Here is a 50,836-nt window from a genome sequence, read left to right as displayed (position 1 = left end):
GTCGTTCAGGTTATCCATCATGAGACTCAAAAAAGTTTTCTGCACCACTCAGGGGTTTGCACTTCAAGATGTTGTGAATCAACTAGGACGACGATTAGGTTTTCAGGTAGTTGATGGTAGGTATCGTGGTACAAAGGGTGATATTGGTAATGATGAGCTTTGGCAGTTTCCAAATGGACATCATGTTGTTGTTGAAATAAAAACAACAGATGCTTATCGAATTGATACTAAAAGTATTGCAGAGTATAGAAGAAATTTAATCTCAAACGGCAAAATCAGTGAAGAGTTCTCTTAAATTCTAATTGTTGTCGGTAGACAGGACACTGGAGATTTAGAAGCTCAGATTTGGGGTTCGAAGTATGCATGGGATATACATCTTATTAGTGTTGAAGCTTTGTTGAAATTACTTGTCTTACAAGAGTCTGTTGACGATAGAAAAATCTGTATCGATAGAATTTGTAAGATTTTAGTGCCAAAAGAATATACTCGCCTTGATGAAATTATTGAAATCGTATTCTTCACCACAAAAGAGGTTCAAAAGGAAGAATCCTCAGAAGATGAAATTTTTGAAGAGGAACTAGATAATCAACAAGGTGATCAAAAGCAAGACAAAAAGTTTGATCCTGCTGCTTTTCATCAAGCGTGTATTAATAGGTTCTCAAATCTTGAAAACCTCATATTTTTAAAGCGCTTCGCTCAACTTATAGCACTTCTGATAATAAAACTGCCCTGGTTTGTGCAATTTCCAAGATTCATAAGAGAGTAGGATATACTGCTTACTGGCTTGCATTTCATCCTTACTAGCAAGAGTTTTTAGAATCTGCTGAAAGAGGTTTACTGATTTTAGGATGTGGCTCAGCAGACTGTATGCTCGTTATTCCATATTCTGAAGTCAAGACATGGCTGAATGACTTATGGATTCCTGAGAGAAATGATGGAATGTACTGGCATTTACGAATTCATTCAAAGGACTCAAAACTTTATTTGGATCGAAAAAAAGAGAAAGGCTAAACTCGAAATTACGAAATTTGTAATGTAATTTGATTAGAATTTCAACCCTAATTGTTCGGAATTGATTTATAGAATGTTTGAGAAGTCGCGATCGCCCTGTGTAGGGGCGTGGCATTCGGCTAAGAATCCCTAAAAACTACCGCAAAACTATTACCCAAATGCTACGCCCTTACAGATCAAGGGTATAAACCGGGGCTTTTAAAACACCCTCTTATAGGAAGAGCGTCTTAAACGTTAAGTTACTTCTAATCGCTGTCCCAAGATAACTCCTCTTCATGCTGCAACGCCTGCAGTTCTTGCTGTTGGGTGCGACGAGAGGGGCGACGGTATTTCTTGGTTGCTAACTTTGGTTCGTAGGTTTGTTGGCCTCGACTGCGGGTTTTAAGTTTCAGGTTGGTTTCTTCATCGCCCATCCGCCCTAACACTTGTTGACGCACGATCGCCTCATCCAACATATCCAGGTAATAGTCGTACCGTTCCCAGTCACCCCGCACCACACAACCCGGTTCATGGCGATGCAAACAATTACTGAACTGGCAGCTTGATGTAGAGAGACGTTGTCGAGCCTCCGGAAAATAGTGAGCCAGGGCTTCAGGCGGGCAATCCAGTTCCGGCTGGTTAAATCCCGGTGTATCTGCCAGCAACCCGCCCTCTGGTAGTTCAAACAACTCCACATGACGGGTGGTATGTCGTCCTCGCGCTAGCTTACCAGAAACTTCTCCCACCCGCAGATTCGCCTGGGGGATCAGGGTATTAATTAAGCTGGACTTGCCCGCTCCAGATGGCCCAGACACGATCGTAATTCGATGATTCAGATGAACCTTAAGTGCTGCTAACCCGATCGCCTGATGCACACTGATGAAGATCGGTTCATGTCCCCAGATGGTTAATCTCTGGTGCCAGCTCTCTCGATCGGCGGCAGACACCAGATCGCTTTTGCTGAGACATAACTCCACCTGCAAACCAGTAGACTCTGCTTTTACCAAAAATCGGCTAAGTTGATAAGGATCCAAGGTCGGTTCCTCCAGCGCAAAGACCAGCAAGATCTGATCTGCATTGGCCACCGGAGGCCGATCCAGTTCAGAACGACGTGGTAATACAGCAGAGATGGCTCCTCGCTGTCCCTGCCAGTCCGGTTCTTCAATTTCCACCCGATCGCCCACCATTACCCGCTGACCCAGCTTTTTTAAGCGCGATCGACGAGTGCAGAGCAGGATTTTAGATTTTAGATTTTGGACTTTGGATTCGTCGCTGCCTGTCCCTGATCCCTGATCTCCATCTAATCGCACCTGATAATAGTTAGCCTGTACTGCCAGAACAGTACCTGACAGGGGCACAGATGGCGGGTGGGATGAATCCTGAGGATCAGAACTCATAACTTCTTAATGAGGGGAGGATTCCGAAACCGGACAACGAACTTTCACGGCAAAGAAATCAGACTGTTCCGCGACTTGCTCAATCAGGTAGCCTTCCATTTTCAAGCTATCGGGGACTTGCTCGATCGGTTCCCCTGGATCGAGCCAGACTTCCAGTAGTTGGCCAGGAGCCATTTGCTCTAGCCGTAGCTTGGTACGAACAAAATTAATTGGGCAGGGAGTTCCCCGCAGATCGAGGTGGCTATCGGCTGCAGCAAATGGACTCAAGGAAGGTGAATCGCTCATGTGCCAAACACCTTACCAAAGAAGCCTTCAATGCCCCCTTTTTCGGTGCGATCGCCCCGAATTTTGGCAAGTTTTTCCAAAAGTTCCCGTTCTTCCGCCGACACCTTAGTGGGAATGTCCACCTGCACCGTAATTAAGTGGTCGCCTCGACTCACCGGATTTCCCAAACGGGGCACCCCTTTTCCTTCCAGGATTAACACTGTTCCGGGTTGGGTTCCGGGTGGCACCAGCAATTCTTCAGAGCCATCGACTGTATTAACATTAACGCGGGATCCAAGAATCGCTTGCAGATAGCTGACCTTCAGTGTCGAGAGAATATTAATTCCTTCCCGGTGAAATTGGGGATCCTCGTTGACGAAGAGATAAACATAGAGATCGCCCGGTGGCCCATTGCGCTGTCCAGCATCCCCTTCTGCTGATACTCGTAACCGGGTGCCATTATCGACCCCAGCAGGAATCGTGATTTTCAGCTTCTTCGTTTCCTGACGCAGACCCCGACCACCACAGCTTTCGCACTTATCTTCAATTATCTGGCCAGCACCATTGCAGGTGGGACAGACAGAAACCTGAGTAAAGCTACCAAAGGGGGTACGGGCAGCTCGTCTTACCTGGCCTGATCCATTACAGGTAGGGCAAGTACGAGGCCGGGTTCCTGGCTTGGCCCCAGTACCAGAACAGGTTTTACAGGTTTCCAAGTGGCTGATACGAATTTCCTTTTCGCCCCCAAAGATAGCCTCCCGGAAGTCGAGTTTAAGATCCAGCCGCAGGTCATCTCCACGAGTGGGACCACGCTTGCGGGCAGCGGTTTGGGTGCCCATGCCGCCGCCAAAGCCACTAAAGAAACTTTCAAAAATGTCAGCAGCAAATCCGCCAAAGTCGCCAAAGTCCTGATAGCCAGGGCTAGCCGTAGAACTGACTCCTGCTTCCCCAAAGCGATCGTACCGAGCACGGGTTTCCGGCTCTGAGAGAATCTCGTAGGCCCGGTTGATTTCCTTAAAGCGTTCTTCGGCACCCGCTTCTTTATTTACATCAGGGTGATACTTTCGTGCTAAGCGACGATAAGCACGCTTGATTTCTTCCTTGTCAGCGTCGCGAGAAACACCAAGGATATCGTAATAATCACCAGCCATAGCACGTTTTCACCTATCTCCTCTATACCTTAGCGAATAAATCTCTCGCTTCAGGAGCGAATTTTTATTCCAGACTGTTTGAGCCAACAACGTGTGCCGTTACTAACCTCTAATCTACCGCTTCATAGTCGGCTGTGATCGTCTCATCTGCCTCTTCAAAGTCGTAGGCAGCGGTGATGTCTTGTTGTTCATCCAGATAGGGAGGGGGAAAATTGTCTTCGGCCTCAGCAGAACGTTTGTAAATTTCTGCCCCAATCTCCAGTAACGTCTGCTGCAACGCATCCAGTTTGTGCTTCATCTCCTCAGCCGTAGTTTTGGGATCTGCGATTGCCGCTTTCAGTTCAGCAACACGTTCTATCGCCTGGGCTTTCAGCTCCTCACTGATCAGCTCGCTATTATCCCTCATGGTGGTTTCATAGGTGTAGAACAAGGCATCGGCCTGATTTTTCATTTCCACCAGAGCCTTGCGTTCCCGATCGGCTTCTGCATACACTTCGGCTTCTTGACGCATCCGATCAATTTCCACCGCACTTAAGCCACCCGTATTGGTAATAGAGATACTCTGTTCCCGGCCGGTACCCTTATCACGAGCAGAGACTTTGAGAATCCCGTTAGCATCAATATCAAAAGACACCTCAATTTGAGGCACACCGCGAGGAGCCGGGGGAATACCAGTCAGTTGGAACTTGCCTAGGCTCTTATTATCCTTCGCCATCGCCCGTTCTCCTTGAAGGACGTGAACTTCGACCGAGGTCTGTCCATCAGTAGCGGTGGAGAAGACCTGGGTTTTGCTGGTGGGAATGGTGGTGTTGCGATCGATAATACGGGTAAACACTTCTCCCAAGGTTTCGATCCCCAGTGACAAAGGCGTGACATCCAACAGCAGCAGGTCTTTCACCTCACCCCCCAGGACTCCAGCCTGAATTGCGGCTCCTAAGGCTACTGCTTCGTCCGGGTTAATCGAGCGATCGGGAGCTTTGTTATTGAAGAATTGCCGAATCGCCTCTTGTACCGCTGGAATCCGGGTAGAACCACCCACCAGTAGAATCCGATCGATCTGGTCGATCGTCAGACCAGCATCCTTGAGTGCTTGCTCTGTTGGCTGGATGGTACTCTCGATCAGCTCGCTGGCTAGTTCTTCAAACTTAGCGCGGGTAACTTCCATTTCCAAATGCTTTGGCCCAGTTTCGTCCGCAGTAATGAAAGGCAGGTTGACCGACGTAGTAAGGGTACTGGACAGTTCAATTTTGGCTTTTTCTGCCGCTTCTCGGAGCCGTTGCAGGGCCATCTTGTCGATCGACAGGTCAATTCCTTCTTGACATTTGAAGGTTTCAATCATCCAGCGCACGAGTACATCATCAAAGTCATCCCCGCCTAGATGGTTATTCCCAGAAGTGGCTTTCACTTCAAACACGCCGTCTCCCAGTTGTAGAATTGAGACATCGAAGGTGCCGCCGCCCAAGTCGAAGACAAGGATACATTGATCCTGGTCTTGCTTATCCAGGCCATAAGCCAGTGCCGCTGCCGTGGGTTCATTAATGATCCGCAATACCTCCAGGCCAGCAATTGTCCCTGCATCTTTCGTCGCCTGCCGTTGGGCATCACTGAAGTAGGCCGGTACTGTAATTACGGCCTGAGTCACCGTTTCTCCCAGATAGCTCTCGGCATCTTGCTTCAGTTTTTGCAAAACCATAGCCGAGATTTCCTGGGGAGTGTAGCTTTTTCCCCGGATTTGCACATCTACCGTGTCATCTTTCCCACGCACACAGTTGTAAGGCACACGTGCTCGTTCCTGCTCCGTGTCATCCCAGCGTCGTCCAATAAACCGCTTGATACTGAAGACAGTGTTCTCAGCGTTGGTGACAGCTTGACGTTTAGCCAACTGTCCGACTAAGCGATCGCCCGCTTTGCCAAAGCCAACCATACTGGGGGTGGTGCGTCCTCCCTCAGAATTGGAGATGACAATTGGTTGCCCACCTTCTAAGACAGCAACACAACTATTGGTTGTACCCAGGTCGATTCCGATAACTTTTCCCATAGCAAGTGGCAGTAGAGGACATACGGTAATGTGTCAACGGGCTAAAAACGGGTACATCCCAGGGGTCAGGTTTACCGTTTAACTGCCCAAGCTGCACTGACCCTAACAGTCCGGCTAAAACCTGGAGCCAGCGCCGAAGCAATTTCTTAGCTGTCCGAACCTCCCTGATCAGAACTCCCCGATTCCATCCCAGGCTCAGGCGGAACAGCCACCTTAACCAGAGCATGGCGCAATACCCGATCGCCCAGCATATAGCCGCGCTGTAGTTCCTCGATCACGGTTCCCTCAGGATACTCGCTGGTCGATTCCCGCATAACGGCTTCATGCAGGTTGGGGTCAAACTCTTTACCTTCGGCCCGCATCGGGGACACACCAATCTGCTTCAAGCAGTCCACCAGCTGTTTGTACACACTCTGGTAGCTCTTATGAATCGTAGTTTCCTGGTCAGTCTGCGGTTTTAGCTGCGATCGTGCCCGCTCAAAATTATCGATTACGGGCAGCAACGTATTAATGGTTGCACAGGTCGCTTTTAACTCCCAATCTTCCTTATCCCGTGCCGTCCGTTTCCGGAAATTCTCAAAATCAGCCTGACTTCGCATCAGTTGATTAGTTCGGTCTTCCAAGCTCTTTTTCAGATCCTGAATCTGCCGCTCCAAGTCTGCTATCTTCATCTGATAGTCAGCCTCAGTAGTGGCTGTAGTATCTGCTTCTCCATCCATTCCTGGTAAGGTATCCCCCGCCATATCCGAAGTACCCTGCTCTACTCCAGGAATGCTACTTTCCATAGAACTACCTTCTTCTGAAGTGCTGTGCGAAGCCTGGTCAACAGCACCTACAGAACCAGCCGTAGCAACTTGCGTTCCCTCTTCTCGATGTTCTTCGTTAATCATTGTGTGCTTCCCAATTGCATTCTTGCAAGACTGTCACCTAGTCACTAAATTTCATCCTAGTCGCTTCAGGAACTGATCAGGCACCAAACAGACCCTAGACCAGTCTGCCCAACTATAGGTATCTTGAGTTCATTTAATCAAAAATTTCTTTAGAGTAGCTTCACATCTCGCAGATCTGCCCCACATTGAAACCTGATTTCACCTGATCTAAACGGGAGACGAGGTTGCTTTTCCTAAGTAAAACCACTCAACAGTTGCAACCTCTTGATTCAAAGTGCGAGATAAACTCATAAACTTTTCATCACACGCTATTATCTTGGAGAATCTCCAGGAAAGATAGGGTAACCTGAATCATCTACATGGTTCCCTTCATGAGCCTGTAAATTTTTGTAATCTATCTTTTGTGTTCTCTGACAGTATCTTCACAGTTTTGGGAATCCTTTACAAGGAGTTCATCTTCCACCGGCTATGACCAACTCCTCATCACAACGTCGTGCGCTTGTCGTACAAAATAATTTTTCTCCATTCGGAAATAAGCTAGTTCAGGCTGGCTATGTTGACAGTGGCCAGATGCAGCAGGCTCTAACTGAGAGCCGGAAAACGGGTAGACCGCTACTGGATGTTCTGGAATCCCTAACCGGGCAGCAACTGCCACCAGATTTAATCAGACAGTACAAAAAGCAACAGCTATTTGAACTCAAGATTCTGTATGGGGTGGAGTCACTCGACCCTGAGGTCAGCCAGATTCCCACAACTCAAGTTGGAGAACTGATTGATACCTTAATTTCTATTGACTTATGCCGTCGCTATCGATTAGTCCCGCTGCTCCGCAATGACGAAGAGCCACGATCGGTTCTGGTAGCGATGGTAGATCCAGACAACTTGGGTGCTCAGGATGACCTGAATCGCATTTTACGACCTCAGGGGCTCAGCTTACAGAGATTGGTGATCACATTAGAAGACTACCAGCGCTTGATTTCCAGCTATCTTGATCAGCAAGTTGAGAAGCAGAAGCAAATTGAAGCCCAGCAGAAGGTTGACATTAAGGCCGATCTGGAAGGGCTGGGCTATATGGATCTTCAGGAAGCCCCTGAAGAAGACGATGCCGATCTAGATGTAGCCGATGCCGAGGCTGCCCCAGTGATCGCCCTGGCTAACAAGATTATGATCAAGGCCCTGCAGGAAGGCGTATCTGACATTCACATTGAGCCGCAGGAAGAATATTTGCGAGTCCGGTTCCGGAAAGACGGGGTATTGCGAGAAGCCTTTGAGCCATTTCCCAAGAAGATTATTCCAGCGGTAACGGCTCGCTTCAAAGTCATGTCTCAGCTAGATATTGCTGAACGACGACTGCCGCAAGATGGTCGGATCCGACGGCGGTATGACAACCGTAATATTGACTTCCGGGTTAGCACGTTGCCCAGTAAGTACGGCGAGAAGGTCGTATTGCGGATTCTGGATAATTCAGCTACCCAATTAGGCCTGGACAAGCTGATTACGGATCCAGAAACCCTCCACATCGTGCAGGAGATGATTGCTCGTCCTTTTGGTCTAATTCTAGTTACCGGGCCAACGGGTTCCGGGAAAACGACCACTCTCTATTCGGCTCTAGCAGAACGGAATGATCCCGGTGTCAATATCAGTACAGCAGAAGACCCCATTGAATACACCCTGCCTGGCTTAACCCAGGTGCAGGTAATTCGGGAGAAGGGAATGGACTTCGCAATGATTCTGCGAGCCTTCCTGCGCCAAGACCCAGATGTCATTCTGGTGGGTGAGACGCGAGACCGGGAAACGGCCAAGACGGCGATCGAAGCCGCTCTCACCGGACACCTGGTATTAACAACCCTGCACACTAATGATGCGGCGGGGGCGATCGCGCGTCTGAATGAAATGGGGGTGGAACCCTTCATGGTTTCTGGGGCGCTGATTGGGGTAGTGGCCCAGCGTCTGGTACGCCGTGTCTGTGATGAATGCCGCATTCCCTACACCCCTAGTCGGGATGAACTGGCCCGATTTGGGTTAACAACCTCTGGGGATGGAGATATTACGTTATACAAAGCTAATACCTTACAACCCCACGAAATTCAGGAAGCCAAAGCTAAAAATCAGCTTTGTCCAAAGTGTGGTGGTGTAGGGTACAAGGGACGGTGCGGTGTCTATGAAGTGATGCGGGTGACGGAGCGCTTGCAAACATTGATCAATCAGGGAGCACCCACAGACACGATCAAAGAAGCGGCAGTCGAAGAAGGGATGAAAACCCTGCTGGCTTACAGCTTAAATCTGGTACGTGAGGGGTTGAGCACTCTGGAGGAAGTGGAACGGGTGACTTTTACAGACTCGGGCTTAGAAGCCGAACTGAAAGCTAAGCGCAAGAGTTCCTTGACATGCCGTTGCTGTTCCGCTCAACTCAAACAAGAATGGCTGGATTGTCCGTACTGTCTCACGCCCCGCTTCCATGATTGACCTGGCTGCTCATCCCCTCCTTTTGGGAACGCTGAAAACCTCGAGTGGGATGACAGCTTTCCCAATTCATCGGGGTAAGCTAGGACTTGACCAGCCTTGACCTGTAAGCTTTTCTGAACTAACCCTCTCAAAGCGCGATCGCCAAAGGAGCACACCTATGGAATTGATGATTGAAGACCTGATGGAGCAGTTAATTGAAATGGGCGGCTCTGACATGCACCTGACGGCTGGTTTACCTCCCTACTTTCGCATTAGCGGTAAGCTCCAACCGATTGGAGATGAGGCACTAACGGCCGAAGAGTGCCAGCGGCTCATTTTCAGTATGTTGAACAACACTCAACGCAAAAACCTGGAGCAAAACTGGGAATTGGACTGTTCCTATGGAGTAAGAGGGCTGGCTCGGTTTCGGGTCAACGTCTATAAAGACCGGGGCACCTATGCGGCTTGCTTGCGGGCACTCAGTTCTAAAATTCCGAACTTCGAGAAGTTGGGATTGCCAGATGTGGTACGGGAAATGGCAGAGAAACCTAGAGGCTTGATTCTCGTGACTGGCCCCACCGGATCGGGTAAAACCACCACCCTGGCGGCGATGATGGATCTGATTAACCGGACTCGTGCTGAACATATTCTGACGATCGAGGATCCGATCGAATTCGTTTACGAACCTATCAAGAGCCTGATCCACCAGCGTCAGCTAGGAGAAGATACGAAAAGCTTTGCAAATGCTCTCCGGGCAGCTCTTCGGGAAGACCCAGACATTATTCTGGTAGGCGAAATGCGGGACTTGGAAACAATTTCGCTGGCAATTTCAGCGGCTGAAACGGGCCACCTCGTCTTTGGTACCCTGCACACCAGTTCTGCCGCACAAACCGTAGACCGGATCATTGATGTGTTTCCAGCAGAAAAACAAACCCAGGTACGGGTACAGCTTTCTAACTCTCTGGTAGCCGTCTTTAGCCAGACTCTGGTTCCCAAGAAGAATCCTAAGCCAGGAGAATATGGACGGGTCATGGCTCAAGAAATCATGATTGTTACTCCCGCTATTTCCAACTTGATTCGGGAAGGAAAAACCACCCAAATTTATTCAGCCATTCAAACTGGGGGTAAATTGGGTATGCAAACCTTGGAGAAAGTGTTGGCCGATCAATACAAATCTGGCTTAATTACCTTTGAGTCAGCCATGTCCAAAACCTCCCGTCCAGATGAACTTCAGCGGCTGATTGGTAATGCTCCTGCAGGGGCAGCAGCTCAGGCAGGGGCGATACGCCACTAACTGACTCCAGTCTGTTGCGATGTAGACTACGAAAACGGTCTTGAATAGAACGGTCAACACCTGACGTAGTCTACAATACCCACCCCTTCTAGTCGTCACCCAGGTATCTTTCTATGCCTACCTTTGTTGCCCGCGTTCAAGATGCAAGAGGCGCAGCTCGGAAAGAACGAATCGTTGCAGATTCTCTCAGAGAAGCTCGAGCATCCTTACGAGAAAGAGGGCTATTTGTTCAGGAACTGAAACAAGACGATGGGCTGTCCCTGAACTTTGATTTAGCATCAATCAGAGATTCTTTCACCAAAGTGACCGTCAAGGATAAGGCGGTATTTTCCCGTCAGCTTGCGGCTCTGGTCAATGCTGGGGTCGCCATGGTGCGGGGACTGGGGGTTCTTTCGGAACAATGTCAGAATCCGAAGTTGAAGAAAGCCTTGCTTAACGTTAGTTCTGATGTGCAACAGGGGATTAACCTGTCCGATGCTATGCGGAAGCATCCGGAGTGTTTCGATAACCTCTATACCAGCATGATTCAAGCTGGGGAAGTTGGTGGTGTACTGGATGAGGTACTGAACCGGCTGGCGAAGTTATTGGAAGATGTGGCCCGATTACAGAACCAAATTAAATCAGCGATGTCCTATCCGGTGACTGTGGGTATTTTGGCCATTCTAATCTTTTTTGGCATGGTGCGGTTTCTGCTGCCGATCTTTGCCAACGTCTTCAAAGATATTGGAGTGGAATTACCTGCCTTCACCCAGTTCATGATGAATATTAGCTACTTTGTACAGGATATTAAAAATGTCATCTTTGCGCTGGTGGTCGTGGGCATAGCTGTTTTTGCGTTTAGACAGTATTACAAAACTCGGGTGGGACGGGAAACGGTCGATCGCATGATGCTGAAACTGCCCCTGTTCGGTGACTTGATTCAGAAAACTGCGACAGCCAGGTTTTGCCGTACCTTTGGAGCTTTAACTCGTTCCGGGGTACCAATTCTCACCTGTTTAGAAATTGTCAGAGATACGGCAGGTAATCAGATTATTGCGAACGCCGTAGATGAGGCTCGTCGAGAAATTCAAACGGGCGGCATGATCAGTATTGCCCTCCAGAAAGAGCAGGTTTTTCCCTTGATGGCCATTCAGATGATCAGTATTGGGGAAGAAACTGGGGAGTTGGATAAGATGCTGGCCAAGGTAGCTGACTTCTACGAGGATGAGGTGGAACAAGCCGTGAAAGCACTTACCAGTATCCTGGAACCAATCATGATTGTGGTGCTAGGGGGAATGGTGGGAGCCATTTTATTGTCGATGTATCTACCCATGTTCGCTGTGTTTGAGAAATTGGGCTAGTCCACTCCCCTTATGTCCATGCAGAAAGCTCATTACGAAGAAGCGTTAGCAGAGTATAGCAATGCTCAGTCTGCGATCGCCCTGTTGAAGCAGTATCGGCCCTACCTGGAGATGATCCCCAGTATGCGCCGCCCTAAAGAAAGCTTAATTGCCATCCCTCTGCCAGTGGTTCGCCTGCGAGGCACTACTTCTCGTAATAATGCCGGGGATTTAAATACGTCCAGTGGTGAGTCTCTATGCTTGCCTTGTGACATTGCGCTCTTAATGTGTGACCCGGAGTGGAAAATCAAAACAGGGGTAGAAATCTTTATTTTCATTCATCGCCCTGAAGAAGATTTTTCGGATTTATTGAGCCGCTGGCGGCATACTCAGGTTGCCTTAAGCCGGGGCTATGAATGGGATATGCCCTTGCGCTATCGCCATATTTTGAGTGAAGGAGCCGATAGTACCTATCCCTTATTTGTCATTTTCGAAGGCACTCCAGAGCGGATTAAACGCGGCCTCAAAGGAGCCTTCTTGCCTTTTGTGGTGCAGCGATCGCCAGAAAACAACTCTCCCGCAGAGGTTGCAGAACCTACTACTACTGAAATGCTCTGGACAGACGATCGCGAAGAGTTGTTGTAATCCTTTTAATCCTGTGCTGCCGAGGGGAGATCGGCAGGATCTGTAGGAGGCAAATCTAATGCTGCATAATCTTCTGAAGTCCAGGATTGGGTGGCATCTGTTAAAGCATCCTCTGTCCTTTGAGTGCAATCCACCAGTGCTGAATCCTCCGGCGACGGATCCGTTTCAGGCAGGGCAACGTCTAAATCAGATGTATCGTGCCATAACTTAGTCGGATCTGAGGCAGAGTCATCCCCTTCATCCACCTCTCGTGACTTAGCAGGAAAATCAGGCTCTGCAGGATGAAATCGATGCAATTCAATCAGGGGCTGCAGATCGGTCAGTACTTCCGCTGCCGATTGATATCGCTCCGTAAAATTAAAACGCACCATTCGATCCAAAATTTGGGCTAGAGTATGGCTGGCAAAAGGCTGTCTCTGCCAGATCAGTTCGCCCGTATGGGGGTCTCGCTGTAGATTCTCACCAGGAATTCCTGTTAAGGCCTGAATTGCCATCATTCCCAACGAGTAAATATCGCTATTAGGCCGAGGGCGCCCGTCACTCTGTTCTGGAGCAATATACCCTCTTGTACCAACGGCGATCGTCATGCTGGTTGCTTCTTCTCTGTCTCCCTGCTGAATATTCTTGACTACCCCAAAGTCAATCAGTACCAGATGGCCGTCCGATTTACGTTGAATGATGTTGGGTGGCTTAATGTCCCGGTGAATAATGCCGTGTTTGTGAATGAACTGGAGAATCTGCAGAACTTCCTCCAGGATACCAACCACTTTCCATTCAGGTAGGCGATCGACAAAGCTGCGAATTCTCAGCGGTTCTCCTTCAACATAATCCTGAATCAAATAAAATTCACCCTTTTCCTCAAAATAAGCCAGAAGCCGAGGAATCCTGTCATGAGGAGGGAGATGATACAGCGTTTCTGCTTCTTTCCTAAACTTTTTCTGTGCCCATTGCAAAGCCGCAGGTTTACTATTACTGGGCCTTAATTGCTTCACCACACAGCGAGGATGACCAGGCAGATCCAGATCTTCTGCGACATAGGTGACACTGAAACCGCCCGTTCCCAGGGTATGCAGGATTTTGTAACGTCCCCGCAGGGTTTGACCAATCATCTCCCGTGTATAGCTCTCGCTAATGGCTTCTAATTCCACCTGGCCACTATCTTCCAGGAATTTCCGCACATCCTCCGAAGCTCGATGAAGTCTTGCTACCCGAATTAACCGCAGTTTTTCATTGGTAATGCCGATCAAAAGGTAGGAGGTGCTCCCTAGGGCGATCGCCACTAATGGTACAGCCGTTGGCAAGACTAATTGCATTCGAGTAAATAGTCCATAACTGACGATCCCCAAGGCAACCATAATCACCATTCCCCAGCCAAATCGGTGAATGGGGAGAGAGGTACGGCTTTGTAAGTAAGCCACCGCCAATATCAGTCCGGCAACGAATAGTCCCTGGAATAGAGGGTTGGGAATCACAGTGACGAGGGAGCGGCCCTGCATCAGAGTGGCGATTGCACTAGCATGGATTTCGACTCCCGGCATTTTCCCCATTGGGGTTGGCAAAAAATCCTTTAAGTTATTGTTCTCTGCCGTCCCAATAACAACAATTTTGCCCTTGAAGAACTGACCGTTGTTTAAGTAACCAGTCCAGTTTGTCGCATCCAGGACGTGCCAAAAGGGAATTGTAGTGAATCCGATTGACCCATAGTCCTCACCTACTGATGGACCGTAGTAGAAGATCATGTCTCCCTTAGGAGGAGGATACTTAACTTTAGCCGCTTTGAGGGTTGCTTCTGCAAAGGAGGGATAGTCTTGACTCAGTTGATTCAGGTAGGTGGCCTGATCTGGTAGAACCTGAGCTTTCAGCCGGACAAATTCGCTACCTAAACGATGGATGCGTCCCTCAGAGCCTTCCGGCTCTTTCCAGAAGTTATCAGGTTCCGTCCAGAAATTAATCGTCCCAATTGGTTGAGATAAATTCCTCAAGGATGGAATCGGCAAAGTCAGTTGAGTGATATCCCCCTGACGGGTTTGACTATTGTCATAGGTCGCCGCCATAACGACTCGACCTGGATAAAGTTTTAGCACCTGTTGCAATTTGGCATCATCCTCTGCGCCATGAAAACTGGGATCAGCCCAAATCACGTCTACCGCTACTGCGCGCGCACCTGCCTGCATCAAGCGGTCAATCACTTTTGCATAAGTTGCCCGCTTAAAAGGCCAGACAAGCGACTGCAGATCCGGATTGTTCTGAGGCGTAATTCTGGCCTGCTCCAGTGTGCTGCGTTCAACCGCCAGGATGACTACGTTTTCAGGTGGCTTCACGGCAGGGCGAAGATTGAAAAATATAGTTTGAACCTGCCGCTCCATAAAGCGAACGGACACCAAGCTCTGAGATGTAGCAATACCTGCCGTTAATGCAATCATTCCGATCAGTACATGTCCCGCTTTTGCCAGGTTTGAACATATTGGCAGTTGATGGGCAATGTGTCGGGTGACGAGTCGCTGCCAAACAGTGTGGAAGGAGAGGCGTTCAGTGGGTGATGGAGGAGCCACAAAGGTCTCTGTTTGAGACTGAGAATTTTCCGTAGACATAGCCGAAACCCATGTAAGACATCAGCAGGCGATACACCCAATCTGTCACTTGCGCGATGAGCAGTCTTACCAACAGAATCTATACTATTAGAGCCTATCCACCCCTACCCTGACTAGGGACATCTTCATATCACAGAGCAACGGAGGAACTAAATTTGATCATTTGGGGCGATCGATTTCCAGGTTGAAGCGCCCAGATTTTGTTTTTTTGTAATAATAGTGGCAAATCAGAGTAGTCAGTTGATGATCAACAATCAAGCTCGCAGGCTTCTCTATTAAAATCATCAGGTTCAGTCAAAAATGTGTCATTACTTAGACAGGGCAGTTATTTTTTAGACTACGTTTTAGTCGTTTCCCTATCCAATAACAATCGTTTTTGCCCAATTAATCGGGTTTTATTAGGATATTCATTAGTAAATTGTTTCTATTATCTGAATTCTTTTGCAGTCCTTCTTTCATTTCTCTTGGGATTACTGGGTTGCCCTGGTAGTAAGCTTGCTAGTTTTCTGAAAGCGTCTTGTTAAAATTAGTTATCCAATTTTATTGATCTTTTAGCTCTTAATCTTCTATGCAATACTCCATGAACCGTCTTTCTATATTTGTAGACGGCAACAATATGTTCTATGCTCAACAGAAAAATGGTTGGTTTTTTGATCCAAAACGGGTGCTGGAATATTTTACACGGGAAGCTGATACCGTTTTAGTCAATGCCTTCTGGTATACCGGGCTGAAAGATCCCCAGGATCAACGGGGCTTTCGGGATGCGCTGATCAGTTTGGGGTATACCGTTCGCACCAAAATTTTGAAGGAATACTATGACGACAGTTCAGGTCGTTACTCGCAAAAGGCTAATCTGGATATTGAGATCGTTGTGGATATGTTTAATACTGTTGATCAGTATGATCGCGTCATTCTGTTCAGTGGGGATGGGGACTTTGAACGGGCGATCGAACTGCTGCGAGGTCGGCACACTCACATTACAGTCGTATCCACTGAAGGGATGATTGCCAGAGAACTCCGAAATGCTACTGACCACTACATCGACCTGAACGATATTCGCAAAGAAATTGAAAAGACCGATCTATAAAAGCAGATAGGCATCAGTAGCTTCTGGATAGGACTGTCATTGGTCATCGGTTATTCGTGCTTAATCTTGTTCATTCATGAGCGTGCATCTACAAAGGACAAATGATGAATCACGATCTCAGGCTTATTCACCACAGCCCTGCCTGGCAGAGAAAGTCATCAATTCCTAACCTTCAGCTATTTTCTCTCGTAGGGTAGAACGGCTGAAATCTATTCCGATTCCCACTCATCTGTTGCAAATTTAACAAAAACTTCGCTTCCCTCTGTCAAGGCGCTCAGGCTAAACGGTAGGCTAGTATGCAGCAGTCCTCTTCTAATAAAATCTTCGATCACTTGACCTATGAACACTCCGTCCCAGAATGACCGAATTATCATCTTTGACACCACACTCCGGGATGGCGAACAATCTCCCGGAGCTACCCTGAATGTGGATGAAAAGCTGACAATTGCACGGCAACTGGCACGACTGGGTGTAGATGTGATTGAGGCTGGGTTTCCCTATTCCAGTCCGGGAGATTTTGAAGCGGTACAAAAAATTGCCCAGGCACTTGGTACGACCGATGGTCCAACAATTTGCGGATTAGCGCGAGCCAATCGGGCCGATATTCAAGCCGCGGCCGAAGCGTTAAAACCAGCAGTCCATGCCCGTATCCATACGTTCATCGCGACCTCGGACATTCATCTGAAATACAAGTTAAAGAAAACTCGTGAAGAGGTATTGGCGATCGCTGAGGAAATGGTGGCTTACGCCAAATCCTTTGTGAATGATGTGGAATTCTCTCCTGAAGATGCAGGCCGCAGCGATCCGGAATTCCTATATCAGGTTTTAGAGCGGGTGATTGCCGCTGGAGCTACAACGGTGAATATTCCCGATACCGTGGGCTATACCACGCCTGCTGAATTCGGTGCCTTGATTCGCGGCATTAAGGAAAACGTGCCCAATATCGATCGGGCGATTATCTCCGTGCATGGTCATAATGATCTGGGATTGGCCGTTGCCAACTTCCTGGAGGCGGTGAAAAACGGTGCCCGTCAGTTGGAGTGTACGATTAACGGGATTGGTGAACGAGCTGGCAATGCCGCATTGGAAGAACTGGTAATGGCGTTACATGTGCGGCGACAGTATTTTAATCCGTTCCTGGGTCGGCCTGTGGAATCGGAAGAACCGTTGACCCGGATTGATACCCGCCAAATTTACAAAACCTCCCGGTTGGTTTCCAGTCTGACGGGAATGTTGGTACAGCCTAATAAAGCGATCGTCGGTGCTAATGCCTTTGCCCACGAATCGGGAATCCATCAGGACGGCGTGTTGAAAAACAAGCTGACCTACGAGATTATGGACGCGCAGTTGATTGGCCTCACCGATAACCAGATCGTATTGGGTAAACTCTCTGGCCGGAATGCCTTCCGCTCCCGGTTGAAGGAGTTGGGCTTCGAGTTGACGGAGCAAGAACTTAATAAAGCCTTTGTCCGCTTTAAGGAACTGGCGGATAAGAAGAAAGAAATCAGCGATTGGGATCTGGAGGCGATCGTCAATGACGAAATTCAACAAGCGCCCGATCTCTTCCGCCTGGAACTGGTGCAGGTGTCCTGCGGGGATCATGCCTGTCCTACTGCCACGGTAACTCTCCGTACTCCCGATGGTCAGGAACTGACGGATGCCGCTACTGGAACCGGACCGGTGGATGCGGTCTACAAAGCAATTAATCGAGTGGTCAATGTACCTAACCAGCTAATCGAGTTCTCGGTGCAATCGGTAACAGCAGGGATTGATGCGATCGGGGAAGTGACGATTCGGCTGCGCTATGATAGTCGTCTTTTCTCAGGCCATGCGGCCAACACGGATATCATCGTGGCCTCAGCCCAGGCTTATGTCAATGCCTTAAATCGGCTGTATGCGGCATTGCAAACGAAGAAGGCCAAAATTAAAGCTCAGGATAGTGAGATTGAGCTTTCCCTCGCTCAAATTCCTTCCACGGTGAAAGTAGAAGGCTGATCCTAAAAGATTTCTAAAGGAAAAGAATCGGAGGTAGAAATCTGTTGTTCTACCTCCGATTGGTCATGATATGAGAGATGATTCCCCTCTGATCGGTGCGTTACGCCAGCGCTAACATCACTCTACGAGTCCAACCTTGGGTGTCAATACACCACCTATTTGCTTTTAGAGCCGCTTCAAAACACCTCTGGCTCTGTTGCCTTGTACAGATTGGCAAGCAATTTACTCTAAACAGCAGTTAGAACTTTGGATCGCGAGAGAGATGTGGCATTGGCTTAACCAAAAACGCGATCGAACGGAGCAATTCCTTCGGAGAGAATAGTCGCTTTTTGCTCGTCCAGGAGTTTGCTACTGATCAGTTCCTGTAACTTGGCCCGAAATTCAGCATAATGCTGGAACGTTTCCTCTTTCAGGTAAGTGACCCGGTTGGAAGCATCGCTCAATCCCTTGCGCAGCGCCTCTAAAGACGGAATGTCATAGCGCCATCCAGATTGGTCATACGCATCAATCAGCAATCTCATCAATAAAATCCGGAAGTAGCTATCCTCATAAGCTCCTCTGGATTGCTGGAATCTGCGATAGGTGCTGGTGACGTGATTGAAGTGAATAAAGCCCCATTCGCGATCGTGGCGGCTGATTTGTTCGGGAGGAGTTTGGCATTGAGGCCACAGCATCATATCAAACGAGTGGGATTGACCCGCTACAATTCCCCGGTGGCCCCGATGCTCCCAGGGTTGGAAACTCCGTGCCCAATCCGCTTTAAACATCAACTCCCAGGTGGCAACCAGATGATCTAACCCTCGTTGCTCGTACCAACCATCCCAAACCTTGCTCACTCCCATCAGTGAAACATTCTGCGCCACACAGGCCTCATAGTGCTTCTTGAGGAAATCTGGCTCCAGGATAAACAGGTCAACATCATGTAACAGGGCATAGGGAGTTCTGAGCGCTTCAATGCCTCGGATCAGTTGATGCCAGCAATTATTAAAGGGATTTCTGTGGTAGCGATTAAAGACAATTTCCAGGGGACTCAGCGTCACCATGCGAACTGGGCTGATGGGATAGTCTTTTGTCCATTCGTTTAACAATTCTGAAAAGCCTCACATCAACTTGCTATCTGGAACCACGATCGTTTCAACCAGATGCTCAGGGTTCTGAGTGGCACAAACACCGAGGGAGATTTTCAAGAAAAAGGGTAAGTCTCCAGGAGTGAACATGATCATACTGTAGCCCGATGTTGGCTCTGCTACAGGTGGTTGCCAGGTCGAATACAACCGTTTGTACACGTCTCCCATTTTGAACATATTGAATAGCCTCAGAAACAGGTAAATAGGCGAACTGCAAAGCCAGCTGTCTCCGGATCGCACCTCAGTAAGTGCGATAGAATCGGCACAGAACCTGAATCAGCAAGATGTAACTGGTGGTTGTAACTGTGCAGAGAACAACTTGCTGAACGGTGAAATGGAAAGTTACGAATTTTTTTGATTTCCCTGACTTTAGCTAGTAATTCTACGGATAGCTATTCCTACCGGATGGCTTAACAGTTTCTTCATCCTACTGACCTGTGCTGTGTCCGGATCCTGCAATTCCCTACTAACAAGCTGGAGTTTCTCAGCACGATCGGCAAGCAAGTCTATCTTAACTATCGAAAAACTTCGATAATTAAGGATAGTAGAGGAAAACTTGAGAAAAAATTGGTTGTGTGCATAAGCGGCACGATCGCTATCAAACTGATATTCTCGAGGAGAATGCTCCTTACAATCTCTGCGCTTTGATCCTATGAGCAATCCTCTCGCTCGTTTGAAGCAGTTACCCTGGCGATTGCTGTTTCTAGTGGCCATTCTGACCGCTATCGCGGTGACTCTACTGGAACTGGCTATTGGCTTTAGTGCTCAAATTCCAGGAGTTAAGCCAATTCTGATGACCCTCCTGTTTGGCCCATTGGGATTGTTCACCTCCCTGGCGATCGCGTTTGGCGTAGGAGTACTGGCCGTATATATCCTCGAACGCATGGAGCGCACTGTCATTAATACCGGGAGTTTATGGGGGCTGGTTCTGTGTTTAGCGATCGTGTTTCTGCTTAGAGGCTTGCTTCCCATTCCGGTGGGATTATTTCAGATCAGCTACATTCCGTTGGTGAGCATGACGGTTGGTTTATTTTGGAAAAGTCGTCCCTACTGGCAAGGGTTTAGACGCTGGTAAATTGGTAGAGAGGTTTCGGCTAAGCGTCTCTACTCTTCTGATTGTTCAATGGCATCCACAAGACGTTCCAACGCGATCGTTAACCGATCCAGGCGTTTGAGGGACTCTTCCTGAACTTCTGCCAGAGTTTGTACCGCATCACTCAGGGCAAAGATCTGGTAGCCTTGTTGCTGCACTTGATTGGCCAAAGAATCGACCCGATCGGAAAAACGATCCATTGTTTCTGTTGTCGCGAGAACGGCTTCTCCAATTTGGACAATGATTGACTCAAGCTGACTGGGTTGAACGTCCACCTAAAACCTACATTTGTAACAAAATAAACTCCTACAGCACCCACTTTGTTCACTGCAAACAGTCAGTTTTCGCCTTGTGTTGTCAATTTGGCAACAGGTATAGCGCTTTAGTTATGCAGAAGGGCAACAAGGAACCTAAGTTCCTCTTTAACTGACCTATTTCACCTGAATTTTAGCCAAAGCAGTGTTCTTATAGTAGTACAACACAATTTGCCGATAATCGTATCCCTTACGGGCCAGGTTATACGCCCCCCACTGGCTCATTCCTAAGCCATGCCCGTAGCCATTACCCTGTACCTGAAAAGACCGGGGAGCCAGATTTGCTTTTCCTTTAGCAGCAGTGGGTTCATAGATAGGCAAGACTTTAAATTTTGTACTCTTCAAATCAAGGGCGTTCCGGATCACGTCGCCACTGATAGTGCGAGTTCCAGCATCGCCCACAACCCGCATCGTAATTACTCGGCCTTGGGGAGTAGTTCGCTGGGGTTCCATAGAAATAATATTACCGACGCCTGTAATTCGGGCGCTGAGTTCGCTGCGACTAAAGGTTCTCACCCATTCATACTCTGGAGTACCCTGATCAAAATCAGGGACTCCCTTCAGGTAAGGCAACGGACGAATCCAAACGTTCTCCACATTTTCTGTATGTCCACCTGATGAAGAATGAAACACAGCCTCAATAATTTTGCCTTGATTAATTAATACCTGTCCGGCGGTAGCATTGACAGCAGTCTGAGTTGAGGAGGTTTCATCCGCAATCCCTTTATATACCTGCCAAGAGGTGGTGTTTCCCACGTCATAGAGATTGTTGGCAGAATGTTCCCGCTGGTACAGAACGTAGGAGCGAGCAACCACAGCCTGGGCTTTTAAGGCTTCTAGTGGCCAAGTTGGGTACATTTCTCCACCCAGTACGCTGTAAAGGTATTGTTCTAAATCCACATAGTTAATCGCTGTCAAGCCTTTACCAGTGGCAACCACTTGGGTTCTGCCACGATACCAGCGATTGCCAATAAACACATATCCTCCTGCCGTTGGTTCTACCCAGAGTTGCTTAGCTTGCCAGCGATCGAGCTTTACCATGCCGCCTGTTGGAGCAGCCACAAAAGCATTCATGGCAGCAATCTCGCCCAGGTTACGACCGGAACTATCGCGGACGATCGCTCGCGTAGAACTACCTACCGTTATCTGGCTGACACCATCTTGAATTGCGACTCGCATCTCCACAGCCGCCTTGGCTGGAGCGATGAACGCTAACCACAGCAAGCCTGATAGCCACCAACTCCGTCCTCTCGACTGAAACCAGGATTTCATGCCAAACAGGTTAACTTTGGGAGAACGGTTTACCGTCATGGTTTTTGCAACCCTACTGCAACGTTGCTTAATGTAACTCAATTTCTTGAAATTCAACCCCCCGAATCGATCGCTGGAGTCGTTTCTGACCTGCTGTGCCCTTGGCCCGAAAGCTCTATATCTGGCGTACAGGCAGGAGATGCTTTCACTCTATACTGCTTACCTGGTGTTCTAAAGAATCTCTTAACTTTTGTGAGTTTTCTCTGACTGGATTTTGATCGTCACTTTGCAGAAGGTGATCTGCTGTCTATTGGGTTCTGTGTCAGTATAGTTTCAAGATGGCATTGAATTGGGATTTCTCAGGCTTGCAAATTACATTTTTGGGAACTAGCTCTGGGGTACCGACTCGGACGCGAAATGTATCTGGGGTGGCGCTCCGACTGCCTCAAAGAGCAGAGGTATGGCTGTTCGACTGTGGGGAGGGCACCCAGCATCAATTTTTGCGCAGTGAACTTAAAGTCAGTCAGTTGACTCGCATCTTCATCACTCATATGCATGGCGATCACATTTTTGGCTTGATGGGGTTGTTAGCCAGTTGTGGATTGGCAGCCAACCCAGAGCGTATTGACATTTATGGGCCTGCTGAGTTGGAGGACTATCTCAAAGCCTGTCGTCGCTATTCCCAAACTCACTTCTCCTACCCCATCAAAGTTCATGCGGTTAGTCCCGGAGTTTTGTACGAGGACGATGAGTATGTGGTGAGTTGCCAGTTACTAAAGCACCGGGTGCCTGCCTTTGGCTATCGGGTGGCAGAAAAAGATCATCCGGGGCATTTCAATGTGGAACAGGCGGCTGCTTTAGGGATTCCTTCTGGTCCACTATATGGACGGTTGAAACGGGGAGAGGTGATTGTCCTACCGGATGGTCGGCGGGTGAATGGAGCCGACTTATGCGGTCCAACTCAAATCGGACGCAAGCTGGCTTACTGCACGGATACGATTTTTTGCGATTCGGCAGTCGAGTTAGCTCAACAGGCCGATGTACTGATTCATGAAGCTACCTTTGCTCATCAGGATGCTGACCTCGCTTATCAACGGCTCCATTCCACGTCTACGATGGCGGCTCAAGTAGCCCTGGCGGCTCAGGTCAAGCAACTGATCATGACTCACTTTAGTCCTCGGTATGCTCCCGGCAACCCGATTGAATTAAAGGATTTGTTGGCAGAAGCCAGAGCAATTTTTCCCAACACTGTCATGGCCAGTGACTTATGGAGTTATGAAATTGGTCGCCCCAAAGCCGATAAACCCAGCAGAGCAACCAGGGTCTAATGCGTTACCCGGTTCGCGATTCCTTGGTCGGTCTCTTCAGTCGATCGCGAATTTTCTCCAGTTGAGCCTGGTTGTCTACTGGCGGTCGAGGCGCAGGCATTTCGGTATCTGGCCAATTGGGTACATCGCTACAGGTACATTCCAGAGAAGCAAGGCCCAGAGTTTTGAAGGGAACAGGCATAGAACAACGGGCACAGGGATTAATTTCCCATTGAGGAGTTAAGAGTTCGGCGATCGTTTGATTTGTCCCTTCCAGATAGCAATCCCCAGCATCTGGGTTAGACACCCGCTGCCAACAGGCTTCAAATTCATCACTATAACGATTGCCCTGAATCACAGGGCGGGGCAGAAGGGTCTCTCGCCCACCATGAATAACAATTCCTTTGCCAATTTGAAACCAGTAAGCCAGGTACTGTCTCACCTGTTGTTCAGAGGCCATAAGCACGGATTCGCATTTCCTTTTCATGCTACCGTGCCCCAAGAATAAGTGGGTGGTCTCCACGGCTGGAGATGGAGTCTAATAGGCAAAAGTTTCCCTGAGTTCTAAAGTCTATCGGTAAGTTAGGGTAAGGGGACCCCGATCGCACTCACATTCACGGCATAACCTCCTGTAACTAAATAAACCGTATCCGCGATCGCCCCAACTCGCCGGATTAAATTCCCCAGACGATCCCGGAAGTTCCGACCGGCAGCATAGGCTGGCACTACTCCCCAACCTGTTTCTTCAGCCACTAAAATCACTGTTCCAGCGGCTTGTTCCAGTTGCTGCAGTAAGCCTGCTTCCTGAGCTTGCCAGGTCTGCTCATCCAATTCCAGGAGGTTAGCCAACCAGGTTCCCAACGAATCCACCAGGAAACAGTCCTCCTCAGTCATGAACTGGATGGCAGCGGCCAGGTTTTCTGGCACCCATTCAGTTGCCCAAGCCGCTGGACGGCGCTGTTGATGCCGTTGAATTCGCTGTTGCCACTCCGGATCGGCTGCATCCAATTGCGCCGTGGCGACATAAGTGACCCGTTTGTGCGATCGCTTAGCTAACTCCTCTGCCCACTCACTTTTCCCAGAACGAGCAGCACCTGTGACTAAGATGATTTGACGATTCATAGAGGCCGCTAAAGGGCAGAAGCCAGGAGACAAGAACTTCAAAAATGACAGATGACAGATAACCAGGGACAGATGACCAATTCAACCTATCCTTCTTTTTGTACTTTATTGAAATTTTTCAACAAAAATGCTGCAAGACCGCAGTTCCATTGTTTACTGGTATTCTGATTTGTCTAACTGTTGTGGTACTTCGGAGTGTGGGGTGAGGTAACTATGAAGTCAGACCTGAAGCGAATTGAGGCCGCACTCCAGCAGGTTTCCTACCAAACGATGCAACCTGAAACCCTACCCTCACGATCGCTACAACCATCTTTACCCTTTATGGATTGGGATCAGCAGTTTCCCAGGTTAGAAGCAGCAGGGATGCCCAGATCGGCAACGGTAGAGCCATCTCCTGGACTTCACATCTCATCGCCGGTTGCTCTGGAAGGGATAGAGGTTGATGTTACTGCAGTGTCGTTATCCAATCCTGCCGCGATCGCCCGCACTCCTAATCTGCCTGAGTTTGTGGCGGCAGTTCCAGAATCTAGCCGGCAGCAGGCAATGGCTGCCCCCGCTTTAGCGACCAATCTCCTTGGTGACCTGCAAAATCGGGTTCAGGAGTGGACTCTCGGCTTACAAGAGATTCTGGAGCAAATCCAAGCCCTATATAGTGAAGGGCCAGTCATTGAGGGTTGGCTGGAGTCGTCCGGAGCAACCTATCGACTGTGTGGAGTGAATGAGGAGGGACAGTTGTGGTACCGTCCCTGTCCCCCTGAGCAAATTTTGGATATCAGTCTGGCTATTGTGCGTTACCAAAAGCTGCAACAGTTGTTCAGTCGCAAACGTTCCCTGGAGATTCGCTTAACCTACCTGACTGAAACTCTCTTAAGTACTCATAGTAGACTGGCAGAGTTAAGCTAAACTAGGCCAAGCTCGTCTAGCTGGAATTTCCCATCAGAGAAACCATGGCTCTGAATTTGGACAAGGTCTAGCCGCGATCGCCCCCATCTCCCCTTCACACTGTCATTTTGAGTTGCCCAAAATTTAGTTCCTTGGGTCGATTTTTGCTATCAATCAGGGAATATTTTGCATTAACTCGATAAATTATTATTCAGAGCAGCTTTCTCCGGCTAGAGCTGTTCCATTACTCAGACTGGCAGCAACGGCTCCAAAAATCTACTATATTCCCTGAGTATGACTTACTTCTGGTCTTTCCCCCAGTAAATCATCATGACTGCAACTCACGCTCCCGCTGAAACCCCACTCAACGTACCCAGTTCTATTCGCCAAATTATTCAAGATGCCTGCGATCGCGGCGCGTCTGCGGTTTACTTGCAGGTCGGACGACCGCCGTTTTATCACCTGGGTGGCAAATTACTGCCCCAAGAGCATTTTTCAACGTTGGGCAATGAGCAGTTCCACCACTATCTCAAAGAACTGCTTTCCCCGCCTCAGATGAAGCACTATCTGGCTAATCGCCGGATTGAGGCGGATGTGCGGATTCATGGATTTATGCAGGGACGGATTGATTGCCGACCTACGGCTCAGGGAACCGAAGCGATCAGTCTGAAAGGAATCGTTCTGGATGGGCCAAGCGAGGAGATTCAAAAGCGGGGAACGGTTTATGGCATGGTGGAGGATGCCTTTCAGCGAGGTGCGTCCGATATTCACATTCAAGTTGGGGAGCCACCTCGATTTCGCATTCAGGGCAAAATTGTCATTCAGAAGTCTTACGGTAGAACCACTCCAACTCAATTTGATGAATTTTTGGCAGAGGTTTTGTCGCCGTCCCAACTGGAGCAGTTTAAAGTTCGCCAAGAACTGGATACCGCGATTCTGTATGAGGGTCTGGTAAGATGCCGGGTCAACTGTGCCCAATCCATCATGGGGGGAGCGATGGTGTTGCGGTTGATCTCGCTGGAAGTACCCACCCTGGAAAAACTGGGGCTACCCGCAGTGCTGGGCTATCTGGCTGAGGAGCGGCAGGGATTGGTGATTGTAACCGGAGCGGTGAACTCTGGAAAATCCACTTCTCTGGCAGCCATGCTGCGCCACGTGAATGATTCCTATCCGCGAAAAATCGTGACGATCGAAGATCCGATTGAATACGTGCACACCTCCAATCAGTCTCTGTTCACGCAGCGGGAAGTGGGGTTACACACTCAAGAATTTAAGGAAGCGCTCCGAGCTGCCCTGCGTCAGGATCCTGACATTATCCTGATTGGGGAAATGCGCGATCGGGAAACTGTAGACACCGCCATTCGAGCTTCCCTGACGGGGCACCTGGTTCTGGGAACTCTGCACACCAGGGGGGCTGTGAATGCCTTTAAACGGTTGCTCAATTTCTACACACCGGAGGAGCAAGAAACCGTGCGCTACCAGATTGTGGATGCTCTGAGAGCCGTCATTTCTCAGACACTGGTACCTACGTGCGAGGAGGGCGCACGGCAGCTCTGGAAATCATGGTAAATACCGACACCATTCGGGATTATCTCTTGAAGGAATGTTTTGAAGAGATTTACCAACTGATGGAGGAAGGGGTTGATAACAGTCAGACGCTCAACCAGGCTCTCTTCGATCTCCATGAAAACGGCATCATTAATACGGCAGATGCTCTGGCCTCTTCTCTGGCTCCAGAAGATCTGGGATATATGCTGAAGAATTATACTCGTCGCTCCAGCCGCTCTGGCCTGATGACCAGCGATTATATCAACCGGCCTCCTTCTTGATCTGGCTAGAAGTCGGAATTTTGATCGGAACCTCAGATTAAACTTGAGCATTCAGCCAAAACTCCGACTTCTGAGTTGAGCCTATGCTGCAGTCAGGACGATCGCGGGTTGCCCAATTAGCTGGTCGTAAGCATCCTCAACATCGTGGAGTTGGGTTAGCACCTCGTTGTCGAGTAGATTGAGGCGGCGTTCTTCTGCCTGCTGGTTAATCTCGTAATCTTCCTTCTGACGCAGTAGCTCATCCAGTTCAGCCTTACGAGATTGGATGTCATGATTCATCCGCTTCACCACTTCCTGCTGATAGGTGTCGAAGCACTCCTTAACCGCTTGATACACCTGGAACGATTGCTCCTGGGCAATCTGCGGCAATAGTTTGATCAGTTCTTCCTTCATCGCCAGAACCACTTTGCGACGCGCCATCTCAAAAGAATTTGAATTCGGGCTGATAGCGGGCGAAATCTGCTTCAAAGGTCGCGGCCAGATCGGGCAGGTAGCTGCGGAATGAGTTGGCGATCGCACTGGTCTGCCATTCGCCCACAATTCGAATTTCGTCCTTAAATTGATCGCGAATCGTGACCAGTTGATCAAATTCCGGTTGCACGGAACGAATCTTTTGTCTCAGTTCTTGAATACTTTCGCTGAGTAAAGGAATGCGGCGATCGCAGGCTTCATGCACAGTACGGTAAGCTTGTCAGGCAATTAATTTGGCCTGCCGCAGTTCCGAGATGGCCCGCTCCTTCGTCAAAAAGTAATTCAATGCTTTGATGAATTCGGAAAAGCCCGTGCCTTCCAGTGAGCCATTTTTTAACCGCTGACGCAAAGCATTGAGAGAAGAGACTTCAAACACGCGATCGTCATAACGATCCTCACCTTCTACCTGACAATAGGGAGTGAGATTGGTTCTAAACACCTGCCGCACCCGATCTTCTGCTTCATGCAAAGCCGTTAAATCTTCTGGATCAATCAAGCGATTTTGAATTTCATCCCAGTAATTAATCAGAAAGAACACGGACAAACCCCGATCTTTGATGTAATTTTCCAAATAACGCTGTTCTCCCAGAGTATATGGCTGGGTAGCACTGAGAACAAACAAAATCGTATGGCAGTTGTTGATATATCCCAGCGTTAACTGATTGCGTTGCTCTGTGTCATTCAATCCCGGACTGTCAATAATTTGCACGCCCTTTTCTAACAGAGTCAGCGGATACTGTACCTCGGCATAAGCCACATTGGGAAAGGCAATAATGCCTTCTTCCTGTAGTTTCTTTGCTTCCTCCGGTGGAATGGTGTAATGCTGTTTGAAGGTTTCAAAATCGAGTCGTTCTGGTGTGCGATCGTCTTTGAAATGCACCGTTACTTGCTTATCCTGCCCATAACTGAGGACGGTCAGGACAGCAGTGCAGGGATTTACGTCAGTCGGCAAAATGTTTTCGCCAATTAGGGCATTCAGGAAGGTACTTTTGCCCCGTTTCATGTCGCCCAGCACCAGCAGCGAAACACGCTCTCCCCTAAATTCCGGCTGACTAACTCTAAATCTTCGATCGCACTCTCCAAACCTAACTTAGCGGAAGCGGTTTCTCCCTCCTGTTCTACCTGGGTGAGGGTATTGGCGATTGCATTCAAATATCCCGAAAACTCCTGACGCGCTTTGGCAACTTTATCTAAATCACTAATAAAACTTTCAGCTTTATAAGCCATTGGAACTCCTCAAGGTGGAAATACGACAGGCCAAAACTGATGTGCTAAGAACACACCAGGGCAACAACCAGCTATTTCCAGGTGAATACTTCCGCAATCTTTCCAGACCAACTCGTTAACAAGATGTTGTGATTATCTGCACTTAACGAGCAATCTTTATACCATGCTTGTTTCCATCATGCAGGGGAAAATTTGCGATCGCCATCCTCCACCTATGCAATCCCCTATCCTCCAGTTGGGTGAGGCAAGATGTGAGAATTTCAAGAGCACGATCGCGACACCGAAGCCGGATTGATGTAGGATGAATAGATATTTTAGTACAAATATACTATATATCCTCGGTTGCAGGGTTGCCTCAGCGCCAGCCTGTCCGCTCTCCCCACGGTGGGTGCAGTAGGATAGTGATTAAGGATTTTGGATTAGATCATCCGAATCAAATTGCGATCGATCTCGACAGATAAAGATCCCCCTGCCTCCAGCATCCCCCTTATGAAGGGGGACTGAGGGGATCGGTGTAAAGGTTTTGTTTACCTCTCAGGTCTATGTCTCAGCCGTTGCTATCTGAAGAAATTGTCAGGCCTGACATCAGCCATCTGGTACTGGAAGATGAAGTTCCGGTGGATAACTTTCAATCTGAAAAACAACAGCGGCTGCTGGTAGAACCCCTCTACAGTTCGCCCGTCATTCCTCCACCTTTCATTGCCGCCGCCAATGTTGGCATTTTCTACAGTATTAACCAGGACGGCATTGCCCCGGATGTCTTTCTCAGCCTGGGAGTGCAAATGCCAGACAACTGGGTAGAGCGACACAATCGTTCCTATTTGGTGTGGGAATTTGGCAAAGTTCCCGAAGTGGCGATCGAAGTTGTCTCCAACCGCAAAGGCAACGAACTGGGCAGCAAAAAAGAGATCTATGCCCGGATAAAGGTGGATTATTACGTCGTCTTCGATCCCCTGCGGCAACTGCAACAACCCGACGAGTTGAACGGCTCTCTCCTGAAAATCTGGGCGTTAAGTGCAGGCCGCTACATTGAACTCACACCTCCTGAGGGACTGAATGTGGGTGAACCAATTTATCTAGACACCGTAAACCTGGGACTGACTCTCTGGGAAGGCGAATTTGAAATGGTGCCTGGAATTTGGTTGCGCTGGTGCGATCGTGCTGGAATCGTCATTCCCACAGGCGCAGAAGCCAGAGCGATAGAACAGCAACGAGCTGACCAAGAACGCCAACGGGCCGATCGCTTAGCCGATCGCTTGCGGGCGATGGGAATTGATCCAGACGAAGTATAAACATTTCTATTGGCTCAAAGTATCGGACAAATAATCCGCTGTGGCTTCTACCAGGGCGATCGCATTCTCATACATCATCCGGGTGGGGCCTAACATGCCGACACTACCAACGGGAATATCTCCCTTACGGTAAGTCGAAGAAATCAGGGTACAGGTACGAATCGGTTCTAAAGGATTTTCTGCCCCAATCCGAATCGTCACTCGCTTACCGAGTTGGTCAAAAGGAGAGGGCTCAAAAATTAAGGGCAGCAATTGATCCTGTTCGTCTTCCAGAAGATGCACGATCGTTTGTACCTGCTGCACTTCAGAAAACTCTGGTTGGCGCATCACCTCAGACAATCCACTGATCAAAATTTGGGTAGGCGCGGGAGCCTGGGAACGGCGCGATAACTCAGTGAGAATGGTCTTTAAGAAATCCCCGTAGCGCTGAAAATCCCGATCGAGTTCACTCCAATCGATCGTCGACAATTCTGCGATCGCTTTACCCCGCAGATGGCTGTTCAAGAAGTTCGACAAGAGTTGCAATTCCTGTTCCAGCAATTCCGCATCCGGTTCTGCTTCTCCCTCACTTCTGGGTAAGTCGATCAACGTGGATTGGGTTTCATAGGAATCCGTCACGCAGATCAACATCACCCGTTGCAGATCCACAGGCACCAGTTGAACATGATGGAGGCGGGTTGTGTACATCTGGGGCATCGTGATTAGCGCCACATAGCCCGTCACCGTCGCCAGGATTTGGGCCGCCCGTCGCAGCATTGATTCCAGATTCCAATCTTCGCCACTGAGGCGATCGCTCAACAGTTGTTCAGCCTGCTGCACGAACTGCTTGGAGGGAGGAATCAGTTGATCGACATAAATGCGATAGCCCGAATCCGATGGTACCCGTCCCGCCGAAGTATGCGGCTGATAGAGTAAGCCAACCTTTTCCAACACGCCCATTGCATTCCGAATCGTAGCGGAACTCACGCTCAGGTTATATTCTTTCACCAATGTTTCTGAACCGACGGGTTCTGCAGTGGCAATATAGTGGCGCACAGTAGCCCAGAGAACCTGCTGTTGGCGATTGGTCAGTTGAACCGGAAAGGACATAAGTAAAGAATGGTCTAAAAGAAGTTTAAAAATAAGGCTGGAATGTATTCACTATAAGGGTGAACTTACTAAACTGTCATGTTGCCAGCGGTATCTAACAAAACGCTCACAGGCTCTACCTCCAAAAATTAAGGAAGTAGAGCCTGTAATGTCTTATTTTAGACAGGCATTGGGTAGGGCTGTTCCGGCGGAATGTCTTTACTAATAGCGTCCGTAGGAACCCGTGCCCCGGTTTGACCAGCTATCTCCACTGCCCGCAGAGCGCCGTCTATCGCCACCCCGGTTGTCTTCACGAGGTCTGGCTTTATTCACTTTCATCTCACGGCCCATCCACTCGGCTCCATCCAGAGCCTCGATCGCCGCATCTTCTTCTGCATCCGTATTCATTTCCACAAAGCTAAAGCCCCGTGATCTTCCGGTTTCCCGGTCAATCATCAGTTGCACCCGCTTTACGGAACCATACTCCGCAAAAATTTCAGTCAAATCTTCTTGGGTAACCTTATAGGAAAGGTTGCCAACATAAATAGCCATGGCTTACTTTAAGTCTCCAGAAATCCAAATGTGTAGAGGGTTGAGTCCGGAGAGAAGCCTGTCGAATATGGAATAGACAAACATTGCTGCAGCCGAATCAATCTCAGAGCTTAAGTCTAACATAATGTCAGTCCTACAAACAGGGTCTAGAGGTTAAAACTGCGGCGATTTCAAGAAATTTGCCCTCCTCTTCAAGTTAAACCAAGTCCAGCTAGAAAACGGTCGTTTTCCGATCAGAAAAACTGCGTTTCTGGAGTTGGACAAGATTGAACTATTGGGGAGCAATAAATACATTGCCAACCTCATCCCGGACAGTAACTCGAGTGGTGCGCATACCTCCCTTGGCATCAGTTACTTTACATTCAAATGTCTCGCCAACCTTGACAATTCTGGCTTTTCCTCCACAATCGACTGTAACAGGCCCACCACCCTGACTTTGTACACTTTGTTGAATGAAGGTATTGAGCTTGGTGAGCAGCAGGAGTCCCTTGGTACTCCAATTAAATTGTCCCGGTTGGTCGGTTGGCTCTACAACCCCCGTGAAGATGCCTACTTCCGATGTGATCGTGCAGTTATAAGTCGTTCCGGCTTTTTCCACCAGATCGGCTGGACAATCCACCGCCTGCACCGTCAGACCTGTGGCTTTGGCAACCAGATCGGCCAGTTTAGTTTCCACGACTTTGACGGAAGGGGGCTTTTCAGCGGTGGAAGTCGGAGACGGAGTAGGGGTTGGAGAAGTGGGAATGGTCAGAGTAGGAGTAGGAGAAGCATCGGTTGGAACTCCAGCAGGACCTGGAGAGGTAGCAGTTTGCAACGGGGAAGTGCAACTGGTCAGTAGCATCAGGCCACCCAGGAATGCATAGTAAAAGAAAAAGTGGGCCTTTACTAAACTGATATTGGCATTACGGGCTGCCTGGTCATTCTGATTCGTCATATCTCTTCCCACCGATCGCTTGCCGCTACCCATTATGCCGATCATTTCCTGCTTGTGATGATCACGGACTGACAATTTATCCTGGCATTTACGACGGCAGTAAGGAGACATGGGCAAAAACAATCTTCCAGCCTTCGGGAAACTTGCGCCAGACCTAACTCTGCCGTCCCCATCGGGGAATACCTGCGATCGTTCGGTAAAACTCCAACGTTACCGTTGCCGTGTCGTTGCCAAAAGTAACCACCTTCAGGTTAGAAATTTCCCGTGCCAGGTCTTTAACCGGACGTTCCTGTCGAAAGGTACGAATTGCCTCCATGCCATAAAGATTTTCCGTAGCCCCAAACCGTACCACCTCTGGCGAGTCCCAAAACAGCGCATCCAATGTAGCCAGGTCATTCTCACAGAGGGCTGTTTCGTAGGTCAGGTACAACTGGGTCAACTCAGCCACCAAGGCAGGGTTATTCACTGGGCTCATGGCAGGGACACCTGATCGGGTTCAGCTTCAAAAATATAGTGATAATCAAACACTAAAGCATGGGGATGACGAATGATCGAAAAGCCAAAATTGGTGGTTACTTCAGTGGTGAAGGTAGCCATTGCCAGTTCTACCAACTTTTTCTCGCTCATCACAGGTTGCTTGACAAAATAATCACGACGAGCGAAAAATAAATGTTCATCCTTCGGAACAATAATCTGATTAATCCGGTGAGCGTGCTGGATTGGTTTGATATAAGTCTGGATAAATTCATCCTGGTTGCGTTGTAAACGATATAGTCGTTCGTGCTGATACCAACTCATACGGAACATCATTTTGATCAGCTCAAAGCCCAAAATGTAATAGAAGACATGGTTCCGCTCTTCCGTACTCATCACCAGTCGCAATGCAGATTCCAGGTAAAGGTCAGGCTGAATACGCATGTCCTGGGCGGAGTGAATATAGAATTGACGAATGTATTGCCTGAGGGAACTGGTGTTGAGATTGGTGGTCAGTCTAAATTTTTTGAGATAAGAGTTCACTTTTTGCTGCGTGTCCCGGTCTTCCAAAACCTTACACACCAGACCATCTGCTGTATAGTCATCTAAAAATTTAGCCCGCATTTCGGGTGAAGCCGCGACAATGAGATGACACAACGACAACACATACCGACGCTCAGCCCAGGGTAAACTCTCTGCCCACTCTCTAGCCTTGGGAGGCAACTTGAACAGCAGGTTTTCAGAAAGAGTCAAGTCTTGTAATGGAAAAAGGAACTCTGCAGGCTTTTGCATAAGTAGAAAATCACTCAGGTTGAATCGCGCTAACCCTTTTGTATCAGTGTTCCCCAGCGATCGCTGGGAGAATCAATCAGGATCGTTGTCCACAGCGCTTCGTGCTTCCTGCGATCAATTGATTTAGACGGAATTCACCCGGTAGATGGGGCGGTTCTTGCTACCTGTGAGTGAATTCTGGAGGCCAAATTGTTCTTTACAGTAGAGGTATTAGACCTTTACCCAATCACGTAAACCTATGGCACCTTCCGATAGAGAGTCCTCTCCCGATCCTGTGCGCGATGCGATCGCCGCTGCGATGCGAGCTTCTCAAACAATCGCCGATCACCTGAAGCAAACCGCGATCGTAGTGGATGATATGGTAGCCCCTAAACTCTATCGGTTTGTCGAGCAAGGAACAGAAACGATCGGTCGGGTCGTCACCCCCTTTGCCGAAAATCCGCGATCGTTAAATTTGCCACGAAGGTGCCTGTGCTCAACTGGTTGATGGCCGCAATGGGACAGGTGGATACAGTACGAGTACAACAGGATGTGGATAACCTGCGGCGACAGTATCCTGCAGAAACCGAGAACCAGTTGGCCCACCGTGTTATGGTTGATACCTCCTGGAAAGCGGCGGGTGTTGGTTTAGCGACGAACCTGATTCCACCTCTGGCTTTGAGTTTGTTTGCTGTAGATATGGGCGCGATCGCCGTCCTGCAAGCAGAAATGCTCTACCGGATCGCTGCTATCTATGGCTTCCCTCCTACCGATTCCACTCGTCGAGGTGAAGTTCTAGCCCTCTGGGGATTATCAACTGGAAGTTCTGGCTTAATGAAATCGGGACTGAGTGCTTTAGAAGTGATTCCCGCTGTGGGAACCGCCATTGGAGTCAGCAGCGATGCGGGACTGCTATACGGTTTGGGACATCTGGCCTGTCGCTTTTACGAGGAAAAACGCAAGGCGGTTAAAAGGAATTCCTAAAAATCCTTCTGCATTGTACGATCGCACTTATCGCAAACAACGCATTACTTGGTGGTGCAGAAAACTCCTGAAACCCCTATAAATCAAGGATTCTCACCGAGACAGCGATCTTGAGTTTTATCGGGCGAACGAACGAGGGCAAGGGGTTTCAGGCGCTGTTTTGGTCGTTCAGGTTATCCATCATGAGACTCAAAAAAGTTTTCTGCACCACTCAGCAACGCATTATTCCTAGCACCGTCTAATGCAGCCGAACGATCGCTCGGCTGACTAGAATAGACATTGACTTGCATGGGGTGGGATGGCCTGATTGTGGGATGGTGAATGTTGGCTGGCGATCGTCGTTGCGGTTTCTGTTGCTGTGTTGCTTGTGTTGCCTTTTGACCGTCAGTTGCAGCCGCTCCACCCCCAATGCCGCTGCTCCATCTCGCACCAGTCGGATCGTTTTGGGAACTGCTGCCCCTACTGTGAGTACTCTAGATCCCGCTGATGCCTACAGCATTTTTTCTGGAAACTTACTTTACAACCTGGGCGATCGGCTCTACAGCTATAAACTCGGCACCAGCGAACTGCAACCCCAACTGGCAACCGCCCTACCCAAAGTGAGTGCCGATGGGTTGACCTACACTATTCCCCTGCGTCAGGGTGTAGTGTTCCATGACGGAACAAAATTTGATGCGAAAGCGATGGAGTTCTCCCTGCAACGGTTCATCAACAATGGGGGATCACCAGCCTTTCTGCTCTCCGATTTGGTGAAATCCATCCAGGCAACAGGCGAGTACGAGCTAACTATTCAACTGAAAAAGCCCTTTGCCGCCTTTCCCTCACTGCTGGCTTTTTCCGGTTTGTGTCCCGTTTCTCCCAAGGCGTATGAGATTAAAGAAGGTTCCTTCAAACCCGATACCATAATCAGCACTGGCCCTTATAAACTGGTGAAGTACGGCACCGATCAAATTCGTCTGGATACCTTTGAGCAATACTGGGGCACTAAACCTGTCAACCAGGGCATTGATATTCAGTTCTTCTCCAGTTCCGCTAATTTGTTCAATGCCTTTCGTACAGGAGCGATCGACCTCGCCTACCAGAACTTGGCCGTTGATCAAATCCGCACACTTCAGGAAGGAGCCACAGCCCAAAAGTGGCAAGCAATCGCTCAAGCAGGCAGCAGTATAGATTATGTCACGATCAATCTCAAGTCGCCACCGTTGGATAAGTTAGCAGTGCGGCAGGCGATCGCAGCGATGATGGATCGTCCGTTGCTGGAAGAGCGCGTGTTTCGGGGACAAATTCAACCCCTATACAGTCTGATTCCTGCCACCTTGAACATGAAAGATCCGGTCTTTCAAGCTTATGGAGACGGCAACGCAACCAAGGCCAGGGAGTTATTGACGCAAGCAGGCTACTCTGAAACTAAACCGTTGAAAGTGGAGTTCTGGTATCGATCGAATGTGGTAAACGATCAGTGGGCTGCCCTGACGCTCAAAGCCTTGATTAAAAAGAGGCTAGGCAATTTAATGCAACTAGATCTAAAAAGTATCGAATCCACCACAGCTTATAAGAATCTGGATAAGGGAGTCTATCCCATGTTTCTACTCGATTGGACTCCCGATTTCTTAGATGCTGACAACTACATCCAGCCGTTTATGGAATGCTCGAAGGGATCAGTAAAAACTGGATGTGAAGCAGGTTCCAGCTTTTTGCAGGGATCGTTTTATTACAGCGATCGAGCCAATCAACTGATCGACCAGAGCCGCAAAGAACTCAATCCTGATATTCGCAAACAACTGTTTACGGAATTACAAGCGCTATTGGGTCAGGATGTTCCTTTCATTCCCCTCTGGCAAAGCAAAGACTATCTGTTTGCTCAAAAATGGATTCAAGGAGCAAGTCTGCAAATCACTCAAAAAGTTCCCTTCTGGACTCTACAAAAATAAAATTATTGCTCCTGTCCTTGTATGAGAAGCTCGCGAAGCTGACCCAACAGACGGGAGGACAGGGCTTCCTAGATCATTTGCGGCTAATTTATGACTATACCGCAGATGACAAAAATAATTGAAGGAATATTTTAATGAGTTAAGGTCACAAAAGAGAGATGGAGCTAAGCGGATTCGAACCGCTGACCCCTTCAATGCCATTGAAGTGCGCTACCAACTGCGCTATAGCCCCTTAAGCATTTTTTATCATGCCTTGCGATCGTCAATCCGTCAAGTCATCGAATTTTGGATTTTAGATTTTGGATTTTGGGTTGCTTTACACGCTAGAGTTTTGGGTAATGCTACTTTCAACCTGATGCTATGGCTGAACCTCCTCAAGAGACTTTTGGATCTGATGCCTCCTCTCCTCAAGGAGACGAACAGATGGGTCAACTGATTCAGAAGCTGCGACGCAAAGAAGGCACCTGGGTGGAATGGGGACAGGCGTGCCAGATATTACAAAAAGCGGGATATAGCCCCCAAACCATTTTTGAAGATACGGGGTTTGAGCCAATTCAGCAAAATCAGGTGATCGTGGGTGCACAGGTGTATCAGAGTATTGTGGCCGCGGGAGCTGATGCGGCTACTCTGGCTCACTTTGAGCGGAAGGGCAGCGACGTGTTGTATGAATTGCGAATTCTCACCCATGCCGAACGGGCAGCGGTGGCTGAACTGGCCGTCCAAAAAGGCTTAGACATGGATGAGGCACGGGAGGTCGCCAAGGCTGTGAAGGAGCTATCCCGCTTGAGTCAGCCCCCCGTAGGATTTACGACTCACCCCGGTGACGCGATCGCCTATCAGATGTGGAAACTGGCGCAACAGAAGTCTGATTTGCAGGAGCGATCGCGCTTGATTGCCAAAGGCTTGCGGTTTGCCCACAGTGGTACGGCTCGCAACCAGATTGAGCAACTGCTCACCGACTTTAGCGTGACACCGACCAAGCCCGCTCCCCGCTTGCCCGTCTATCGCCTGGATGCGGAGGAACAACTACCGCGAGTGATTCCTGTCGTGGGCCAATTTCCTCTGACTTTAGAGGATCTTCAGGCCGTCCCCTTGATTGAGCCAACCGAACCGTTCGGTCTGGTGCAATTTGCCGGAGCCTGTGCCTGGGTTGCTGTACCCGGTTGGCAGGTGGTGCGTTTAGCCGAAGACCCGATCGCCCTGCTCAGTACCAGCAATGGTCTACCGACTTCCTTACCTGGCCCTCCGGAACCTGTACTGGTGATCATCGATCGGGCAGCACGCACCTGGGACGAGCACAGTTATTTTCTCACCGCTCACGACGGTCAACTGCAGTTGCAATGGTTTGCCGATACACCCGAAACTTCCCTTCTGGGGCGCTTAATTCTGGTCATGAAGCCGAAAAAAGTGCTGGATGAGGACTACACCAAAGATCCCTGGCAGATGGATGAATAGGCTACGAATGACAGTTTCAATCGCAACGGTAGCGCTGATAGGGAATACCAATTCGGTAATAGTGGGCTGGATCAATGAAACATTGATGAGTAGATCCTCCTCGATCCTGCAAAGTTAATTGATGGTGATAACCACTCCGCTTCAAACCGGGGCTGATAACCCAGAGATTGAGCGGAAAAGTCAGGGGATGCTCCAGACGGGATAGGGTTTGCCAGACCAACTCATAGCCCTGATTTTGCACCATCAGTGCGAAGTAAGTTTTTGGCGATCGCAAAGATGGGTTTCCCATTTCCTGGTGCAGTCCCAGAGCAAAACTCAGTCCCATGGCCACATCCTGATAATCGCTATAAGCCATCGTCACTAGAGTCGGCAGATGGGGTGCCACAGACCGCATATCCTGCGCAATTCGCTCTGGATTGTACGGCTTCTGAAACACCAGATTCGCACCTACACAGAGACTGCTGACCGTCCCCACTACCACCACCACCCAGATTGCCTGACGATTCATCAACGCGATCGCCCCCGAAAACCACCCCCTAATCCCTAATCCCCGATCCCTAATCCCCGATCTCTTCACAGGTTGCAGCAAACTCGCTCCCACCAACGCGATCAGAGCCGGAAAGTAAGTGAAGCTATAGCGGGGAATTGCCGTCAGGTCTTTGCCCAGGAAGTAAACGATCGCCAGAAACTGCAGCACTACTATGGCAATAAAGAGTAGCAACATCCAGGTGGCCAGATGGGTTTCCGGCAGTTGCCAGAGCCGCCGAATTCCCTGTACCACTCGTCTGCCCAGCCAGAGGCTGAAGACCACCATCAGCAGCACCGAAACCAGTGCAATCCACCAGGGTTGCTGTTCAACGGGCAAGGCAATCACCATCAACACCCAACTGATGGGAAGCTGGTACAGGGGGGCGATCGCATGGCTCCAATGAAACGCATAAGATTTCAACCAATCTGTTTCCGGGCGGCGCAGGTGGTTAAGAAAGGTAGGCAACCAGGGAAGGTAGGTCAGGCAAACCGTGGTAATGGCCAGGAGGGGGGGGAGAAGTTTTAAGTTTTGAGTTTTAAGTTCTAAGTTCTGAGGTTTGGAGTTTGGAGTTTGGAGTTTGGAGTTTGGATGGCGAGTGTTTTGTTTTCTGATCAATGTCCAGCAGGCGACTCCGAGGACAACGATTTGGGCGATAAAGGCAAGCAGGAAAAAATAATGGACATAGAAGCCGAGACTGTTGACGGCAATCCAGCCTAGCCAGATGGTAGGTCTGAAGGACTGGTGTTGTAAATCCAGCAGCAGATGGTATAAACCCAGGAGGGCCAGAATCACCAGGAGGATGGGCAGGGTGTAATGGCGGGCTTCCTGAGAGAGATAGACGGCAAAGGGAGAGACTGCCATGAGAGCAGCTCCCAGCAGTCCGGCTCTAGGGAAAAAGGCCACGCGGTTGAGCAGGTAGATCGCCGCGATCGCTCCAACGCCTCCCAGGGCAGGCAAGGCTCTCAGCTTCCAGACCCATGAGACAGGCCAACCATCGACCCAACTCATCCAGGTGTGCATCCAGCAGAAGAACAGGGGTGGATGAACGGATTGGGTAGTGACCGTGGCAACAATTTGGGGACAGGTGGTCTGGGGATTCAAACGGAAGAGTTGCTCAAAGGTGGCCAGGGGTAATGCCTGATTCAGGGGCACCTGATCATAGGTATGGCCCAGGCTGAAGAGGGCTGTAATCACTTCATCCATCCAGAGCGGTTTGAAGTCGAGATGCCAGAAGCGCAACCCACCTCCCAGCACCAAAATGCCAACCAGCAACCAACCCTGTCGAGATCCCTGCATTTCCTTTACAGTCCAAAATCGGAAGTCCAAAATCCAAGATAGTACGGTTTAACAGTCTTCCGAGACTACATCACTCAGATAGGAGGTTCTAAATTCTGCAGTGGCATCAGAGTTAATCTCATCGAGCGCCTTGACGATAAGAATATAAATTTACTTCGCTTGAATCTAAATTAAACCTTGTCCAAGTCCAGAATCGTAGTTTCTCTTATGGGAAAACTCCTGTTCTCTAGCTGGACTTGGTTTAAGTAAATCGCTGACTATAGCCTAGAGTTTTAAGAAGATGTTAACGAGAGTAGGATCTGTGTCAAAATCATCACCCATGCCGAAGCTTTCCCTATGCTATGAATTGGTGCGTGAACAATCCATATTTGACCAGTCAAGATCAAGGGTGCTTTGAACGTGGTCGAGTCCCATATTCTCACCGTTTGGTCAACGCTGCCATTGACTAAAACGTTGCCGTCTTTAGTCAATGCGACAGATAAGACTGTATCTGTATGACCCAACAACGTGCGTTTGAGCTTGTCAAAGTCAGGTCTTGAGTCACATTTCCAGATCCGAATCGTATTTCTGCACTGCCACTGGCTAGAGTCTTACCATCTGCACTGACTGCGATCGCATAAATGATGCTATCGTGTACGAGGGAAGCTAGCTTTGAAAAAGGTATCTAAAAATGATTTTTTATGTAAATCCCATCTGGGTATGGAGTTGCTTACTCCAGCGCCAGCCATCCACTTGCCATCAGAACTGACTACGACGGACAGAACAATATCAGGCTGTGCCCAGGTATAAAGTGCATTCCCTGTCCTTAAATCCCAAAGCACAATGGTTCTATCGTCACTACCACTGATAACCGTTTGACCATCAGGACTAATCGCGATCGAATTGACCAGGCTCGTGTGATGTTTGAGGGTATGGACTTTATCCAGGCTCCCTCACTATCACTGGGTGACGGTGTTGAATCATCAGTGGGGAATAAGTCAGAGTTTTGCAGGAATAATTTTCTTCTCTCCAGTTCCTCTTTAATCTTTGATATTTCAGATCCTGCTTCAAGGAGTAGGAATTCCCGTTTTAGTTTATCTTCACGCAAGAACGCTTCTAACTCCAATTCTAGAAGTTCTTGTATATATGCCTCCCGCCAGGAAATCTTGTCTTCCATACGGGCAAAGACCTGAGCATACGATTCTTTGGAACCGCGATCGAGCATTTTCGCAGCACCATAAAGTCCCAATCCAACGACACCACCGAAGACAGGCATTGGCCTTAACCCAAGGCCAAAAGTGCCAAATTGCCACGCTATTCCTACTCCGCCAAAAGTAGTATAAAACCCAGCGCCACAGAATGCTCCAACCCCAGCCGCACCTAAAGCTGCTGGATCTCTTTCGCTTAAGGCTAACAAGCACCAGAGATTGCAAAGCCTGTAACTGCTCCAGCACCAGCTAATATAGGCAATCCTAAAGCAGCACCTCCGAATGACCCGACTACTCCTATGGTTCCAACAGTATTGGAAATTGATGCTCCTGCTACCCCTCCTAAAACCGGGAGGATGGCTCTGTTTTCAAAATTCGGTGACATGTCACATAAAAAGTCTAATTTTTCTTGCTATCTCGATTTGCCTAAAATGCATCGCGTTCAGCTTGCGCTTTGATCAGCTCTTGATGCCTTACTTCCTCTAAGTTTGCTTTCAATCTGTCTGAAATAGCCTGGGTAACATCCTGTTTGCCTGGACTTGGGGACTTCCAAGAGTCAAGAACTGTTTTAAGCGCCAGACCCGTTACAGCACCAGCAGCAACCACAGGAGCCGCTCCAATTGCAATGGCACCAAAACCACCAGCTAAACCCATTCCTCCGATCATAGATGAAGCTACACCACCAACGACAGCACCTCCAGCAGCATAGGCAGCGGCTTCTATTGGCTTATTCCCGTCTGTTTCAGACATATTTTGTTTCTCTCAATAAATGTCTTGTGAGCTATTCCCTATCTCAACACCAGTGAGAGGAAAACAGGAAGCCTTTACAGAAGATTTGCTTGAGTTGGCATTGATTTCAGAGATGCCGAAGCGGCGCGATCGCTAACCCATAATTCCCACCAAGCCAGGTTCTTATAGGGGTTGAGATATTCCTGGCGATCGCTTTGGAGAAAGAATTTGAGAAAATAGAGCGGTAAGATTCAGCCAGCTACAAGAACGGTAAGCAACCGATGGTGAAGTGGGATAACAGCGTTTACAATACCCTGGCGTATTCAGTGACGGATGCCGCTCGGTATTTGCGTATCCCAGCGGTGACATTGCGATCCTGGCTAAAAGACCGTTCCCATACAACAAAAAATGGTCAGCAAGCCTTCGAGCCATTGAGCCAGCGACCTGATCCAGGATTACCCCAGCTTTCCTTTACCAATCTGGTAGAAGCTCATGTTCTGCGAATTATCCGAGAAACCCACCAAGTCAAACTGGATAAGGTTCGCAAAGCGCTGAATTACATGAGCCAGTAGTTTGACACGGCTCACCCGCTCGTTATGAAACATTTCCAAACAGATGAGGTTGACCTGTTTGTAGACGAGATGAATCGACTGGTGAATGTCTCCCGCTCTGGTCAGCTTGCGATGCGGGAAACGTTGAAATACCTGCTGACCAGGGTAGAGTGGAACGTCGATATTCTGTTTATACAGGATGTACAGCTAAAGTTATTCATTGGTAGATTGGCGAGATTCGTAAGCGTGTAAACGTGCTCTCAGACGAGCAATTTCCTGGCTCATGTCCAGCACCATACCAGCACCAATCCAGTTAACGCCCAGATCCCTTCTTAAGCGAAGAACTTGAGTCAGCCGAGTAACTTCTCTAGCATGAATTTGATCCTGTTCAGCTTCAATCACATTCAGATCGGCTAATCGTCTTATCAGCGTGACGGAAATGGCAGTCATGCTGGCTACCTGTTCTATCGTATAAAGCGGTTCTTCTGCAGTCAGGTCAGAGGAAGAGAGATCGATGATGTCGTCATTCATAAAGGTAATGTCCTTCAGATTGGCGTGGGGGTTAAAGGTTCGATTGGCACGAATGGTTTCATAACTGGTGCGTTCGATCTCACTCAGGTCAGTTGCTTTGGGAGCCACGATGTTGAGCTTGACCAGTTGATCGGTTCGTTGCCCTTTGGGGAGTTTCCAGCCTTTACCCCGCAGTCTTAAGACCTGACCTGATTTCACACCGGCAGGAATTTTCATTGTTACCGGGCCATCGGGAGTGGGGACTTGCAATTCCGTTCCCAAGACCGCTTCATCAGGAGTCAGATTGACTTCGCAAGTAATGTTATTGTTATCATCCAGTTTGAAGAAAGGATGGGGAGCCAAATCGATCGTCACATAGAGATCCCCATGCGCTTTGGTGAAGGGATTCATCCGTCCCTTCCCCTTGATGCGGATACGGCTCCCCGGTTTGGCTCCTGCTGGAACGCGCACTTTGAACGGTTTTTCGCCTTCCAGTTGCAACTGCTTCACTACCCCTTGAAAGGCTTCTGCCATCGTCAGCACGATCGCCGCTTCGGTATCGGGATGAGGGGCATAACTGTGGTAGACCGAGCGATAACCATCGTCAAACTCATCCGCTTCCTCTGGATAGCCATCCGTGGTGTAGTAGCGGTAAACCCGCCGACCCTGGCGATCGCCCTGTCCATAGCGATGCAGCAGTTCATCAATAAAATCATTGAGTTCATCAATAAAATCATTGAAGTTAGTGTACTGCCCAAAGTCCTGCCCAAAGTCCGTGGTCTGTCCTTGAGGGGGACGAGTTCCGGGTGGCGGCATTCCCTCTTGGGCATATTTCCAGTACTGGCCATACTGGTCATACTTTTTCCGGTTTTCTTCGTCCGATAAAACTTCGTAGGCTTCGTTGATTTCCTTAAATTTGGCTTCTGCTGTTTTGTCATCAGGATTCAGGTCAGGATGGTGTTTGCGGGCCAGTTTACGGTATGCCTTTTTGATCGCATCCTGGCTGGCGGTTTTATCTACTCCTAGAATGGCGTAGTAGTCTTTGAAATCCTGGGTCGTGGCCATAGGTGGAGATTGGGGATCAGGGATTAGGGGTTAGGGATTAGGAATCGGGGGTTCAGTAAATAGATGAATGGGGTTTGACATCCTCCCCGCGCTGAAGCGACGGGGATTCTCAGTCTGCCCACATCAAGCGGACTCCTGTTGGGTAGGCAAACAAGCAACTGCCTCATTGTGAGGTCTCACACTGCTTAGCGCTTGCCCATTCAGGTCGGCTTGCCCAGCCGCCAAAATATTTGCACTCGCATTTTTATCTCGGTCGTGTTCAGTTCCACAGTTGAGGCATAGCACTGACCGCACTGAGAGGTCTAGCTTGCCCCACCGATAACCACAACACGAACAGATCTGGGAGGTTGGTTCCCATCGGCTGATGGTTCTCACCTCACGGTCGTGGATCATATTGGACTTTGCTTCGCACATAGTTCTGATCTGCCGCCAACCCGCCCGACTAATTGACCTGGCTAATGTGCGGTTCTTCACCATGCCCGAAATATTCAAGTCCTCCAGCACCACCACACTGTTTTCTCGCACTAACCGACACGGGTATCACGGGCTTTCACCTTTTCCCCCGTACTCAATGTGGCAAGCGTTTCCAGCCCTAAATCTACGCCGACCCCTTGGTTTTTGGGTTCAACGGCAATCGGCTGAATCTCAACCACAAAGCTTATGAAATACCGACCTGCACAGTCTTTGATGACCGTAACCGAACTGGGTTCAGAGGGTAGCGGTCTAGACCACTTGGTTTTAATTTCTCCAATCTTCGCCAGATAGACCTTTGCCGCCTTGATGGAGAATCCACCCCTACAAAACCGTGCAGACTGCTGATTTAGCTTCTTCTTGAACTGAGGAAACCCAACCCGCCTCTGCCCTTTTCGCTTGCCTTGTCGATACTCAAAGAAGTTTTTGAAAGCGACTCCCAGGTCTCGAATGGACTGCTGTAACGGGATATTGCTAACTTCTGCCAGCCATTGCCGCCCTTCAGTTTTCTTCGCCTGGGTGATACAGATTTCTTGCAACTCGGCATTGCTTGGCCACTTCTCGCCTTTTGGCGTGGACTTGATCAATGCCAGCGCATCATTCCACACGACTCTGCAACAACCGAACAGTTTTGCTAGCTCGATTTGCTGATTAGTCGCAGGATAGATTCTGTACTGGTATCGCGCTTTCATGCTGATATCATAAGTTGGTCGCACCCTCAAATGCAATGAGTTATCGCCGCGAAAATCACAGCGTTTCAGACCTCAAGGCGCACCTGATATTTGTTGCTCGGCGTTTTCAGTCCTAACAGCCGAGGGATTGCGTGTTATTCAGCAGGCTTGCGAGAGTGTTGCTGAGAAAATGAACTTTAGGGTTTTGGAGTTTAACGGAGAGGCTAACCACGTTCACTTGCTGGTGGAATATCCTCCTAAGTTGTCTATCTCTCAGATGGTGAATGCGCTCAAGGGCGTTTCCAGCAGGAAATATGGGCAGGCTGGATTACCAAAACCCTACGGGAAGAACTCTCTTTGGACTCCAGCACACTTTTCAGCATCCGTTGGTGGGGCACCCCTTGAGATCTTGAAGCAGTATATTCGGGGGCAGGAAAAGCCGCCCTAGAAGGGCGGAGCTTGTATCCCATTGTTTTTGGTCATTAAAGAGATCTGCCACGTTTGAATTGGGCGATGCCGTTGTTGAGGGCGCTTTGCAGGGGAGAGGAGAAGGTGGCGATCAGTTCTTCGGCTTTGCGGTGGGTGCGATCGTCCTGCAGGGAGTGAGGGCAGCCTGGACGGCATCGTCTTACTGGCGGAGGGTTTCGTCATCAGTCAACTCCTGTTGCAGTTCACTCCGCAGGGCATTGATCACAGCATCTGCCGTACTTCCTTCATGCCGAATCCGACTGACGGTGTGTTCAATGAAGTGAACCCGAAGTTGTTTAAAGGCGTAGGGCATAGCAATCTCCTCTTGATTGTCTTGTAACCATTGTCATCCTCCAGAGCACCCTTTTTTATTCTATGTCCACAATTTGCCAGGGTTTATTGTCTTTCTTTCCCTATGGTTTAACCAGAACTGAATAGGCAATAAAAAAAGATCCCAAAATCGGGATCTTAAACGTCAGATGTGAGGGAATCTTGTGTGAACCTAAAACGAAAAAGTTGTCCGAATCAGCCCTACCAATTGGGTGTTATTAGCTGAATTGTGTTCTGGATTAAAAGTTACGAAAAGTCCAGGCGTAATCAAAATGTTGTCTGTAATTCGATGCCGATAGAATGCCTCTAGATGGATAGAGGTATCTTTATCCCGTCGTGCACGGACATCATTTCCTGCTGCTCGTGGTGGCATCCCAACACTGATGCCCGCCAAAGCCCCTTTGCTACCCAAATCTGGAAACGCTAATGATACAAGCCAATTCCAGATGGATGCATCGCGCCCCCGATTGATACCAGACCGTGCTTCTGCATTTGTATAACCAACCCAGCCAGAAATAATGAATTTAGGACTAAAGCGATAGCTAGCAACTGCACCATAGGTATTGGTTAAAGTCGCCACATTACCAAAGGGGCACTGGGCAAGTACACTTCCGGTACTTCCCGAAACATTGACATTAGAGCCAGGGAAATAGACATTAGCGTAATGCACTCCAAACCGGAAGTCTTTACTGAGATTAAAGGTTAACTGACTGAAGGCTCCATAATTGCCATCAAATAGACCGTTCTTCTCTGCCGGATTATTAGCATTGCGGGCACGATAAGCCACAGTCAATTCGATCGCATCGGTAAGCTTATGGGCCAGTCCAAACCCTGATCCTTCCACAATCCGGTAAATGGGGCTAAATCGAGCAAACCGAGAAACTGCACCCTGTCCATCACTTTCCAGTGGATTGAGTGAAGGGGCCAGGTTCTCAGTCCCATAGCCATTTGCGATTAACCATGCGGTTGTTTTTGAGCCAATTGGAAAACGATAGAACAAGTCATCAATCCCCACACTGCTGCCACTATCACCATCAAATGATAATCGGGTCATGTTGGTGCCTGTGACGATGCGATTGAATTCTGGTACATTGCGTCCTTGCAGTCGAACACGGAGTTGATCTTTACCAGTAAAGCTAGTGTTGAAGTTAAGGCGTGCTCGATAGGCAAAAATCGTTTCAGTAGGGTCATCTGATTGTCCGATCGCATCCCCAAATGTATCAGCGATCGTGAAAATGACCTCCCCTGCCAGTTTCGTTGTAGTGGAAAACTGTTGTTTTTCCAGGGTCACTGTACGGACTTCCAAGACATCAACCCGACCCCGCAGGGCTGACAGTTTCGCTGCAAACAGTTCTTAAAGCTTCTTGACCGTTTCCAGATCTTCCTTTCTGACAAAATCTGCAGTGGCAGCGGCGATCAACTCTTGAATCTTGTCCAGGCACGCATTCAGCCCAGCAGCAAATTCATAGCGGCTAAGGGCACGATTACCTCGAAAGGTCTTGTCAGGGTAACCGACAATGCAGCCATAACGCTCTACTAGAGAGCACAGTGCCTGAAATGCCCAGTCTGTAGGGTTGACATCCGTAAATTACGAAACAGAAGTCACTTGTTCTGTCGTGTTGCGGACCTCTGCGCTGTAACGATTTAACTGCTCCAAAGTAGAAAGCGCCGCCTTTTCTGCTGTTGGCCCCACTTGTTCTGCCTTCACTGTCTCAGGCACCCAAGCTACCAGCAATAGAGGAATTACCACCAATACTCCTCGAATTCGACTATTCACAATTATTCTTATTTAAATCATCCTCACAACCAGTTCCACAGTACTAAAGTCCCCTAGACGAATCTTGTTGACTTCTCTCAAATTGAAAAACTCAAGAATCCACCAGTACTTTGAGGCATCAGTTTCACCACCAATCCCCCTCATCCCCTAGCCTTTTCCCCAACTCTAGGAGAAGGGAAGCGACCGGTTTGAAATCCCTCTCCCAAACTTGGGAGAGGGATTTAGGGTGAGGGCCAAAAGTGGACAAATTTATGCCGAACAGTACTAGCCTGCTTTGACCAAGACAATAGCATTTAGGTGCATTAAAACACAATAGCTTTTGAGAATTAATCTTAATAAGATCTCAGGATTCCACTGCCAAAAAGCTATTGCGGCAATCAACCTACTGCTTGCTCCTGGCATCAATAGCGGCACTACCGGTAGCCATTTCTATAATCAGTTCTAAAGGATTTTTACAGTCAGCCCACTTTCAGTCGTTCATTAATACAATTTTTTTCATGTCAAAGGTATTGCAATATTTATTTACATTAAGTTACAATAAGTTGCATATTATTAAGCAAAAGGAAATAACGTCATGGTTCGTGGACAGGTGATGGAAGAGGGCGGACGCGCCAATGTTTATGCAGTTGAACCCAAGATGTATGTGGATGACACTCAAAAGTTTGGCTTCAACGAATACGCGGAAAAGCTGAATGGACGGCTGGCAATGATTGGCTTCGTAGCTGTCTTGATTCTGGAAGCTGTGACCGGACATGGTGTCATTGGTTGGCTTACAAGTCTGTAAGGTCTTTCCGGCGTAGGTAGTTTGTAACTCGGTAAACCTGATGTTTTTGGAAGAAACCTAACATGAAAACTGATTTCGACTTTCCCAATAAATATCTGATTGGTCCTGTTGTATTCAGACCTGACTTTAACGCTTAGTCTGAAGTCATCAGTGCAAACCAGGGCATGGTCACTTTTTTTTACTGCAGGTCAGGAAGATAAAGTGTTCGGTTTCAACGCGGAAGCGGGTCGCTTCTTTACCAACTTGCTGCTGGCTGTAGGTGTAGCCGGAGTTCTGTGGGCATTGTTGTTTAACAGCCTGGTATAGGTGATTGACAGTCCCAGCTACTTATCTTAAGATTTCACTGAAGTCCCAGTTGGCTCTCCTTCTGGGACTTCTATTTGTGTGAATGAAAGTTATATGGACGAAAAAGCAATCGCGCTGAAGGATTGGCACTCTTTAATAAAATTAAGATTAAGCTGTCGAGTACACTGCATTTGCACTTTTCCTCAACAGGATGCAAAGTGATAGAGTGTCGAACAAAAGCTGATGAAGATTTTAATTGCTGTAGACATTACTGAGACAGGCCATCCAACGCTGGAACAGGCGTTACGTCTGCTGAATTTACAAACCGCAACGGTGCTGTTGCTCTCTGTTGAACAACCCGTGGTGACTCCTCCTACCTCTGATATGCCAGGTTTTTTTAGCGAATCACCGGAACTGTCCTGGCAAAACGAAGTTGAAATGGCAAACCTGGAGGAGGAGCGGGCGAAGACAGCCCTGGATTGGGCAGAGCGAGTCTGTCAACAAGCGGGTATTCAGTTTGTGGTTCCCCGCCTAGAAATTGGAGATCCGAAACACGTCATTTGTGAGGTTGCCAAGCAGGAAGCCGTTGATGTGATCGTGGTTGGCTCCCATCACAAAGGGATGGTCGAACGGATACTGATGGGCAGTATCAGCGATTATGTGGTGCATCATGCAGAGTGTCCCGTGCTGGTTGTCCACTAGAACTTTGCCGAGATCGCGGGTGGAGGAATTGGACGGTTGATCAGTAACATGGCATGATGAGGGACGTTGCCAGGTAATTCAACTCGGCTCCGGGTGTTCATTCAAAGGTGTTCATTCAAAGAAGATCTAGATGTTTTGCTCTCCCGCTATGCGATCTCTCGACAATCACGGATTCCTGGCTCAAACTCAACCCGCCCAGGCTGCTCCTACTTTAGTCAATCTTTCTGGGCAACACCTGATTTATATTGGTGTGGGGTTAATGGCGATCGCGATTGTGATTGTACTGGGGTTACTGAATCGCCGTTTGGATGCGGCTTTACTGTTCGCCTTATTAATCAGTGCGATCATTGTCGTACTGGTATTAGTTGCTTGATGGATATCCATGGCAATACAGTCTATTATCACGATCGCTTACGCAATTTATACCCAACTATTTGCGATCAGGTTCAAGAATAAACCACAACGGGAACTCGCTTATAAGCTGGAGTGCCGCATCGTATATCGGTTTTAGCCTTAAAAATGACATTCACTTCTGGATAAAACATCAAAGCAGATCCTGACCGCACAGCCCCATAAATAATTTCCACATTCTCCAATTTGCCTGCGTCTCCCTGCACCGTAACTCGATCGTGTTCCCGAAAACCAACTTTTTCAGCATCTGTACGATTCAGCAGAATGCAACGATGATGCGGCATTCCCCGATACTTGTCACCTATTTTGTAAACGACGGTGTTGTGCTGAGAATAGCTGCGCCCCGTGATCAACGCCAGTACCAGACTGGTGGCTGATTCGGGAATGCCAAACTCCTGGGGACTGGGTAAGCTGAGGCTCGGCAGCGGTGTGGTGAACATCATTGCTTTCCCGAACGGCGTTTTGAATTGGGGTTCAGTAATAATCCGTCCGGAGATGGTGAATTCTTCTTGGGTGTCGTCGATCGTGGCGATTTTTTCATAACCAGGAATCGTTTTAGCAATCAACTGCCTCACATAGCGGGTGTCCTGGAGTTTGCGCCAATCCACCGGATAGTCTCCCAGCAGGCGATAGGCCAGCTCGGTCAAAAACTCCACCTCGGAGATTAGCTCACCCTGCTTCGGGTGGGTCTGTCCCTCGTCATTCAGTCGCACAAAGTTGTTGCCCGATTCCACCGTCGTTTTGTGCGGATTTTCAAACCGATTCAGCACCGGAATGATGATCGTATTCGTTTTTGCCAAACCATGAAAATGGCCCGTGTTGGGTTTATTGACGCTCATCCCGCTAACGCTTCGCGTATAGCAGGAGATTCCCCGTTCAC

At 48.8% G+C, this 50,836-nt stretch carries 53 protein-coding genes, 1 tRNA gene and 3 pseudogenes; 24 read left to right on the top strand and 33 right to left on the bottom strand.

What is annotated here, in order from left to right; translation table 11 throughout:
• The coding region (locus tag ACUVQO_RS06665; protein WP_445925103.1) for a hypothetical protein at positions 1 to 295 on the top strand (295 nt) is incomplete at its 5' end.
• 99 nt (positions 296 to 394) lie between these two features.
• Positions 395 to 766 (top strand): hypothetical protein, encoded by a 372-nt coding sequence (locus tag ACUVQO_RS06660; RefSeq protein ID WP_445925102.1) that lies wholly within the window; start codon positions 395 to 397, stop codon positions 764 to 766.
• A gap of 490 nt (positions 767 to 1,256) precedes the next feature.
• Here ACUVQO_RS06660 and rsgA read toward each other — a convergent pair whose 3' ends face one another.
• The 5 genes from rsgA to grpE form a co-directional block, all read right to left on the bottom strand.
• A complete protein-coding gene (gene rsgA, locus ACUVQO_RS06655; RefSeq protein ID WP_445925101.1) occupies positions 1,257 to 2,387 on the bottom strand; it encodes a small ribosomal subunit biogenesis GTPase RsgA in 1,131 nt (376 codons plus the stop codon).
• 6 nt (positions 2,388 to 2,393) lie between these two features.
• Positions 2,394 to 2,672, bottom strand: a complete 279-nt coding sequence (locus tag ACUVQO_RS06650; RefSeq protein WP_445925100.1) for a sulfurtransferase TusA family protein — start codon at positions 2,670 to 2,672, stop codon at positions 2,394 to 2,396.
• Positions 2,669 to 3,802 carry a molecular chaperone DnaJ gene (gene dnaJ / locus ACUVQO_RS06645; protein ID WP_445925099.1) on the bottom strand — a complete coding sequence of 378 codons (1,134 nt, stop codon included), beginning with the start codon at positions 3,800 to 3,802 and terminating at the stop codon, positions 2,669 to 2,671. Before dnaJ ends, ACUVQO_RS06650 begins: the two co-directional genes overlap by 4 nt.
• Positions 3,803 to 3,911: 109 nt before the next feature.
• The gene (dnaK, locus tag ACUVQO_RS06640) at positions 3,912 to 5,840 is read right to left on the bottom strand and encodes a molecular chaperone DnaK (RefSeq protein WP_445925098.1); all 1,929 of its coding nucleotides are present in this window, start codon (positions 5,838 to 5,840) and stop codon (positions 3,912 to 3,914) included.
• Between the two features lie 146 nt (positions 5,841 to 5,986).
• Positions 5,987 to 6,730, bottom strand: a complete 744-nt coding sequence (gene grpE / locus ACUVQO_RS06635) for a nucleotide exchange factor GrpE (RefSeq protein ID WP_445925097.1) — start codon at positions 6,728 to 6,730, stop codon at positions 5,987 to 5,989.
• Positions 6,731 to 7,198: 468 nt separating this feature from the next.
• Between grpE and ACUVQO_RS06630 the strand changes: the two genes are divergently transcribed.
• The 4 genes from ACUVQO_RS06630 to ACUVQO_RS06615 all read left to right on the top strand — a co-directional run bounded on the left by ACUVQO_RS06630 (position 7,199) and on the right by ACUVQO_RS06615 (position 12,433).
• Positions 7,199 to 9,196, top strand: coding sequence for a GspE/PulE family protein (locus tag ACUVQO_RS06630; protein ID WP_445925096.1), 1,998 nt, complete (start codon positions 7,199 to 7,201; stop codon positions 9,194 to 9,196).
• A gap of 157 nt (positions 9,197 to 9,353) precedes the next feature.
• Positions 9,354 to 10,469, top strand: coding sequence for a type IV pilus twitching motility protein PilT (locus ACUVQO_RS06625; protein ID WP_445925095.1), 1,116 nt, complete (start codon positions 9,354 to 9,356; stop codon positions 10,467 to 10,469).
• Between the two features lie 113 nt (positions 10,470 to 10,582).
• Entirely contained in the window at positions 10,583 to 11,809 is a 1,227-nt protein-coding gene (locus ACUVQO_RS06620) for a type II secretion system F family protein (RefSeq protein WP_445925094.1), read from the top strand.
• Positions 11,810 to 11,821: 12 nt separating this feature from the next.
• Positions 11,822 to 12,433 carry a hypothetical protein gene (locus ACUVQO_RS06615; protein WP_445925093.1) on the top strand — a complete coding sequence of 204 codons (612 nt, stop codon included), beginning with the start codon at positions 11,822 to 11,824 and terminating at the stop codon, positions 12,431 to 12,433.
• Positions 12,434 to 12,438: 5 nt separating this feature from the next.
• On the opposite strand, the gene ACUVQO_RS06610 is transcribed toward ACUVQO_RS06615, so the two are convergent.
• The gene (locus tag ACUVQO_RS06610; protein ID WP_445925092.1) at positions 12,439 to 15,024 is read right to left on the bottom strand and encodes a CHASE2 domain-containing protein; all 2,586 of its coding nucleotides are present in this window, start codon (positions 15,022 to 15,024) and stop codon (positions 12,439 to 12,441) included.
• Between the two features lie 568 nt (positions 15,025 to 15,592).
• Between ACUVQO_RS06610 and ACUVQO_RS06605 the strand changes: the two genes are divergently transcribed.
• Positions 15,593 to 16,111 carry a LabA-like NYN domain-containing protein gene (locus ACUVQO_RS06605; RefSeq protein WP_315874382.1) on the top strand — a complete coding sequence of 173 codons (519 nt, stop codon included), beginning with the start codon at positions 15,593 to 15,595 and terminating at the stop codon, positions 16,109 to 16,111.
• Between the two features lie 339 nt (positions 16,112 to 16,450).
• Positions 16,451 to 18,106: a 2-isopropylmalate synthase gene (locus tag ACUVQO_RS06600; RefSeq protein WP_445925091.1), complete on the top strand. Its 1,656-nt coding sequence runs from the start codon at positions 16,451 to 16,453 to the stop codon at positions 18,104 to 18,106.
• Positions 18,107 to 18,381: 275 nt separating this feature from the next.
• Here the strand turns inward: ACUVQO_RS06600 and ACUVQO_RS06595 are convergent, their stop codons facing one another.
• Together ACUVQO_RS06595 and ACUVQO_RS06590 are read right to left on the bottom strand one after the other, a co-directional pair.
• Positions 18,382 to 19,194: a hypothetical protein gene (locus ACUVQO_RS06595; protein ID WP_445925090.1), complete on the bottom strand. Its 813-nt coding sequence runs from the start codon at positions 19,192 to 19,194 to the stop codon at positions 18,382 to 18,384.
• 12 nt (positions 19,195 to 19,206) lie between these two features.
• Positions 19,207 to 19,410 (bottom strand): hypothetical protein, encoded by a 204-nt coding sequence (locus ACUVQO_RS06590; RefSeq protein ID WP_445925089.1) that lies wholly within the window; start codon positions 19,408 to 19,410, stop codon positions 19,207 to 19,209.
• Between the two features lie 475 nt (positions 19,411 to 19,885).
• On the opposite strand from ACUVQO_RS06590, the gene ACUVQO_RS06585 reads away from it, so the two are divergent.
• Positions 19,886 to 20,308 (top strand): hypothetical protein, encoded by a 423-nt coding sequence (locus tag ACUVQO_RS06585; RefSeq protein WP_445925088.1) that lies wholly within the window; start codon positions 19,886 to 19,888, stop codon positions 20,306 to 20,308.
• Between the two features lie 29 nt (positions 20,309 to 20,337).
• On the opposite strand, the gene ACUVQO_RS06580 is transcribed toward ACUVQO_RS06585, so the two are convergent.
• Together ACUVQO_RS06580 and ACUVQO_RS06575 are read right to left on the bottom strand one after the other, a co-directional pair.
• Positions 20,338 to 20,601: a hypothetical protein gene (locus tag ACUVQO_RS06580; protein ID WP_445925087.1), complete on the bottom strand. Its 264-nt coding sequence runs from the start codon at positions 20,599 to 20,601 to the stop codon at positions 20,338 to 20,340.
• A 156-nt stretch (positions 20,602 to 20,757) separates the two neighbouring features.
• Entirely contained in the window at positions 20,758 to 21,951 is a 1,194-nt protein-coding gene (locus ACUVQO_RS06575; RefSeq protein WP_445925086.1) for a SpoIID/LytB domain-containing protein, read from the bottom strand.
• A 278-nt stretch (positions 21,952 to 22,229) separates the two neighbouring features.
• On the opposite strand from ACUVQO_RS06575, the gene ACUVQO_RS06570 reads away from it, so the two are divergent.
• On the top strand, positions 22,230 to 23,219 hold the full coding sequence (locus tag ACUVQO_RS06570) for a ribonuclease Z (RefSeq protein WP_445925085.1): 990 nt from the start codon (positions 22,230 to 22,232) through the stop codon (positions 23,217 to 23,219).
• Between the two features lie 4 nt (positions 23,220 to 23,223).
• Here the strand turns inward: ACUVQO_RS06570 and ACUVQO_RS06565 are convergent, their stop codons facing one another.
• Both ACUVQO_RS06565 and cobU read right to left on the bottom strand, forming a co-directional pair.
• A complete protein-coding gene (locus ACUVQO_RS06565; protein ID WP_445925084.1) occupies positions 23,224 to 23,658 on the bottom strand; it encodes a hypothetical protein in 435 nt (144 codons plus the stop codon).
• Positions 23,659 to 23,780: 122 nt separating this feature from the next.
• Entirely contained in the window at positions 23,781 to 24,362 is a 582-nt protein-coding gene (gene cobU, locus ACUVQO_RS06560; RefSeq protein WP_445925083.1) for a bifunctional adenosylcobinamide kinase/adenosylcobinamide-phosphate guanylyltransferase, read from the bottom strand.
• Between the two features lie 171 nt (positions 24,363 to 24,533).
• On the opposite strand from cobU, the gene ACUVQO_RS06555 reads away from it, so the two are divergent.
• The 3 genes from ACUVQO_RS06555 to ACUVQO_RS06545 all read left to right on the top strand — a co-directional run bounded on the left by ACUVQO_RS06555 (position 24,534) and on the right by ACUVQO_RS06545 (position 27,031).
• Entirely contained in the window at positions 24,534 to 25,223 is a 690-nt protein-coding gene (locus ACUVQO_RS06555; RefSeq protein WP_445925082.1) for a hypothetical protein, read from the top strand.
• A 309-nt stretch (positions 25,224 to 25,532) separates the two neighbouring features.
• On the top strand, positions 25,533 to 26,771 hold the full coding sequence (locus ACUVQO_RS06550) for a type IV pilus twitching motility protein PilT (protein ID WP_445925081.1): 1,239 nt from the start codon (positions 25,533 to 25,535) through the stop codon (positions 26,769 to 26,771).
• Positions 26,765 to 27,031 carry a hypothetical protein gene (locus tag ACUVQO_RS06545; protein ID WP_445925080.1) on the top strand — a complete coding sequence of 89 codons (267 nt, stop codon included), beginning with the start codon at positions 26,765 to 26,767 and terminating at the stop codon, positions 27,029 to 27,031. Before ACUVQO_RS06550 ends, ACUVQO_RS06545 begins: the two co-directional genes overlap by 7 nt.
• A gap of 81 nt (positions 27,032 to 27,112) precedes the next feature.
• Here ACUVQO_RS06545 and ACUVQO_RS06540 read toward each other — a convergent pair whose 3' ends face one another.
• The 3 genes and pseudogenes from ACUVQO_RS06540 to ACUVQO_RS06530 form a co-directional block, all read right to left on the bottom strand.
• Complete coding sequence (locus ACUVQO_RS06540) at positions 27,113 to 27,451, bottom strand: hypothetical protein (protein ID WP_445925079.1); 339 nt, start codon at positions 27,449 to 27,451, stop codon at positions 27,113 to 27,115.
• Between the two features lies 1 nt (position 27,452).
• A pseudogene (locus ACUVQO_RS06535) lies at positions 27,453 to 28,505 on the bottom strand (dynamin family protein).
• The gene (locus ACUVQO_RS06530; protein ID WP_445925078.1) at positions 28,502 to 28,729 is read right to left on the bottom strand and encodes a hypothetical protein; all 228 of its coding nucleotides are present in this window, start codon (positions 28,727 to 28,729) and stop codon (positions 28,502 to 28,504) included. Before ACUVQO_RS06530 ends, ACUVQO_RS06535 begins: the two are co-directional and overlap by 4 nt.
• A 542-nt stretch (positions 28,730 to 29,271) precedes the next feature.
• On the opposite strand from ACUVQO_RS06530, the gene ACUVQO_RS06525 reads away from it, so the two are divergent.
• On the top strand, positions 29,272 to 30,021 hold the full coding sequence (locus ACUVQO_RS06525) for a Uma2 family endonuclease (protein ID WP_445925077.1): 750 nt from the start codon (positions 29,272 to 29,274) through the stop codon (positions 30,019 to 30,021).
• Positions 30,022 to 30,027: 6 nt separating this feature from the next.
• On the opposite strand, the gene hrcA is transcribed toward ACUVQO_RS06525, so the two are convergent.
• The 5 genes from hrcA to ACUVQO_RS06500 all read right to left on the bottom strand — a co-directional run bounded on the left by hrcA (position 30,028) and on the right by ACUVQO_RS06500 (position 33,802).
• Positions 30,028 to 31,110, bottom strand: a complete 1,083-nt coding sequence (gene hrcA / locus ACUVQO_RS06520) for a heat-inducible transcriptional repressor HrcA (RefSeq protein WP_445925076.1) — start codon at positions 31,108 to 31,110, stop codon at positions 30,028 to 30,030.
• Between the two features lie 201 nt (positions 31,111 to 31,311).
• Entirely contained in the window at positions 31,312 to 31,641 is a 330-nt protein-coding gene (locus tag ACUVQO_RS06515; RefSeq protein WP_445925075.1) for an RNA recognition motif domain-containing protein, read from the bottom strand.
• Between the two features lie 271 nt (positions 31,642 to 31,912).
• The gene (locus ACUVQO_RS06510; RefSeq protein WP_445925074.1) at positions 31,913 to 32,692 is read right to left on the bottom strand and encodes a hypothetical protein; all 780 of its coding nucleotides are present in this window, start codon (positions 32,690 to 32,692) and stop codon (positions 31,913 to 31,915) included.
• Between the two features lie 37 nt (positions 32,693 to 32,729).
• Positions 32,730 to 33,050, bottom strand: coding sequence for an AtzH-like domain-containing protein (locus ACUVQO_RS06505; RefSeq protein WP_445925073.1), 321 nt, complete (start codon positions 33,048 to 33,050; stop codon positions 32,730 to 32,732).
• Positions 33,047 to 33,802, bottom strand: coding sequence for a cobyrinic acid a,c-diamide synthase (locus ACUVQO_RS06500; protein ID WP_445925072.1), 756 nt, complete (start codon positions 33,800 to 33,802; stop codon positions 33,047 to 33,049). The genes ACUVQO_RS06505 and ACUVQO_RS06500 overlap by 4 nt, the downstream gene beginning before the upstream one ends.
• A gap of 277 nt (positions 33,803 to 34,079) precedes the next feature.
• Here ACUVQO_RS06500 and ACUVQO_RS06495 point away from each other — a divergent pair, with 277 nt between their 5' ends.
• From ACUVQO_RS06495 to ACUVQO_RS06485, 3 genes are all read left to right on the top strand, one after another.
• Positions 34,080 to 34,328 carry a hypothetical protein gene (locus ACUVQO_RS06495; protein ID WP_445925071.1) on the top strand — a complete coding sequence of 83 codons (249 nt, stop codon included), beginning with the start codon at positions 34,080 to 34,082 and terminating at the stop codon, positions 34,326 to 34,328.
• On the top strand, positions 34,313 to 34,804 hold the full coding sequence (locus ACUVQO_RS06490) for a hypothetical protein (protein ID WP_445925070.1): 492 nt from the start codon (positions 34,313 to 34,315) through the stop codon (positions 34,802 to 34,804). Before ACUVQO_RS06495 ends, ACUVQO_RS06490 begins: the two co-directional genes overlap by 16 nt.
• 293 nt (positions 34,805 to 35,097) lie before the next feature.
• The gene (locus ACUVQO_RS06485) at positions 35,098 to 36,735 is read left to right on the top strand and encodes an ABC transporter substrate-binding protein (RefSeq protein ID WP_445925069.1); all 1,638 of its coding nucleotides are present in this window, start codon (positions 35,098 to 35,100) and stop codon (positions 36,733 to 36,735) included.
• Between the two features lie 159 nt (positions 36,736 to 36,894).
• On the opposite strand, the gene ACUVQO_RS06480 is transcribed toward ACUVQO_RS06485, so the two are convergent.
• A tRNA-Ala gene (locus ACUVQO_RS06480) sits at positions 36,895 to 36,967 on the bottom strand.
• A gap of 128 nt (positions 36,968 to 37,095) precedes the next feature.
• Here ACUVQO_RS06480 and ACUVQO_RS06475 point away from each other — a divergent pair.
• A complete protein-coding gene (locus tag ACUVQO_RS06475; protein WP_445925068.1) occupies positions 37,096 to 38,190 on the top strand; it encodes a RuBisCO accumulation factor 1 in 1,095 nt (364 codons plus the stop codon).
• A 16-nt stretch (positions 38,191 to 38,206) separates the two neighbouring features.
• On the opposite strand, the gene ACUVQO_RS06470 is transcribed toward ACUVQO_RS06475, so the two are convergent.
• From ACUVQO_RS06470 to ACUVQO_RS06450, 5 genes are all read right to left on the bottom strand, one after another.
• The gene (locus tag ACUVQO_RS06470; RefSeq protein ID WP_445925067.1) at positions 38,207 to 40,015 is read right to left on the bottom strand and encodes a glycosyltransferase family 39 protein; all 1,809 of its coding nucleotides are present in this window, start codon (positions 40,013 to 40,015) and stop codon (positions 38,207 to 38,209) included.
• A gap of 272 nt (positions 40,016 to 40,287) precedes the next feature.
• On the bottom strand, positions 40,288 to 40,569 hold the full coding sequence (locus ACUVQO_RS06465; RefSeq protein ID WP_445925106.1) for a WD40 repeat domain-containing protein: 282 nt from the start codon (positions 40,567 to 40,569) through the stop codon (positions 40,288 to 40,290).
• A gap of 72 nt (positions 40,570 to 40,641) precedes the next feature.
• Positions 40,642 to 40,887, bottom strand: a complete 246-nt coding sequence (locus tag ACUVQO_RS06460; RefSeq protein WP_445925105.1) for a WD40 repeat domain-containing protein — start codon at positions 40,885 to 40,887, stop codon at positions 40,642 to 40,644.
• Positions 40,821 to 41,411, bottom strand: coding sequence for a hypothetical protein (locus tag ACUVQO_RS06455; protein ID WP_445925066.1), 591 nt, complete (start codon positions 41,409 to 41,411; stop codon positions 40,821 to 40,823). The genes ACUVQO_RS06460 and ACUVQO_RS06455 overlap by 67 nt, the downstream gene beginning before the upstream one ends.
• A gap of 217 nt (positions 41,412 to 41,628) precedes the next feature.
• Complete coding sequence (locus tag ACUVQO_RS06450; protein WP_445925065.1) at positions 41,629 to 41,952, bottom strand: hypothetical protein; 324 nt, start codon at positions 41,950 to 41,952, stop codon at positions 41,629 to 41,631.
• A gap of 260 nt (positions 41,953 to 42,212) precedes the next feature.
• On the opposite strand from ACUVQO_RS06450, the gene ACUVQO_RS06445 reads away from it, so the two are divergent.
• On the top strand, positions 42,213 to 42,503 hold the full coding sequence (locus ACUVQO_RS06445; RefSeq protein ID WP_445925064.1) for a hypothetical protein: 291 nt from the start codon (positions 42,213 to 42,215) through the stop codon (positions 42,501 to 42,503).
• A 24-nt stretch (positions 42,504 to 42,527) separates the two neighbouring features.
• Complete coding sequence (locus ACUVQO_RS06440) at positions 42,528 to 42,734, top strand: hypothetical protein (protein ID WP_445925063.1); 207 nt, start codon at positions 42,528 to 42,530, stop codon at positions 42,732 to 42,734.
• Here the strand turns inward: ACUVQO_RS06440 and ACUVQO_RS06435 are convergent.
• The 3 genes from ACUVQO_RS06435 to ACUVQO_RS06425 form a co-directional block, all read right to left on the bottom strand.
• Positions 42,696 to 44,057 (bottom strand): DnaJ C-terminal domain-containing protein, encoded by a 1,362-nt coding sequence (locus ACUVQO_RS06435; RefSeq protein ID WP_445925062.1) that lies wholly within the window; start codon positions 44,055 to 44,057, stop codon positions 42,696 to 42,698. The two genes, ACUVQO_RS06440 and ACUVQO_RS06435, sit on opposite strands and share 39 nt — an antisense overlap.
• 123 nt (positions 44,058 to 44,180) lie before the next feature.
• Positions 44,181 to 44,534: an RNA-guided endonuclease InsQ/TnpB family protein gene (locus ACUVQO_RS06430; RefSeq protein ID WP_445925104.1), complete on the bottom strand. Its 354-nt coding sequence runs from the start codon at positions 44,532 to 44,534 to the stop codon at positions 44,181 to 44,183.
• Between the two features lie 47 nt (positions 44,535 to 44,581).
• Positions 44,582 to 45,244, bottom strand: coding sequence for an RNA-guided endonuclease InsQ/TnpB family protein (locus ACUVQO_RS06425; protein WP_445925061.1), 663 nt, complete (start codon positions 45,242 to 45,244; stop codon positions 44,582 to 44,584).
• A gap of 11 nt (positions 45,245 to 45,255) precedes the next feature.
• On the opposite strand from ACUVQO_RS06425, the pseudogene tnpA reads away from it, so the two are divergent.
• Positions 45,256 to 45,647 (top strand): annotated as a pseudogene (tnpA, locus tag ACUVQO_RS06420) (IS200/IS605 family transposase).
• Here tnpA and ACUVQO_RS06415 read toward each other — a convergent pair.
• The 3 genes and pseudogenes from ACUVQO_RS06415 to ACUVQO_RS06405 form a co-directional block, all read right to left on the bottom strand.
• Positions 45,644 to 45,850, bottom strand: coding sequence for a hypothetical protein (locus ACUVQO_RS06415; protein ID WP_445925060.1), 207 nt, complete (start codon positions 45,848 to 45,850; stop codon positions 45,644 to 45,646). The pseudogene tnpA and the gene ACUVQO_RS06415 overlap by 4 nt on opposite strands.
• Positions 45,828 to 45,980, bottom strand: coding sequence for a hypothetical protein (locus ACUVQO_RS06410; protein ID WP_445925059.1), 153 nt, complete (start codon positions 45,978 to 45,980; stop codon positions 45,828 to 45,830). The genes ACUVQO_RS06415 and ACUVQO_RS06410 overlap by 23 nt, the downstream gene beginning before the upstream one ends.
• A 189-nt stretch (positions 45,981 to 46,169) precedes the next feature.
• Positions 46,170 to 47,654, bottom strand: a pseudogene (locus ACUVQO_RS06405) (iron uptake porin).
• 694 nt (positions 47,655 to 48,348) lie between these two features.
• Between ACUVQO_RS06405 and ACUVQO_RS06400 the strand changes: the two are divergent.
• From ACUVQO_RS06400 to ACUVQO_RS06390, 3 genes are all read left to right on the top strand, one after another.
• The gene (locus ACUVQO_RS06400; protein ID WP_233744289.1) at positions 48,349 to 48,558 is read left to right on the top strand and encodes a chlorophyll a/b-binding protein; all 210 of its coding nucleotides are present in this window, start codon (positions 48,349 to 48,351) and stop codon (positions 48,556 to 48,558) included.
• A gap of 528 nt (positions 48,559 to 49,086) precedes the next feature.
• Positions 49,087 to 49,545: a universal stress protein gene (locus ACUVQO_RS06395; RefSeq protein WP_445925058.1), complete on the top strand. Its 459-nt coding sequence runs from the start codon at positions 49,087 to 49,089 to the stop codon at positions 49,543 to 49,545.
• Positions 49,546 to 49,693: 148 nt separating this feature from the next.
• On the top strand, positions 49,694 to 49,918 hold the full coding sequence (locus tag ACUVQO_RS06390) for a hypothetical protein (protein ID WP_445925057.1): 225 nt from the start codon (positions 49,694 to 49,696) through the stop codon (positions 49,916 to 49,918).
• Between the two features lie 73 nt (positions 49,919 to 49,991).
• Here the strand turns inward: ACUVQO_RS06390 and ACUVQO_RS06385 are convergent.
• Positions 49,992 to 50,836, bottom strand: an 845-nt coding sequence (locus ACUVQO_RS06385; RefSeq protein ID WP_445925056.1) for a molybdopterin dinucleotide binding domain-containing protein, incomplete at its 5' end; no start/stop codon positions are given.

This window comes from Leptodesmis sp. (assembly GCF_052746595.1).
Note: the sequence above shows the minus strand (reverse complement) of the source record. Positions and strands in the feature narration are given on the sequence as shown.

Coding starts and splice junctions, on each gene's coding strand:
- rsgA (WP_445925101.1), bottom strand. CDS start 2,387: ATGAGTTCTGATCCTCAGGATTCATCCCACCCGCCATCTGTGCCCCTG.
- ACUVQO_RS06650 (WP_445925100.1), bottom strand. CDS start 2,672: ATGAGCGATTCACCTTCCTTGAGTCCATTTGCTGCAGCCGATAGCCAC.
- dnaJ (WP_445925099.1), bottom strand. CDS start 3,802: ATGGCTGGTGATTATTACGATATCCTTGGTGTTTCTCGCGACGCTGAC.
- dnaK (WP_445925098.1), bottom strand. CDS start 5,840: ATGGGAAAAGTTATCGGAATCGACCTGGGTACAACCAATAGTTGTGTT.
- grpE (WP_445925097.1), bottom strand. CDS start 6,730: ATGATTAACGAAGAACATCGAGAAGAGGGAACGCAAGTTGCTACGGCT.
- ACUVQO_RS06630 (WP_445925096.1), top strand. CDS start 7,199: ATGACCAACTCCTCATCACAACGTCGTGCGCTTGTCGTACAAAATAAT.
- ACUVQO_RS06625 (WP_445925095.1), top strand. CDS start 9,354: ATGGAATTGATGATTGAAGACCTGATGGAGCAGTTAATTGAAATGGGC.
- ACUVQO_RS06620 (WP_445925094.1), top strand. CDS start 10,583: ATGCCTACCTTTGTTGCCCGCGTTCAAGATGCAAGAGGCGCAGCTCGG.
- ACUVQO_RS06615 (WP_445925093.1), top strand. CDS start 11,822: ATGTCCATGCAGAAAGCTCATTACGAAGAAGCGTTAGCAGAGTATAGC.
- ACUVQO_RS06610 (WP_445925092.1), bottom strand. CDS start 15,024: ATGTCTACGGAAAATTCTCAGTCTCAAACAGAGACCTTTGTGGCTCCT.
- ACUVQO_RS06605 (WP_315874382.1), top strand. CDS start 15,593: ATGCAATACTCCATGAACCGTCTTTCTATATTTGTAGACGGCAACAAT.
- ACUVQO_RS06600 (WP_445925091.1), top strand. CDS start 16,451: ATGAACACTCCGTCCCAGAATGACCGAATTATCATCTTTGACACCACA.
- ACUVQO_RS06590 (WP_445925089.1), bottom strand. CDS start 19,410: ATGTTCAAAATGGGAGACGTGTACAAACGGTTGTATTCGACCTGGCAA.
- ACUVQO_RS06585 (WP_445925088.1), top strand. CDS start 19,886: ATGAGCAATCCTCTCGCTCGTTTGAAGCAGTTACCCTGGCGATTGCTG.
- ACUVQO_RS06575 (WP_445925086.1), bottom strand. CDS start 21,951: ATGACGGTAAACCGTTCTCCCAAAGTTAACCTGTTTGGCATGAAATCC.
- ACUVQO_RS06570 (WP_445925085.1), top strand. CDS start 22,230: ATGGCATTGAATTGGGATTTCTCAGGCTTGCAAATTACATTTTTGGGA.
- ACUVQO_RS06565 (WP_445925084.1), bottom strand. CDS start 23,658: ATGGCCTCTGAACAACAGGTGAGACAGTACCTGGCTTACTGGTTTCAA.
- ACUVQO_RS06555 (WP_445925082.1), top strand. CDS start 24,534: ATGAAGTCAGACCTGAAGCGAATTGAGGCCGCACTCCAGCAGGTTTCC.
- ACUVQO_RS06550 (WP_445925081.1), top strand. CDS start 25,533: ATGACTGCAACTCACGCTCCCGCTGAAACCCCACTCAACGTACCCAGT.
- ACUVQO_RS06545 (WP_445925080.1), top strand. CDS start 26,765: ATGGTAAATACCGACACCATTCGGGATTATCTCTTGAAGGAATGTTTT.
- ACUVQO_RS06540 (WP_445925079.1), bottom strand. CDS start 27,451: ATGGCGCGTCGCAAAGTGGTTCTGGCGATGAAGGAAGAACTGATCAAA.
- ACUVQO_RS06530 (WP_445925078.1), bottom strand. CDS start 28,729: ATGGCTTATAAAGCTGAAAGTTTTATTAGTGATTTAGATAAAGTTGCC.
- ACUVQO_RS06525 (WP_445925077.1), top strand. CDS start 29,272: ATGTCTCAGCCGTTGCTATCTGAAGAAATTGTCAGGCCTGACATCAGC.
- hrcA (WP_445925076.1), bottom strand. CDS start 31,110: ATGTCCTTTCCGGTTCAACTGACCAATCGCCAACAGCAGGTTCTCTGG.
- ACUVQO_RS06515 (WP_445925075.1), bottom strand. CDS start 31,641: ATGGCTATTTATGTTGGCAACCTTTCCTATAAGGTTACCCAAGAAGAT.
- ACUVQO_RS06505 (WP_445925073.1), bottom strand. CDS start 33,050: ATGAGCCCAGTGAATAACCCTGCCTTGGTGGCTGAGTTGACCCAGTTG.
- ACUVQO_RS06495 (WP_445925071.1), top strand. CDS start 34,080: ATGGCACCTTCCGATAGAGAGTCCTCTCCCGATCCTGTGCGCGATGCG.
- ACUVQO_RS06475 (WP_445925068.1), top strand. CDS start 37,096: ATGGCTGAACCTCCTCAAGAGACTTTTGGATCTGATGCCTCCTCTCCT.
- ACUVQO_RS06470 (WP_445925067.1), bottom strand. CDS start 40,015: ATGCAGGGATCTCGACAGGGTTGGTTGCTGGTTGGCATTTTGGTGCTG.
- ACUVQO_RS06450 (WP_445925065.1), bottom strand. CDS start 41,952: ATGTCTGAAACAGACGGGAATAAGCCAATAGAAGCCGCTGCCTATGCT.
- ACUVQO_RS06445 (WP_445925064.1), top strand. CDS start 42,213: ATGGTGAAGTGGGATAACAGCGTTTACAATACCCTGGCGTATTCAGTG.
- ACUVQO_RS06440 (WP_445925063.1), top strand. CDS start 42,528: ATGAAACATTTCCAAACAGATGAGGTTGACCTGTTTGTAGACGAGATG.
- ACUVQO_RS06435 (WP_445925062.1), bottom strand. CDS start 44,057: ATGGCCACGACCCAGGATTTCAAAGACTACTACGCCATTCTAGGAGTA.
- ACUVQO_RS06430 (WP_445925104.1), bottom strand. CDS start 44,534: ATGGTGAAGAACCGCACATTAGCCAGGTCAATTAGTCGGGCGGGTTGG.
- ACUVQO_RS06415 (WP_445925060.1), bottom strand. CDS start 45,850: ATGACGAAACCCTCCGCCAGTAAGACGATGCCGTCCAGGCTGCCCTCA.
- ACUVQO_RS06410 (WP_445925059.1), bottom strand. CDS start 45,980: ATGCCCTACGCCTTTAAACAACTTCGGGTTCACTTCATTGAACACACC.
- ACUVQO_RS06400 (WP_233744289.1), top strand. CDS start 48,349: ATGGTTCGTGGACAGGTGATGGAAGAGGGCGGACGCGCCAATGTTTAT.
- ACUVQO_RS06395 (WP_445925058.1), top strand. CDS start 49,087: ATGAAGATTTTAATTGCTGTAGACATTACTGAGACAGGCCATCCAACG.
- ACUVQO_RS06390 (WP_445925057.1), top strand. CDS start 49,694: ATGCGATCTCTCGACAATCACGGATTCCTGGCTCAAACTCAACCCGCC.